The organism is Prochlorococcus sp. MIT 1307, assembly GCF_034092395.1.
Classification (GTDB): domain Bacteria; phylum Cyanobacteriota; class Cyanobacteriia; order PCC-6307; family Cyanobiaceae; genus AG-363-K07.
This window is the reverse complement of record NZ_CP139301.1, coordinates 1,092,023-1,149,525: the sequence shown is the minus strand read 5'-3', so window position 1 is coordinate 1,149,525 and position 57,503 is coordinate 1,092,023. Positions and strand designations below refer to the sequence as shown.

58 protein-coding genes, 1 tRNA gene and 1 pseudogene (2 of these 60 running past the window's edge) are annotated in these 57,503 nt (G+C 41.6%); 34 read left to right on the top strand and 26 right to left on the bottom strand.

The window, feature by feature from the left end; genetic code table 11:
• The 7 genes and pseudogenes from SOI82_RS05975 to SOI82_RS05945 form a co-directional block, all read left to right on the top strand.
• Positions 1–1,568: the 3' portion of a 4-amino-4-deoxy-L-arabinose transferase gene (locus tag SOI82_RS05975; RefSeq protein WP_320666549.1), read on the top strand. The gene continues 40 nt to the left of window position 1, outside the view; the window shows 1,568 of its 1,608 coding nt (coding positions 41–1,608); the start codon falls outside the window, past its left edge; its stop codon occupies positions 1,566–1,568.
• A 54-nt stretch (positions 1,569–1,622) separates the two neighbouring features.
• Positions 1,623–2,720: a glycosyltransferase family 2 protein gene (locus SOI82_RS05970; protein ID WP_320668357.1), complete on the top strand. Its 1,098-nt coding sequence runs from the start codon at positions 1,623–1,625 to the stop codon at positions 2,718–2,720.
• Positions 2,721–2,722: 2 nt separating this feature from the next.
• Entirely contained in the window at positions 2,723–4,264 is a 1,542-nt protein-coding gene (locus SOI82_RS05965; RefSeq protein WP_320666548.1) for an ArnT family glycosyltransferase, read from the top strand.
• A gap of 412 nt (positions 4,265–4,676) precedes the next feature.
• Positions 4,677–4,940: a hypothetical protein gene (locus tag SOI82_RS05960; RefSeq protein WP_320666547.1), complete on the top strand. Its 264-nt coding sequence runs from the start codon at positions 4,677–4,679 to the stop codon at positions 4,938–4,940.
• Positions 4,941–4,943: 3 nt separating this feature from the next.
• A pseudogene (locus SOI82_RS05955) lies at positions 4,944–5,447 on the top strand (ABC transporter ATP-binding protein); the annotation flags it as partial.
• A gap of 232 nt (positions 5,448–5,679) precedes the next feature.
• Positions 5,680–5,751 (top strand) — tRNA-Asn (locus SOI82_RS05950).
• 278 nt (positions 5,752–6,029) lie between these two features.
• Positions 6,030–6,818 (top strand): response regulator transcription factor, encoded by a 789-nt coding sequence (locus SOI82_RS05945; RefSeq protein WP_320666545.1) that lies wholly within the window; start codon positions 6,030–6,032, stop codon positions 6,816–6,818.
• On the opposite strand, the gene SOI82_RS05940 is transcribed toward SOI82_RS05945, so the two are convergent.
• Genes SOI82_RS05940 through SOI82_RS05930 form a run of 3 tightly spaced genes read right to left on the bottom strand, consistent with a single transcriptional unit; the run spans position 6,815 to position 10,753 of the window.
• A complete protein-coding gene (locus tag SOI82_RS05940) occupies positions 6,815–7,795 on the bottom strand; it encodes a DNA polymerase III subunit delta' (RefSeq protein WP_320666544.1) in 981 nt (326 codons plus the stop codon). The genes SOI82_RS05945 and SOI82_RS05940 overlap by 4 nt on opposite strands.
• The gene (tmk, locus tag SOI82_RS05935; protein WP_320666543.1) at positions 7,788–8,441 is read right to left on the bottom strand and encodes a dTMP kinase; all 654 of its coding nucleotides are present in this window, start codon (positions 8,439–8,441) and stop codon (positions 7,788–7,790) included. The genes SOI82_RS05940 and tmk overlap by 8 nt, the downstream gene beginning before the upstream one ends.
• The gene (locus SOI82_RS05930; RefSeq protein WP_320666542.1) at positions 8,438–10,753 is read right to left on the bottom strand and encodes a heavy metal translocating P-type ATPase; all 2,316 of its coding nucleotides are present in this window, start codon (positions 10,751–10,753) and stop codon (positions 8,438–8,440) included. Before SOI82_RS05930 ends, tmk begins: the two co-directional genes overlap by 4 nt.
• A 137-nt stretch (positions 10,754–10,890) precedes the next feature.
• Between SOI82_RS05930 and SOI82_RS05925 the strand changes: the two genes are divergently transcribed.
• Entirely contained in the window at positions 10,891–11,409 is a 519-nt protein-coding gene (locus SOI82_RS05925) for a photosystem I assembly protein Ycf3 (RefSeq protein ID WP_320666541.1), read from the top strand.
• Positions 11,410–11,419: 10 nt separating this feature from the next.
• Here the strand turns inward: SOI82_RS05925 and radA are convergent, their stop codons facing one another.
• Positions 11,420–12,817, bottom strand: a complete 1,398-nt coding sequence (gene radA / locus SOI82_RS05920; RefSeq protein ID WP_320666540.1) for a DNA repair protein RadA — start codon at positions 12,815–12,817, stop codon at positions 11,420–11,422.
• Between the two features lie 106 nt (positions 12,818–12,923).
• On the opposite strand from radA, the gene rpaB reads away from it, so the two are divergent.
• The 5 genes from rpaB to SOI82_RS05895 all read left to right on the top strand — a co-directional run bounded on the left by rpaB (position 12,924) and on the right by SOI82_RS05895 (position 17,647).
• The gene (rpaB, locus tag SOI82_RS05915) at positions 12,924–13,673 is read left to right on the top strand and encodes a response regulator transcription factor RpaB (protein WP_320666539.1); all 750 of its coding nucleotides are present in this window, start codon (positions 12,924–12,926) and stop codon (positions 13,671–13,673) included.
• Positions 13,654–14,979 carry a phosphate acyltransferase PlsX gene (gene plsX / locus SOI82_RS05910; protein ID WP_320666538.1) on the top strand — a complete coding sequence of 442 codons (1,326 nt, stop codon included), beginning with the start codon at positions 13,654–13,656 and terminating at the stop codon, positions 14,977–14,979. The genes rpaB and plsX overlap by 20 nt, the downstream gene beginning before the upstream one ends.
• 73 nt (positions 14,980–15,052) lie before the next feature.
• Positions 15,053–16,054, top strand: a complete 1,002-nt coding sequence (locus SOI82_RS05905) for a beta-ketoacyl-ACP synthase III (protein ID WP_320668356.1) — start codon at positions 15,053–15,055, stop codon at positions 16,052–16,054.
• A 27-nt stretch (positions 16,055–16,081) separates the two neighbouring features.
• Positions 16,082–16,975: an ACP S-malonyltransferase gene (fabD, locus tag SOI82_RS05900; RefSeq protein ID WP_320666537.1), complete on the top strand. Its 894-nt coding sequence runs from the start codon at positions 16,082–16,084 to the stop codon at positions 16,973–16,975.
• 3 nt (positions 16,976–16,978) lie between these two features.
• Positions 16,979–17,647 (top strand): lysophospholipid acyltransferase family protein, encoded by a 669-nt coding sequence (locus tag SOI82_RS05895; protein ID WP_320666536.1) that lies wholly within the window; start codon positions 16,979–16,981, stop codon positions 17,645–17,647.
• Between the two features lie 43 nt (positions 17,648–17,690).
• On the opposite strand, the gene tsaB is transcribed toward SOI82_RS05895, so the two are convergent.
• A complete protein-coding gene (gene tsaB, locus SOI82_RS05890; protein ID WP_320666535.1) occupies positions 17,691–18,365 on the bottom strand; it encodes a tRNA (adenosine(37)-N6)-threonylcarbamoyltransferase complex dimerization subunit type 1 TsaB in 675 nt (224 codons plus the stop codon).
• Positions 18,362–18,613 carry a Ycf34 family protein gene (locus tag SOI82_RS05885; RefSeq protein WP_320668355.1) on the bottom strand — a complete coding sequence of 84 codons (252 nt, stop codon included), beginning with the start codon at positions 18,611–18,613 and terminating at the stop codon, positions 18,362–18,364. The genes tsaB and SOI82_RS05885 overlap by 4 nt, the downstream gene beginning before the upstream one ends.
• Here SOI82_RS05885 and SOI82_RS05880 point away from each other — a divergent pair.
• Positions 18,606–19,838: a CCA tRNA nucleotidyltransferase gene (locus tag SOI82_RS05880; RefSeq protein ID WP_320666534.1), complete on the top strand. Its 1,233-nt coding sequence runs from the start codon at positions 18,606–18,608 to the stop codon at positions 19,836–19,838. The two genes, SOI82_RS05885 and SOI82_RS05880, sit on opposite strands and share 8 nt — an antisense overlap.
• A gap of 79 nt (positions 19,839–19,917) precedes the next feature.
• Entirely contained in the window at positions 19,918–20,349 is a 432-nt protein-coding gene (locus SOI82_RS05875; RefSeq protein WP_320666533.1) for an RNA-binding protein, read from the top strand.
• A gap of 53 nt (positions 20,350–20,402) precedes the next feature.
• Here the strand turns inward: SOI82_RS05875 and SOI82_RS05870 are convergent, their stop codons facing one another.
• Entirely contained in the window at positions 20,403–21,344 is a 942-nt protein-coding gene (locus SOI82_RS05870; protein ID WP_320666532.1) for a phytoene synthase, read from the bottom strand.
• A 3-nt stretch (positions 21,345–21,347) separates the two neighbouring features.
• Positions 21,348–22,766 carry a 15-cis-phytoene desaturase gene (gene pds, locus SOI82_RS05865; RefSeq protein ID WP_320666531.1) on the bottom strand — a complete coding sequence of 473 codons (1,419 nt, stop codon included), beginning with the start codon at positions 22,764–22,766 and terminating at the stop codon, positions 21,348–21,350.
• A gap of 106 nt (positions 22,767–22,872) precedes the next feature.
• Here pds and ndhM point away from each other — a divergent pair, with 106 nt between their 5' ends.
• Together ndhM and SOI82_RS05855 are read left to right on the top strand one after the other, a co-directional pair.
• On the top strand, positions 22,873–23,220 hold the full coding sequence (ndhM, locus tag SOI82_RS05860) for an NAD(P)H-quinone oxidoreductase subunit M (RefSeq protein ID WP_320666530.1): 348 nt from the start codon (positions 22,873–22,875) through the stop codon (positions 23,218–23,220).
• Positions 23,217–23,858, top strand: a complete 642-nt coding sequence (locus SOI82_RS05855; RefSeq protein WP_414153489.1) for a DUF3172 domain-containing protein — start codon at positions 23,217–23,219, stop codon at positions 23,856–23,858. The genes ndhM and SOI82_RS05855 overlap by 4 nt, the downstream gene beginning before the upstream one ends.
• A 30-nt stretch (positions 23,859–23,888) precedes the next feature.
• On the opposite strand, the gene SOI82_RS05850 is transcribed toward SOI82_RS05855, so the two are convergent.
• Positions 23,889–24,845 carry a LysR family transcriptional regulator gene (locus tag SOI82_RS05850; protein WP_320666529.1) on the bottom strand — a complete coding sequence of 319 codons (957 nt, stop codon included), beginning with the start codon at positions 24,843–24,845 and terminating at the stop codon, positions 23,889–23,891.
• Between the two features lie 99 nt (positions 24,846–24,944).
• On the opposite strand from SOI82_RS05850, the gene SOI82_RS05845 reads away from it, so the two are divergent.
• The 5 genes from SOI82_RS05845 (at position 24,945) to SOI82_RS05825 (ending at position 31,775) form a co-directional block, all read left to right on the top strand.
• Positions 24,945–25,679, top strand: coding sequence for an NnrU family protein (locus SOI82_RS05845; protein WP_320666528.1), 735 nt, complete (start codon positions 24,945–24,947; stop codon positions 25,677–25,679).
• A gap of 37 nt (positions 25,680–25,716) precedes the next feature.
• Positions 25,717–27,735: an NAD(P)H-quinone oxidoreductase subunit 5 gene (locus tag SOI82_RS05840; protein ID WP_320666527.1), complete on the top strand. Its 2,019-nt coding sequence runs from the start codon at positions 25,717–25,719 to the stop codon at positions 27,733–27,735.
• 89 nt (positions 27,736–27,824) lie between these two features.
• Positions 27,825–29,501, top strand: a complete 1,677-nt coding sequence (locus SOI82_RS05835) for an NAD(P)H-quinone oxidoreductase subunit 4 (RefSeq protein ID WP_414153488.1) — start codon at positions 27,825–27,827, stop codon at positions 29,499–29,501.
• A gap of 146 nt (positions 29,502–29,647) precedes the next feature.
• Positions 29,648–30,541 carry a segregation/condensation protein A gene (locus SOI82_RS05830; RefSeq protein ID WP_320666526.1) on the top strand — a complete coding sequence of 298 codons (894 nt, stop codon included), beginning with the start codon at positions 29,648–29,650 and terminating at the stop codon, positions 30,539–30,541.
• Positions 30,542–30,596: 55 nt separating this feature from the next.
• Complete coding sequence (locus SOI82_RS05825; protein ID WP_320666525.1) at positions 30,597–31,775, top strand: NDP-sugar synthase; 1,179 nt, start codon at positions 30,597–30,599, stop codon at positions 31,773–31,775.
• Here the strand turns inward: SOI82_RS05825 and SOI82_RS05820 are convergent.
• The gene (locus SOI82_RS05820) at positions 31,756–32,649 is read right to left on the bottom strand and encodes a methylenetetrahydrofolate reductase (protein WP_320666524.1); all 894 of its coding nucleotides are present in this window, start codon (positions 32,647–32,649) and stop codon (positions 31,756–31,758) included. The genes SOI82_RS05825 and SOI82_RS05820 overlap by 20 nt on opposite strands.
• A gap of 87 nt (positions 32,650–32,736) precedes the next feature.
• On the opposite strand from SOI82_RS05820, the gene SOI82_RS05815 reads away from it, so the two are divergent.
• Both SOI82_RS05815 and SOI82_RS05810 read left to right on the top strand, forming a co-directional pair.
• Entirely contained in the window at positions 32,737–33,015 is a 279-nt protein-coding gene (locus SOI82_RS05815; RefSeq protein ID WP_320666523.1) for a helix-turn-helix domain-containing protein, read from the top strand.
• A gap of 48 nt (positions 33,016–33,063) precedes the next feature.
• The gene (locus SOI82_RS05810; protein WP_320666522.1) at positions 33,064–33,228 is read left to right on the top strand and encodes a hypothetical protein; all 165 of its coding nucleotides are present in this window, start codon (positions 33,064–33,066) and stop codon (positions 33,226–33,228) included.
• 25 nt (positions 33,229–33,253) lie between these two features.
• On the opposite strand, the gene SOI82_RS05805 is transcribed toward SOI82_RS05810, so the two are convergent.
• The 8 genes from SOI82_RS05805 to SOI82_RS05770 all read right to left on the bottom strand — a co-directional run bounded on the left by SOI82_RS05805 (position 33,254) and on the right by SOI82_RS05770 (position 40,838).
• Positions 33,254–33,754, bottom strand: a complete 501-nt coding sequence (locus SOI82_RS05805) for a CYTH domain-containing protein (protein ID WP_320666521.1) — start codon at positions 33,752–33,754, stop codon at positions 33,254–33,256.
• Between the two features lie 11 nt (positions 33,755–33,765).
• Positions 33,766–34,698 (bottom strand): NAD(+) kinase, encoded by a 933-nt coding sequence (locus tag SOI82_RS05800; RefSeq protein ID WP_320666520.1) that lies wholly within the window; start codon positions 34,696–34,698, stop codon positions 33,766–33,768.
• Between the two features lie 7 nt (positions 34,699–34,705).
• Positions 34,706–35,035 carry an NADH-quinone oxidoreductase subunit NuoK gene (gene nuoK / locus SOI82_RS05795; RefSeq protein ID WP_320666519.1) on the bottom strand — a complete coding sequence of 110 codons (330 nt, stop codon included), beginning with the start codon at positions 35,033–35,035 and terminating at the stop codon, positions 34,706–34,708.
• Between the two features lie 36 nt (positions 35,036–35,071).
• A complete protein-coding gene (locus tag SOI82_RS05790) occupies positions 35,072–35,674 on the bottom strand; it encodes an NADH-quinone oxidoreductase subunit J (RefSeq protein WP_320666518.1) in 603 nt (200 codons plus the stop codon).
• Between the two features lie 2 nt (positions 35,675–35,676).
• On the bottom strand, positions 35,677–36,321 hold the full coding sequence (ndhI, locus tag SOI82_RS05785; RefSeq protein ID WP_320666517.1) for an NAD(P)H-quinone oxidoreductase subunit I: 645 nt from the start codon (positions 36,319–36,321) through the stop codon (positions 35,677–35,679).
• A gap of 118 nt (positions 36,322–36,439) precedes the next feature.
• The gene (gene nuoH / locus SOI82_RS05780) at positions 36,440–37,594 is read right to left on the bottom strand and encodes an NADH-quinone oxidoreductase subunit NuoH (protein WP_320666516.1); all 1,155 of its coding nucleotides are present in this window, start codon (positions 37,592–37,594) and stop codon (positions 36,440–36,442) included.
• Positions 37,595–37,618: 24 nt separating this feature from the next.
• Positions 37,619–38,812 carry a citrate synthase gene (locus tag SOI82_RS05775; protein WP_320666515.1) on the bottom strand — a complete coding sequence of 398 codons (1,194 nt, stop codon included), beginning with the start codon at positions 38,810–38,812 and terminating at the stop codon, positions 37,619–37,621.
• A 418-nt stretch (positions 38,813–39,230) separates the two neighbouring features.
• On the bottom strand, positions 39,231–40,838 hold the full coding sequence (locus SOI82_RS05770) for a DUF3352 domain-containing protein (protein ID WP_320666514.1): 1,608 nt from the start codon (positions 40,836–40,838) through the stop codon (positions 39,231–39,233).
• A 75-nt stretch (positions 40,839–40,913) separates the two neighbouring features.
• Between SOI82_RS05770 and SOI82_RS05765 the strand changes: the two genes are divergently transcribed.
• Positions 40,914–41,267: a rhodanese-like domain-containing protein gene (locus SOI82_RS05765; protein WP_320666513.1), complete on the top strand. Its 354-nt coding sequence runs from the start codon at positions 40,914–40,916 to the stop codon at positions 41,265–41,267.
• 78 nt (positions 41,268–41,345) lie between these two features.
• Positions 41,346–42,344, top strand: coding sequence for an HrcA family transcriptional regulator (locus SOI82_RS05760; RefSeq protein WP_320666512.1), 999 nt, complete (start codon positions 41,346–41,348; stop codon positions 42,342–42,344).
• A gap of 5 nt (positions 42,345–42,349) precedes the next feature.
• Here the strand turns inward: SOI82_RS05760 and trpB are convergent, their stop codons facing one another.
• Complete coding sequence (gene trpB / locus SOI82_RS05755; protein WP_320666511.1) at positions 42,350–43,600, bottom strand: tryptophan synthase subunit beta; 1,251 nt, start codon at positions 43,598–43,600, stop codon at positions 42,350–42,352.
• A gap of 42 nt (positions 43,601–43,642) precedes the next feature.
• On the opposite strand from trpB, the gene SOI82_RS05750 reads away from it, so the two are divergent.
• Positions 43,643–43,963, top strand: a complete 321-nt coding sequence (locus tag SOI82_RS05750) for a translation initiation factor (protein WP_320666510.1) — start codon at positions 43,643–43,645, stop codon at positions 43,961–43,963.
• A 64-nt stretch (positions 43,964–44,027) separates the two neighbouring features.
• Entirely contained in the window at positions 44,028–44,675 is a 648-nt protein-coding gene (gene cysC / locus SOI82_RS05745; RefSeq protein WP_320666509.1) for an adenylyl-sulfate kinase, read from the top strand.
• A gap of 17 nt (positions 44,676–44,692) precedes the next feature.
• Here the strand turns inward: cysC and purE are convergent, their stop codons facing one another.
• Positions 44,693–45,250, bottom strand: a complete 558-nt coding sequence (gene purE, locus SOI82_RS05740) for a 5-(carboxyamino)imidazole ribonucleotide mutase (RefSeq protein WP_320666508.1) — start codon at positions 45,248–45,250, stop codon at positions 44,693–44,695.
• A gap of 55 nt (positions 45,251–45,305) precedes the next feature.
• On the opposite strand from purE, the gene SOI82_RS05735 reads away from it, so the two are divergent.
• Positions 45,306–46,460, top strand: a complete 1,155-nt coding sequence (locus SOI82_RS05735) for an N-acetylglucosamine-6-phosphate deacetylase (RefSeq protein ID WP_320666507.1) — start codon at positions 45,306–45,308, stop codon at positions 46,458–46,460.
• 26 nt (positions 46,461–46,486) lie between these two features.
• A complete protein-coding gene (gene bchM / locus SOI82_RS05730; protein WP_320666506.1) occupies positions 46,487–47,200 on the top strand; it encodes a magnesium protoporphyrin IX methyltransferase in 714 nt (237 codons plus the stop codon).
• A 72-nt stretch (positions 47,201–47,272) separates the two neighbouring features.
• On the opposite strand, the gene SOI82_RS05725 is transcribed toward bchM, so the two are convergent.
• Complete coding sequence (locus tag SOI82_RS05725) at positions 47,273–48,310, bottom strand: pseudouridine synthase (protein WP_320666505.1); 1,038 nt, start codon at positions 48,308–48,310, stop codon at positions 47,273–47,275.
• A gap of 3 nt (positions 48,311–48,313) precedes the next feature.
• On the bottom strand, positions 48,314–49,039 hold the full coding sequence (locus SOI82_RS05720) for a response regulator transcription factor (protein ID WP_320668352.1): 726 nt from the start codon (positions 49,037–49,039) through the stop codon (positions 48,314–48,316).
• A gap of 147 nt (positions 49,040–49,186) precedes the next feature.
• On the opposite strand from SOI82_RS05720, the gene SOI82_RS05715 reads away from it, so the two are divergent.
• Positions 49,187–50,359 (top strand): cysteine desulfurase family protein, encoded by a 1,173-nt coding sequence (locus SOI82_RS05715; protein ID WP_320666504.1) that lies wholly within the window; start codon positions 49,187–49,189, stop codon positions 50,357–50,359.
• Positions 50,360–50,421: 62 nt separating this feature from the next.
• On the opposite strand, the gene rsmH is transcribed toward SOI82_RS05715, so the two are convergent.
• Positions 50,422–51,348: a 16S rRNA (cytosine(1402)-N(4))-methyltransferase RsmH gene (gene rsmH / locus SOI82_RS05710; RefSeq protein WP_320666503.1), complete on the bottom strand. Its 927-nt coding sequence runs from the start codon at positions 51,346–51,348 to the stop codon at positions 50,422–50,424.
• Between the two features lie 45 nt (positions 51,349–51,393).
• Between rsmH and SOI82_RS05705 the strand changes: the two genes are divergently transcribed.
• Together SOI82_RS05705 and SOI82_RS05700 are read left to right on the top strand one after the other, a co-directional pair.
• Positions 51,394–52,578, top strand: coding sequence for an NAD(P)H-quinone oxidoreductase subunit H (locus SOI82_RS05705; RefSeq protein ID WP_320666502.1), 1,185 nt, complete (start codon positions 51,394–51,396; stop codon positions 52,576–52,578).
• An 11-nt stretch (positions 52,579–52,589) separates the two neighbouring features.
• Positions 52,590–53,054 carry an acyl-CoA thioesterase gene (locus SOI82_RS05700; protein ID WP_320666501.1) on the top strand — a complete coding sequence of 155 codons (465 nt, stop codon included), beginning with the start codon at positions 52,590–52,592 and terminating at the stop codon, positions 53,052–53,054.
• A gap of 6 nt (positions 53,055–53,060) precedes the next feature.
• On the opposite strand, the gene SOI82_RS05695 is transcribed toward SOI82_RS05700, so the two are convergent.
• From SOI82_RS05695 to menA, 3 genes are read right to left on the bottom strand one after another with little or no spacing between them, the layout of a single operon-like run.
• Positions 53,061–54,302 carry an AMP-binding protein gene (locus tag SOI82_RS05695; protein WP_320666500.1) on the bottom strand — a complete coding sequence of 414 codons (1,242 nt, stop codon included), beginning with the start codon at positions 54,300–54,302 and terminating at the stop codon, positions 53,061–53,063.
• Entirely contained in the window at positions 54,299–55,267 is a 969-nt protein-coding gene (locus SOI82_RS05690) for an o-succinylbenzoate synthase (RefSeq protein ID WP_320666499.1), read from the bottom strand. The genes SOI82_RS05695 and SOI82_RS05690 overlap by 4 nt, the downstream gene beginning before the upstream one ends.
• A gap of 4 nt (positions 55,268–55,271) precedes the next feature.
• Positions 55,272–56,246 (bottom strand): 2-carboxy-1,4-naphthoquinone phytyltransferase, encoded by a 975-nt coding sequence (gene menA / locus SOI82_RS05685; protein WP_320668351.1) that lies wholly within the window; start codon positions 56,244–56,246, stop codon positions 55,272–55,274.
• 72 nt (positions 56,247–56,318) lie between these two features.
• Between menA and SOI82_RS05680 the strand changes: the two genes are divergently transcribed.
• Positions 56,319–57,503 carry the 5' portion of an isochorismate synthase gene (locus SOI82_RS05680; protein ID WP_320666498.1) on the top strand. Its footprint extends 225 nt past the window's final position, so 1,185 of the gene's 1,410 nt are visible here — the first part of the coding sequence; its start codon is at positions 56,319–56,321; the stop codon falls past the right edge of the window.

The following is a 57,503-nucleotide window of genomic DNA, read 5'->3' as shown; positions in this document are numbered from 1 at the left end:
TTTGGCTGTTTGCCTGTTGTTTGGCTTTAGTGGGTTTAGGTGATCTTCCTTTGAGGGACTTTGATGAAGCAACAGTGGCGAGGGTGGCTTTGGAGATCAGTAATAAAGAAGGGATGGAGCAGTTGCTTCCAACGTTGTGGGGTGCTGATTATATAAATAAACCTCCTGGTCTTCATTTGCTTATTGCAGCAGTAATCAAGCTCAGTCGAAATGTCTTTTTCCAATTTGAGCAATTCCCATCCGACTTTGTAGTTCGCTTTGCACCAGCCTTACTTTCCACATTGGTAGTGCCCTTAGGAGGTCTTATTCAGTGGTCTTTAAGACCAAGAGAAACGACTACTAGTCTTGCAACCGCAGCTATTCTCTTGACAATATTGCCTATAGCTAGGCATGGCAGATTGGCCATGCTTGATGGATCACAATTAAGTGCAATGGCTTTGTTGTGGTTGATTTTGGTGTCTTTTGATAAAAGCTATTTAGACAAAATACGTGCATTTTTTGCAGGCCTCGTAAGTAGTTTTTTGCTTTTGTTGAAAGCTCCCTTTTTGATACCGGCACTAGTAGCAGCACTCATACCAATTTTTTTAGGCAAAAAGATAAAGGGTTTTTCGTTTGCTTCTTTATCGATTTTTTTTGCTATAGGGCTTTCCCCTGGGATCGGTTGGCATATATGGCATGGACTTCAAAGAGGCTCTGATGCACTTTGGCTTTGGGGTGGGGATGGTGCTGCAAGAGTTCTTTTCTCTACTGGAGAAGGAAGTGATCTGGGCTTTCTAGTACCAGTGATAGAGATATTTGAGGGAGGGTGGCCATGGTTACTTTTGTGGCCTATTGGTTTCTTCTGGGCCTTGCAAGAACGTAATACTCGATGGGGGCAATGGGTGCTTGCCACACAATTAGCTTTGGCCTTTACAATTTTACCTTTAAAAACCCAACTTCCCTGGTATAGCCATCCACTCTGGCTACCTTTCTCTTTGATTTGTGGAGTTCCATTTGCATGGCTTATTAGCCGCGATAGGTATCAAAATGAACCTTCAAAAGCTCTTTTGTCTCGTGTACCTTATTTGTTGATGATCATTGGAAGTGGGCTTATTATTTTTGCTTTTGGAAGTACTTTAGGTTTTTTAGCTAATTTTCGTATTTATAGTGGCATTTCTCTTTCTGCAGGAATTGGTTGGTTTTTAGGGGGATGGCTGTTGACACGTTCATTAAAGGAGCAACGGTTATGTGGAGGTATTGCAGTTTTTCTAGGGAGCTTTATTTCTTTATTAATCCTCATGGAATCAGGCTTTTGGTTATGGGAACTGAATGAAAGTTGGCCAGTTAAACCAGTTGCAGAAATGATTACAACAGAAAAAGCCTTTCCAGTATTTATTGAAGGGAACCATGAACGCCCCAGTTTGAATTGGTATACAGACCAAGTAATTAGTGGTGTTAAAGCTTTCCCAAATTCAGGTTGGATTTTGTCAAGAAACCCTTCTAATTTCATGGCTGAGAATTCTGATAAAGATTGTCGTCTCATTCAAGAAAGAGATGAATGGGCTCTAATGTCTTGCAAGGTCAAGTGATCATTCCTAAGCCCTAAGGACCTTATCTGTGAGAGCCTTTCATCAATGAAACAGATGCAAGAACGCCTTTCAATAGTTTTACCAACATTTAATGAGCGCGAAAATATTCGCCCTCTGCTTCAATCATTACTTTCGCTGGACCAATCAGATGAGTTGGAAGTTTTGATAGTCGATGATGACTCCACAGACGGTACTCATTCGCTCGTCAAGAATTTTGCTCAGCGAGACTCTCGAATACGCTTAATTAGGCGAGTAGGTAGGGCGGGATTAGCTAGTGCAATTAAAGAAGGACTTTTAAATGCAACAGGCGACTTTGCTGTTGTTATGGATGCCGATGGACAACATAGGCCTGAGGATGTTCTTAAAGCTGTTCGCAAACTGAAGGATGAGAACCTTGACTTAGTTGCTGGAAGTCGATTCTTGGACCAGGCAAAAATTCGAGGACTAAGTCAAAGAAGAACAGGGGGATCTTCTTTTGCTAATCGCTTAGCAGGCTTAAGTTTGCCAGGTGCATATAGTCACTTAACGGATTATATGAGCGGTTGCCTTGCTATCGATTTAAAGGCATGCCTACCTTTTATTTATAATGTTGATGTTAATGGCTTTAAGTTTTTCTATGAGTTACTTTCAGTTAGCCAAGGACAATTAAATGTCGAAGAGGTAGCACTTACTTTCCAACCACGCTTGTATGGAAAATCTAAACTTGATTTGTCAATTCTATGGGATTTTTTAATTTCTTTCCTACATACTTCTACATTTCGATTATTACCTAGACGTGCAATAAGTTTTGCAATTGTGGGAACTACAGGTGTAGCTATTCAATTGGTTTCTACTCAGTTACTTTTGCAGGCATTTCAGTTTAATTTTGAGGAGGCTTTGCCTATTTCAGTATTGCTTGCCGCTACATCTAATTACCTTATTAATAATTCATTAACTTTTAGAGATAAGCGACTTGGTGGGTTATCTCTGCTAAGAGGCTTGTTGAAGTTTCTGTTGGTAGCCTCTTTACCAGTAATGGCAAACATTGGATTAGCAACAGCATTTTATAATGTGATAGCTAGAGACACTCTATTGGCACAAATGGCAGGGATTTTTGTAGTTTTTATTTGGAATTATGTCGCTTCTTCTCGTTTTGTTTGGCATACACATTGATTGTGAAGAAAACAGACTCTACAGTTAATTATTTATATTGGTTCCCAATACTAATAGGACTCTTATTTAGATTAATTAATGTTCAAGCACCCATAGTAGGTATTCATAGTTGGCGGCAAGCAGATACAGCCGCGATGGCCAGGCATTTTGCTTTAGAGGGAACACCTATATGGCTTCCTCAGATTGATTGGGCTGGTGCTAGTGCAGGTTATGTCGACTGTGAATTTCCACTTTATCCGTATTTAGTAGGTCAACTTTATAAACTTTTTGGTTTGCATGAATGGATTGGGAGAGGTCTTTCAATTTTCTTCAGCATTCTGACAATCTTTTTAGTAATTCGTATTGGTACACGTATATTTGATCCACAGAGTGGATGGTGGGGCGGCTTATTTTTTGCGATATTGCCATTGAATATTTACTATGGAAGAACCTTTCAAGCAGAGTCATTACTTATTCTTTTGGCTGCTATAAGTATTGATCGCTTATTAGATTGGAAAAGTGAATCGAAATTCTTATCTCTACTTCTTAGCTGGCTTGCATTTTGCCTGGCTTGCTTGATTAAACTACTACCTATTTTTTGGCTCGGATTACCATTACTTGCACTGCACTTGTATGGTTTGGACAAGAATCATAAAAGACCAAAAATAGAAGTCTATAGACGTTTTTATCTATTGTTGAGTTCACCTTATGTATGGTGTTTTGGGTTAAGTGCAATTGTGATTTGCTTGATTTGGTTTAGATATTCATATGGACTTGGCTCCACAAGCGGCTTTAGCTTTTTTCTATGGGGTAAAGATACTGATAGATTCAGCCTAACTATGTTATTTGATATTCAGGTTTGGTCTAATCTCTTGTTAAGAATAACTTTGAGAAATCTATCTATTTTTGGTTTGCCTTTGGTTGTTTTTGGCTTTATGAGCTGTAGACAAGAAGCAAAAGGGCAAACTTTGCAGGCAGGAATAGTTGGGATGTTTATTTGTACAGTTTTTGCAATGAGATCAAGCTCAGTGCATGAATATTATCAATTACCACTACAACTTTTTCTTTGCCCTTTGATGGGACGCGGTTGGATCTGTTTTGAGAGTTTGTTGAGTTACAGAAGACTCTCTAAGGTATTTTTGCAATTAGTTCTTGCATTGATAACTGCCATTAGCTTAGTAGTACTTTCTTTTGACTATTATTTAGTTGAAAGAAGTCAGGCTGCAATCTGGATGCCATTAGCTAACAATATTCGAGAGGAGGTACAGCCTCAATCTCGCATAGTATCGGTGACAGGACTTGACCCTACTTTGCTAAATTTAGCAAGGCGTCAAGGATGGTTAACCTCGGCAAAAAAAGTCAACAAAGATAATCTGAATTATTGGTATAATCAAGGGGCAGAATATATTGTTGGCAGTTTAAAATGGCAAGAAACATATATCAAATTAGAGGAGTCAGAAGGAAATCATCTTATTGAAAAGTTTAATTGTAATAAGGAATTGTCTGGTTGTCCAAATCCCCCTAACTATACATACTTCATACCATTGAAGAAGTTGATCAACTAGGACTTATTTAATAGCTAAAAATAAATCTTTGCATCTTAACTTTTAGAAATGGAGATTGTTTTATAAAACAATGCCCCTGACCTTGAAAAAGATCAGGGGCTCTTGCCGGGTTCGCTATGTCACGGAACCGTTTGATCAAGGAACAGGTGCCGAAATCAGTCGGCGTTCTCCGCGATCAGCAGACCCTGGTTCATACAGCTCTCAATCATTGACACCTCCTCCTTTGGGGAATAAAGACAACTCACGAAGCGTTCGACCACTGTTAAGCAATTAACAGAGTCACATCGCTATTGCCAAAGCAAAAAAATCCTAACGGAAAATTAGTGTTCTTGATAGTTATGGGCAAATAGATGTAAAGGGGCAAAGAGGGCTAGTAATTGGTAAGAATGATTAAGTGCTTTCAGAACTTTTTGTGTACGTAATCGAACTGGCATTGAAATTCAGTCCTTTGCCGTTGTCAGTACAGCGTAAAAAGCTAGGAGATGCACAAGCCCTATATAGGAAAGTTTGCCAGTGCATTGAACAAGGTCAGCCCAGAACTCTTGAATTAACTTGCGAAAAAGTCGAAGACAAGAAGGTGACCTTTTTAGTTCAGGAGGTGTTGGCAGTGCAAATTTATGAGAAGACCGCAGCTACCGGTGGTACGAAGAGACCTGGTTTCTCATTTGAGGCTTAATTAATGGAAGGATCAAAGCTTTATCAATTATTTAGCGATGGCCCTTCTTCTCTATGCCTTAACAAAGTTTGCTTTTCATGGCCTAACGGAACCGATATCTTAGATAAGTGCACCTTATCTATACCTGGTCCAGGGTTGTGGATGATCGTTGGTTCTAATGGCAGTGGAAAAAGCACTTTGTTTCGATTAATTAGCGGAATGCTGCAACCGAAATCTGGAGAAATTTATTGCAACTTAAAGCCATTATTGATGTTTCAGAACCCAGATCACCAGTTGCTTATGCCAAGTTGTGGTAGTGACCTTTCCCTTAGCCTTCCAAGAGAATTAACGCTTTTGCAAAGACATGAACTTATCCAGGATGTTTTGGAGCAGGTTGACTTGGCAGATATGGAATCGCGACCTATTCATACTCTTAGTGGGGGGCAGAAACAACGCTTAGCGTTAGCAGGTGCACTCGCGAGTGATGCAAATTTACTTTTATTGGATGAACCAACAGCATTATTGGATCCTGATAGTCAAAAATCTGTTTTAAGAACCGTCAGCAAGCTGTGCAAACGAAGGAAGAATCCACTTACAGCTCTTTGGATCACCCACCGCCTTGAGGAGCTCGCGTATTGTGATGGTGCAGCAAGGATGGAGAAAGGCCAAGTGGGACCTTGGCTTTCTGGTCATTTACTAATTCAACGTTTAAAGCCACTTGCAGGGCGGAGGGTATGAGGGCTAGGTTCAACCCGTTCCATCCTCGGTAGCTCAGCGGTAGAGCGGTCGACTGTTAATCGATTGGTCGCAGGTTCGAATCCCGCCCGGGGAGTTTTACAAAACCACAGTTTAAAAACTGTGGTTTTGTTTTTAAGTTCAGCAAATCCACAACAGACCATGGACAGATTTGGAAGACTTTCTAAAGAGAGAGCGTATGAGCTGTTGTTGTTGATAAGACAAAAACCTTGTCAGTGAAAGACTTGCACTCGATTTTCTAGACATCGTGAGCTCGAAGTCAATTCTGCATGGCAACACACACCTTGAGAGAATCTGTAAAAGTACAAGTAACAGCATTTTGCTTGTTACTCATTCAGCCCAGACTCCGATCTAATGAAGCCTTGCATCTTGCTGATCGAAGACGACCAAGACATGCGTGATCTTGTGACAGGTCATTTAGTACACAGTGGTTTTGATGTTCAGAGTGCAGCAGATGGAATTAAAGGTCAGGCTCTTGCGCTTCAGTATTCACCTGACTTGATCGTTCTTGATTTGATGCTCCCTAAAGTAGATGGCCTTACGCTTTGTCAGCGTTTGAGGAGAGACGAAAGAACTTCTGGTATTCCAATTCTTATGTTGACTGCCTTGGGCGGCACGAAAGATAAGGTCAGTGGATTTAATTCTGGAGCTGATGATTATTTAACAAAGCCTTTTGATTTAGAAGAATTACAAGTCAGAATCAAAGCACTTTTACGCAGAACAGATAGAGCACCTATAGGAAGTAGTACCCATCAGGAGATACTTAATTATGGTCCATTAACCCTTGTTCCAGAAAGGTTTGAAGCAATTTGGTTTGAGCGTCCCGTGAGGTTGACTCATCTTGAGTTTGAATTACTTCATTGCTTGCTTCAGCGACATGGACAGACAGTTGCACCGTCTTTAATACTGAAAGAAGTTTGGGGATATGAACCTGATGATGATATTGAAACCATAAGAGTACATGTAAGGCATTTGCGTACCAAATTAGAGCCTGACCCTCGTAAGCCACGCTTTATTAAAACCGTTTACGGTGCTGGATATTGCCTTGAATTACCTACAGGAGCAGAGATTAAAGACATACAAGATTTATTAGCGAAAACTCGTAAAGAACGTCAAGAGGAAGAAGAGCGAGCTAGCGCTTAAGTAATTGCTTGAATTATTCTTAGCAGCGTAACTTCCCATGCTAATCGTGGTTGAACAAAAGAATTAAGTTGTGAGCGAAGAATCTCTAGTTTCCTGATAGGTATCGCATCATTATTTTGACGCCAAAGATAATATTGCAGCCAATTAATTAACCAGAGTTGTTGCTGAATATCCAGTTGGTCGGTTATATCCCTGGCTAGTGATAATGCTTCTATTGGTTGTTGAGGGAGGGTTTTTAGGGAATCCCAAAGTTCTTGAGGGAATTCTTGCCAAATTTCTATGTTCTTTATTAATGCTCCTGGTGAACCATTGGAAAGATTAATTAATTCTTTCTGTTGAAGTGCATACTCAATATCAGGCATTTTCATCGATTTAATTTTGGACAAAACTTTCTCAATAGCTTCTTTATTTAATCTGTTAAATGGTATTATCTGACACCGTGATCTAATTGTATCAAGTATACTTTCGGGTTTTTCTGTGATTAAGATTAATGTTCCGTTTCTAGGCTCTTCAAGAGTTTTTAGCAGTGCATTTGATGCAGATTCGTTCATCATTTCGAATGCATCAATTACAACCATGCCTAAATCTGCTTCTAAGGGTTTCTTGCTAAGAAAGGCCTTTATTGCTTTTATTTGCTCTAACCTTATTTGAGGTGGGTTGCGTCGGCTAATTGTCTCATTGCTGGCATTAGATTGTGGTATTAATTTGCCTTGATGGAGATAAGTAGGCTCAATCCAAATGAGATCAGGATGATTTAATGCTTCCACACGCCTTCTCTCGCGTATTTCAGGAATACCTCCTGTAATTAGCCCCTCTAGAAAACGACGTGCTGTAAGACTTCGTCCTACGCCGCTAGGCCCGCTAAATAAATATGCTGGAGCAATCTGATTTTTTTTTAGAGCAACACTTAATAATGAAACAGCTGTATTTTGATTTATGACATCATCAAAAAGTTGTTGGGATAGTTCTTTAACCATTTGAACTAATCCTTTTCCCAGTGATCTTTATAGATAATGATTCTTTGATTTTTTTAGCAACTACCTCTTTGGGAAGGTTGGCTGGGACCCTTGTCCAATTGCGCTCTTTGGCTAGGACATCAAAACCATTAGCCACTCTGCCTAAGAAAGTTGCACCTTCTGATTCAATTCGATCATGATTGGTATTTTTTCGTCTATCCAGACTTTCTTCAACTGATAAATCGAGCCAAAAAGTTATGTCAGGAACTAAACCTTGTGTGGCGATTTTTTCGAGCTGAAGTATTAAATCAAGATTTAGCTCTCTTCCATAACCTTGGTAGGCGATGGTAGAGCCACTAAAACGGTCACTAATGATCCAATCTCCATTTTCTAGAGCTGGGGTAATTACTTCTAAAACATGTTGTGCACGATCTGCTGAATATAATAATAATTCTGATAACGAACCAGGTAAAATTTCTTTTGGTGGGTGAAGTAGTAATTCCCTTAGTGCATTTCCAAGAGCAGTTCCTCCTGGCTCACGTGTGACGTGTAGGACAGAATTTTGAGGCATTAAGCCACTAGTTGGAAGCCAGTTGATAAGTTGATTTATTTGTGTGCTTTTTCCACAACCATCTATTCCCTCAAAAACGAGAAAACGGCCCTTCATGATGTACGTAATGATAAAGCATTTAGAACTACTGTGATTGAACTAATAGCCATTAAAAGTGCTGCAATTGGAGGAGATAGTAATAATCCATACTTAGGGAGCAATACTCCAGCAGCAATTGGCAAAGCGATTAAGTTATAACCAAAAGCCCAGCTAAGATTTTGCTTGATTTTATTCATTGTTTTTCTGGCTAATAAGAGAGCATCGGGTAAATCTTCAAGACGATCTCCTAATAAAAGTAGGTCAGCAGACTCTTGGGCTATTTGTGTCCCAGTTCCTATGGCAATCCCTAGATCAGAGGCTGCCAGTGCAGGGGCATCATTGATTCCATCACCAACCATTGCAATGGAACCATTTGTTTTAAGCTCCTCCAGTTTATTTAGTTTTTGATCTGGTAGAAGTTTCCAAGAAAGTTGATTTGAATGAAAAGAGAGTTGTTCACCAAGTTTTTGCACTGCCTCTTTTCTATCACCACTCATCATGTGCAAGATCAATCCATTGTTTCTAAGGCGATTAAGTGCAACATCTACATTTTTTCTAACTTGATCATTAATAAGTATTAGACCCAATAGTTTTGTCCCTTGAGAAACAGCTACAACTGTTTCTTCTTTAATATTTTTTCCCTTAATATCAAAATCCCATTTAACTCCTTCACTTTCTAGCCATTCGAGTGTTCCAAGACGAATAGTGCCATCAATGCCATGTAACTCTCCTGATAATCCTTTACCTGGAAAAGTACGAATATTGCGTGAACTCAGCAGCTTTATATTTTGTCTTTGTGCTTCTTGAAGGATTGCATGCGCAAGAGGATGTCGACTACTTTCTTCCAGACTGGCAGCAAGTTGCAACATTTGACTTTGATTCTTTGAGTTAACAAAGCCCTTCACTAATGGCCTTCCAATGGTGAGAGTGCCTGTTTTGTCGAATACAATCTGATTAAGAGATGCGGCCATTTCAATTACATCTCCTCCTCGAAAGAGCCATCCACGACGGGCTGCTTGTCCCGAGGCCACTGTTATTACTGTTGGAGTGGCTAGGCCTAGTGCGCAAGGGCAAGCGATAACGAGAACAGCTATTGCTAATTGCAGCGCCAAACCTAATGGGCTTTCTGCATTACTTCCTAGGGTTGAATGGAGTCCATGCTCATGCCCAGGTAAAAAACCTTGCCCTGACGCATAAAGAACTTTTGGCCATATACGTGCGCCAACTTGCCACCAGAAAAGAAATGTTGTGGCTGCTAGGCCTACAACTCCATAGCAAAACTTGCCTGCCACACGATCAGCTAAACCTTGAATAGGTGCTTTTCTGGCTTGTGCTTCTTCTACTAAACCAATAATGCGAGCCAAGGCTGTTTCAGCCCCTATTCGCTGTACTTCCACTATTAGGTTGCCCTCTAGATTCAAGCTTCCAGAGAGAAGTTCTGTTCCTTTAGATGCTTCTAATGGCAATGGCTCACCAGTGAGGCTTGAAATATCTACGGCGGAATTACCTTCAATAACAATTCCATCCACTGGTATTCGATCCCCTGCCAGTAATTGCAGTTTCTCTCCAGGTCTTAATGCACCAACTCTGACTTCACGGGTTTCGTCTTTTCCAACAATAAGTCTTGCTGTTTCTGGTTGAAGTTTGGCTAATTGTTTGATTGCAAGGTTTGTTCTAAAACGGGCTCTCTCTTCTAAAAACCTTCCTAACAGAACAAAACCAAGAAGCATTACTGGTTCGTTGAAAAAGCATGGCCAACCAACATTTGGCCAGATCAATGCAACAAGGCTCGCGAAGTATGCGCTGCTTACTCCTAGGCCAACCAACGTATCCATACTTGGAGCTAAAGCCATTGCTGCCTTCGCCCCTCCTTTAATAATTTGTCGTCCTGGACCTATTAGTGCAAATGTTGCAAGACTTGCATGAAAGGGTAGTGAGCCCAATATTGGTAGATGGAGTTGGCCTCCATCTGCAAGGTGCCCAAGAACTGAAAGCAGTAGCAAAAACATCGCTACGATCAGTTGGCGCCATTGACTCCACCATTTATCAATTGCACTAAGTTCTGATGGATCAGGTATTGCTAAAGGTGACACTGATCTTGGCTTAGAGGGAAAACCAAGATCAGAAAGAGATTTCAGGATGGGATCAAGTTCTTGTCCAGCATCTTTGAGATCAATCCAAGCGGTTCGATTAACCAAATTCACACTCGCTTTTGCAATGCTCGGATGTGAAAGAAGACATCGTTCTACGGAGCTGACGCAGCCACCGCATTTCATGCCTTCTACATCTAGTAGCAGGGAATTTTGATTAGAGCGATTTTTAATGCTCAAGGCTTGGTGAGATGCTTTTACAAATTAGTGAATCGAGAGATATATATACATCTCCTCATCAAAAAACTAAGCCTGCTTAACCAACCAGCTTTGAATAGCGGCAGGATGGTTAAACAAATTGTTGATTTACCGCGGTCATGCCTCGTAGTCGAGAACAAGACAATCCAATCGATAAGGCCTTCACAGTGATGGCAGAGATGATTGTCAAAATGATGCCGATCGATTCTCAACAAAAGAAAGCCTATGTCTATTACCGAGATGGCTTATCAGCCCAGAATGATGGGGATTATTCAGAAGCTCTGGAGAATTATGAAGAAAGTCTGAGGCTTGAGGAGAATCCAGCTGATAGAAGCGAGACGCTCAAAAACATGGCAATTATTTATATGAGTAATGGAGATGAGGATCTAGCTTTGGAGACGTATAAGAAAGCTCTAGATGAAAACCCTAAGCAACCTTCTTGTTTGAAGAATATGGGTCTTATTTATGAAAAACGAGGCCGTCAGGAGCAAGAAGCTGGTAATCAGGATGAATCAGATAGATGGTTCGACCAGGCTGCAGAAGTTTGGACTAAGGCAGTGAGGCTTTATCCGGGTGGTTATTTAGAAATTGAAAACTGGCTTAAAACAACTGGTCGAAGCAAAATTGACATTATTTAATTCCATGTTCTCAATTTTGATCATTCTCTAGATCTACACCTAACGCCATTACTAGTGCCTCACTGATATTTGATGCTTCAAAACACTGCAATTTGACTTCAGTTTGCATTTGCTCCAACCCACTCCCTTTTGGGAAAACAGCTCTTTGGAAACCAAGACGTTCTGCTTCTTGAAGTCTTTGTTGAATTTGTCCAACTGGACGTAATTGACCTCCTAATCCGAGTTCACCAATCAGAACAGTGCCCTCCGGCAGGATCAGATCTCTGTAGCTAGATATAACTGCTGTTGCGATTCCAAGATCTGCGGCAGGTTCTTCGACTTCTAACCCTCCTGCCACTGCGAGATAGCAGTCATGTCGAGATAAAGCTAAACCCATATGTTTTTCAAGTACTGCCAAGATCTGATGAAGTCTGTTTGTTTCCACTCCTGTTGCAGTTCTTCTTGGGCTGGCATAAGTAGTTGCACTTATTAGGGCTTGCAGATCGACAGCTAGTGATCTATTCCCTTCACAAGCCACAATGGTGGCAACTCCAGCTGCGGATTTTCTGTTGAGAAATATTTCACTGGGATTTGTTACTTCGATTAGTCCATTGCCCTGCATTTCGAAAATTCCAAGCTCATGAGTTGCTCCGTAACGATTCTTTACAGCTCGTAACAATCTGTGGCTTGCGTATCTATCTCCTTCAAAAGTCAGCACCACGTCAACCAAATGTTCCAGAACTTTTGGGCCAGCAAGCATTCCTTCTTTCGTTACATGTCCAACGAGCAATAAGGAAGTGTTTTGTTGTTTTGCTAATCGCTGTAATGCAGATGAACACTCCCTAACTTGCCCAACGGAGCCTGGTGCTCCAGAGAGATGTTCATCATGTAAGGCTTGAATACTGTCGATGATGGCTACTGCTGGCTGAAGGGCCTCAAGTTCCTGAAGAACTAGTTCCAAGCTTGTTTCTGCAAGTAATTGAAGATTGGATTCAGGCCCTTGCAGTCGCTTCCAGCGCAATCGCACTTGTTGTGCTGACTCTTCGGCACTCACATACAGAACTGATTGCTGAAGCGCCATGGTTGTTGCGCTCTGTAAAAGAAGTGTGCTCTTACCGATACCAGGATCACCTCCCACAAGGACAAGTGAGCCAGGGACTAAGCCTCCACCAAGGACACGATCGAATTCGCCATATCCACTCGTGAGGCGATCTAATGCTTTTTCTTTAAGGGCACCAATTGGTTCAGATAGTTGTGGCCGTGGGTCTTTGAAAGAATGAGGCTTTCTTTGATTGCTCTTACTGTTAACCGAAGAGACAGCTTGTTCAACTATTGAATTCCAATCTCCGCAATTGGAACATCGACCAAAGAACTGTCGAGTTTGGGCTCCACAGCTTTGACAGATATAGATGGATGCAAGGCGAGACACTTAAAGTAAGTAGGGTTGGCTTTGCTTGAATAAGGATGACCTTTTTGGGGCCTTCTAGAGGGTTATCTAAGATTGAGCCGCTTTTGCCGCCACAGCCATAGAAGACATGACGGGCAACAGTTCAGCATCTAAGGAAACCATCCTCGTGGCTGACGATGAGGCCAGCATTCGACGGATACTTGAAACCCGCTTATCAATGATCGGGTACCAAGTGGTCACTGCTTGTGATGGGAATGAAGCACTTGCGCTTTTCAGGAATTCTGAACCTGATTTAGTAGTTCTTGATGTGATGATGCCGAAGCTTGATGGGTATGGTGTTTGCCAGGAATTGCGCAAGGAGTCTGATGTACCCATTGTGATGCTTACTGCGCTGGGAGATGTTGCAGACCGAATTACTGGGCTCGAATTAGGTGCTGATGATTATGTAGTAAAGCCATTTAGCCCTAAGGAATTAGAAGCTCGTATTCGGTGTGTTCTTCGTCGTGTGGAGAAAGATCACATTGCTGGAATACCTAATTCTGGAGTTATTCAAGTGACAAATTTGCGTATTGATACCAATAAGCGCAAGGTTTTTCGTGGAGATGAGCGTATTCGCTTGACTGGGATGGAGTTCAGTTTGTTGGAGTTACTAGTTAGCAGATCAGGAGAGCCCTTCAGTCGAGGAGAAATACTTAAGGAAGTTTGGGGCTATACCCCAGAGCGTCATGTAGATACAAGGGTGGTGGATGTGCATATTTCAAGGTTGCGTTCCAAACTGGAAGACGACCCTGCAAACCCTGAGCTCATTCTTACCGCAAGGGGCACGGGCTATTTGTTCCAGCGCATAGTTGATTCCATTGGTTCAGAAGGACTCTGAAATATCCTCCGCCTTTGGGCTGAGGATCAAGACCAATCGTCCAAGGGCCATTAGGCGTTTGGTGATTTGGTATCGCAGGAATGCTGCAGTAACAACAATTGTTGATACTGCAGCAAATTCTGCTTCGGCAGCTGGAAATGTTGCAGGTTCAGTAGTTACTAGTGCAGGCTCTATGGCCGGCAATGTGTTGCAACCACTTGTTTTTGATCCGCTGCGACGATTACAGGGTGGAGATAGTGCTTTAGGTAAATCGACCATCGACAACTCTGAACGGCTTTGGATAGCCGTTGATGGCATGGGGGGTGATAACGCCCCTGGTCAAATACTTGATGGTTGTCTTCAGGCATTGCAGCGACTCCCGATTCGAATCAAGTTTGTGGGTGAATCTGAAAGGATTATTACGGCTGCTAAGGAAATGGAGCTTAATGATGTTTTTGAGGCTGCAATACAAGCAGGTCATTTGGAAGTCATAGGAAGCGGCCCGTCAGTTCAAATGCACGAAGAAGCCACTGCTGTGAGACGAAAGCGTGATGCAAGTATCAACGTTGCAATGGATCTTGTGAAAAAGGGAGAGGCTTTGGCTGTTTATTCCGCTGGAAATTCTGGAGCCTTAATGGCTTCGGCGATTTTTCGCTTAGGTCGTTTACAAGGCATAGATCGCCCTGCGATAGGGGCACTTTTCCCTACAAAAGATCCTGGTCAACCAGTATTAGTGCTTGATGTTGGAGCAAATATGGACTGCAAACCAACTTATTTGCATCAATTTGCATTGCTTGGGAATATTTATTCGAGGGATGTTCTGCAAGTAAGTAAACCCCGCATCGGCTTGTTAAATATTGGGGAGGAATCTTGTAAAGGTAATGACCTTGCTCTTCAGACGTATGAATTGTTAAACCAAGAAGAACGTTTTTACTTTGCGGGCAATTGTGAAGGTAGAGATGTCCTTTCAGGGGAGTTTGATGTTGTTGTTTGTGATGGATTTACAGGGAATGTATTACTTAAATTCCTCGAGTCTGTAGGTAGTGTTTTGTTGGGTGTTCTTCGTGCTGAATTACCAAGAGGAAGACGTGGCAAGGTTGGATCAGCATTCCTACGCACAAATCTAAAAAGGATTAAGAAACGTTTGGATCACGCTGAACATGGTGGAGCACTTTTGCTTGGAGTGAATGGTATTTGTGTCATTGGTCATGGGAGCAGTAAGGCTCTCTCAGTTGTGAGCGCACTTCGTCTTGCTCATTCTGCCGCCAATCATGGAGTGATGGATGATTTGGCTCAGCTTCAAAAACCTTCTTTTTCTAATGTTTGAACTATGGATAGTTATGGGCTGTGATTGACTGACTCAACTTGACATTTAATAGCTTTTGGCAGATTCGCCCCCAATGGAAGTAGGAATAGCTTTGGTAGGAAGTGGGAGTGCCACTCCTAGCCAGCGGATTACCAACGATCAGCTTGGCCTAAGGGTCGAGACAAATGATTCATGGATTCGCAGTCGGACAGGGATTTTTGAAAGACGTGTTTGTGGGTCTGAAGAAACGCTAGCTCTGTTGAGTCAAAGGGCTGCCTCTGCAGCATTGGAAATGGCTGGCTGGGAACCAAGCAGTATTGATTTGGTTTTATTAGCCACTTCAACTCCTGATGATTTGTTTGGAACGGCTCCAAAAGTGCAGGCCAAACTAGGAGCGTCAAAAGCAGTTGCTTTTGATCTGACAGCGGCTTGTAGTGGCTTTTTATTTTCTTTCATAACCGCTGCTCAATATTTGCGCAGTGGTGCAATGCGAAGAGTATTAGTGATAGGTGCTGATCAACTAAGCAGATGGGTCGATTGGGATGATCGAAGAAGTTGTGTTCTTTTTGGAGATGGTGCGGGAGCTGTCGCTCTTGAAGCTACTAGTCTCGAGAATGATGGATTGATTGGCTTTAAGCTTAAATCTGATGGTAGTCGTGGAGATTGCTTGAATTTAAATCAGGTCGATGAGTCTTTGCTTTTAGTCGATGGTGTTACACATCAGAAAGGGGGGTTTTCTCCTATACAAATGAATGGGCAAGAGGTTTATAAGTTCGCAGTTCGAGAAGTGCCTCTGATTTTGAACGAAGTATTAACTGCAAATGAAATTTCTCCGACCTCTTTGGACTGGTTACTTCTTCATCAGGCAAATCAGCGCATTCTTGATTCCGTTGCTGACCGATTCTCTATTCCACAGGAGAAGGTGTTAAGCAACCTATCTAAATATGGGAATACATCTGCAGCAACTATTCCCTTAATGTTGGATGAAGCTGTTCGAGATGGGCGGGTAAAGCCAGGGAATTTGATAGCAAGTAGTGGTTTTGGAGCTGGGTTGAGTTGGGGAGCAGCATTATTTCGTTGGCAAGGTCCCTCCTAGGCTTGATTTAATAGTTGAAAATTATTTATGACGATTGCGTGGGTTTTTCCAGGTCAAGGCTCTCAGAAATTTGGCATGGCAGAGGATGTGATTGCTTTGCCAGGTGCGGAGGAGCGTTTCAATTTTGCCTCTCAGTTATTAGGTCGTGATCTTTTCAAGATTTGCCGTGATAGTGAAAATAATGAGGATTTTCCTGACCTGAATGATACAAGGAATACACAGCCAGCTTTATTTGTGGTCGAGTCATTGTTAGTAGATGAACTGCTGAGACAAGGGAGAACAGCTTCATTACTTGCGGGCCATAGCCTAGGTGAGTTTGTTGCTCTTTATGCCGCCCAGGTATTTGATGCAAAAACTGCTTTGCGTTTGTTAAAGCGGCGGTCAGAGCTTATGGCAGGTGCAGGTGGCGGAGCAATGACAGCATTGATTGGATTTGACAGGAAACAGTTGGAGGAGCTTGTTAGTACTACGGAAGGAGTTGTTATTGCTAATGACAATAGTTCTGCTCAAGTTGTGCTATCTGGAACACCTAAGGCGGTTCAAGAAGTGAGCAATACTTTGACCTGTAAGAGAGCTATTCCACTTCAGGTGTCTGGAGCTTTTCATTCCCCTTATATGGGAGAAGCATCACAATCATTTGCTGCTGAGCTTGATGAGGTGAATTTTAAAACGGCTCTTATTCCTGTATTAAGCAATGCAGATCCCATTCCTAGTTGTGATCCCAAACTTTTGAAAGAGAGGTTAAAGAAGCAAATGATTTCAGGCGTCCGTTGGAGAGAGACTATGAATGAACTAACTCAAAAAGGCATAAATACTTTGGTTGAAATAGGTCCAGGAAATGTATTAAGCGGTCTTGCAAAACGTTCGCTAAAAGATATAACTATTAGTCAAGTATCAAATGCAACAGATTTGGGGCATTGAATTTTGAATGATTTAAAGCTTGCTTCTGAGAGTGACCTTTTAGCTCAGCCCACTCCAAGGCCAACCTTTATTTATCTTCTAGTTAGTTATCTCATAGCATTCCCTGCTTTTAGACTGTTATTTAGAGGGCGCGTTTATGGTAAGAAAAATGTTCCTCAAAGGGGCTCTTTAGTTGTAGTGGCAAACCATGGGTCTCACTTAGACCCGCCTTTATTAGGTCATGCTTTGGGACGGCCTGTAGCTTTTATGGCCAAGGAAGAGCTTTTTAACATTCCTTTGTTGGGTCAAATCATTCGAATGTGTGCTGCCTATCCAGTAAAAAGAGGCGCAAGTGATCGTGAAGCTATTAGAACTGCTACCTCTCGACTAGATGAAGGCTGGGCAATAGGAGTTTTCCTTGATGGGACACGTCAGCGAAATGGGCGTGTTAATAGTCCCTTAGCTGGGGCTGCTTTATTAGCAGCACGTAGCGGGTCGCCTTTGCTTCCCGTGGCAATAGTCAATAGTCATAGAGCTTTCGGGTCAGGAACTTTTTGGCCACGTTTAGTGCCTATACATTTGCGCATTGGCCGGCCTATCCCTCCGCCGTCTAGTCGTCGTAAATTTGATTTAGAGTTGACTACTGAAGAACTTCAAAAAAGTATTAATTTGATGCTTGATAAGGGGATTTAGAAGTTAAATAATAAATTCTAATAATATTTACTTTCCTCATTAGCTAGCACTCTTTAACTGGTGAAGTTGGGTAGATAGGCAAGACCTCATCCCAGTAGTTTTTTTTACCCATTTGCTTTGCTAATAAAGAAATATTTAGAAGTTGGACTACATCTTGAGCAACATCATCTGATGCATTTATTGATGGTTTTGCTGTGATTTTAGATCCTAATAATTGAGGCTTTTCTAATTCTAATGCTTCTGCAAAACTATTTGATTGTGAACTTTCTTTTATTTGATACCTCCCTCCAACAATACCTTTTCTTGATAAGTTGTCGACAATCCAAAATGGCTCATATCTATCCTTAGGCTTCAAATTTTTCGATAACCTTGGAGCCATTAGTGCAAAGCTACTGATTCCGTCTAGATCACAATTTAATTGCTGTGCAAGCGTGCGTGCCATTGCAACAGTTAATCGCGTCCCTGTAAATCCTCCTGGGCCAACAGCAACTGAAATACGACCCAGTTGATACCAATAAGAAGATGGCAAAACTTCTTCAATACAACTAATGATTTGGTTAGAGAGGCTTCGCCCAAGTGGAAATATCTTGCTACTTAAACTTGTTTCTGGTGATCGAGAGTCCAGGATTGCTATACCAAGACTTGTTGAGCAGCTATGTAAAGCGAGCAGCAAGTTGCCAGTGTCATTAACTTCTCCCTTTAAATTTTCCTTCTTCATATTGGAATTTCCTTGCCAGGGCACAACCTCATCCAACGCCCTTTGTCTTCAAGAAAACTTTTGCAAGCTCTTACATCCCATTCGACACCAGCCTCATCATTAAGAACATTCATCACGTTGATATGAATCACTGGATCTTCAGGCTCTATATCGGGAGTGGATGTTAGATGGCTTACACCATGTTGTCGCTCTACTGCGTGATAGGCCTTACAGCGATCAACCCACCGGCAGTCCACACATATGCACATTTCTTTTACCTCTGCTGATTCCACCATTCTGGATGGTGATGATAGTTTTTTGGCTCAATTGCTTTGGAGCAGGCTTAAACCTGATACATGGCCATTTTCATTGGCTCAACTGCCAGCTGGCACAGCTTTGGTTGGCGGTTCAGTTAGAGATGGGTTGTTGAATCGGCTTCAAGAGAAGCCAGATTTGGATTTAGTGGTTCCAAATAATGCAATAAAAATCTCCCAAGATTTTGCGAAAGAATTAGATGCAACTTTTGTTGTTTTGGATGCTGATAGGGATATGGCTAGAGTGGTACTTAAAGGTTGGACAATTGATATTGCTAAGCAGATTGGTTTCGATTTAGAGGAGGATCTATGGCGGCGAGACTTCAGGATTAATGCAATAGCGTTGACATTGGGACCTTCTCCGGAAATTTTTGACCCAACGGGAGGTATTCAAGACTTACATCAGAAAAAGCTTGTAGCTGTTAGAGAGAAGAATTTTTTTGAAGACCCTCTGAGGACTTTAAGGGGTATGAGATTTATTGGTGAATTAAATCTTTCCCTTGATCCTCAAACAAGAACTTTTATAAACACTTATGCAGGTCTTCTTCTAAAGGTTGCTCCTGAAAGAATTCAATCAGAAGTGCAGCGTATCGTTTGTGCGGAGCATGCTGATGATGCAATAGAACTGACAAAAGAAATAGGTTTACTAGATTTTTGGGGCAATCAAGATGAGTCTTATCTCAGCACATTGTTACCTTGGAATAATCATAATTTTCTCAAAAATAAGGAATTGTCTGTGGCTTTGCCTTTGGTTCGGCTTACGCATTTATTGAGTGATGCTGGGTTGGAATCTTTACGATTTAGCAAAAGACAACAACAACGCTGTAAGCTATTAAGAAAATGGCAAAAGTGCAATGATGGCAATGATTTTGAGACACTAAATGAAGGGGATCGCTTGCAGTTGCATAAAGATTTAGAGGAAGATCTGCCTGCTTTAATTCTTCAGCTTTCAGCTAAGAATCAAGAAGTTTGGATTAATCGTTGGAGAGATTTTAAAGATCCACTTTTTCATCCTTCATCTCCCGTAGACGGTCATACTCTTCAAGATATTTTTGACCTTCCTCAAGGCCCTAAACTAGGAGCTCTTATGAACCATCTATCTCATGAAAAAGCATTTGACAGGTTGCAAACTTTAGAGGAAACTCTTAAAGAGGCACGTCACTGGTTACAACATAATTAGGCCTTGCTGTGATTAACTGCATGCAAGTGGAGATTTTCATCATCCTGACCGGATCATTCCTTTCCCCCCCCTCTTTTTCATGAGCGTTCGCCTTTACATCGGAAACTTGCCCCAAACTTTTGATAGCAAAGAGTTGGAAGGACTCTTTGCTGCTATTGGTAAAGGGATCCGCTTCAAACCTGTTTTCGATAGAGAGTCTGGCGGATGTAGGGGATTTGGTTTTGCCAATGTTGAAGATGAAAAACTTGCAAATGCTGTTATTGAGCAATTGAATGGTCGTGAATTTAATGGGAATAATTTGCGGGTTGAACGTTCTGAAAGACGTGAATCTAATAATGGTGGAGGACGTAGGAACTCAAATTCATCAAACGGAAATTCCCATAGCAAACGCAAGCAAACAAAAAAAGTAGTTCATAGCGATGCCCCTAATGAAGAAGCACCTGATCCACGTTGGGCAGGGGAGTTGGCTAAACTAAAAGAACTTCTTGCTAATCAAAAAACGCCTGTATAAAAGAGCCATAATCATTAATTGAATTGCTGTATTTTTTGTTTGGCATGTAATCCTTAACGTGTTTGGGCAATTAAATATGAAAGTGGAAGTTCAGCAAATTTGGCTAAACGGGTTACATAAGCTCGATTATTGAAAACGTCATAGTCAAGTCTTTCAATAGCATTGAGGATGCCTCTATAGAGCCTTAATGACGTCCATACTGGCCAACGTGCATCTCCAGATAGCCAGCGGACCCCAGCTTCTGATTTCTCAAACCAATCTCTAGCTCGTTGTAATTGAAAGGCCATCAATGCTTTCCATTGATCATTCATAACCCCAGCCATTAGATCAGATTCTGTGTAGTGAAATCTTTTCAAATCTTCTTGGGGAAGATAAATGCGACCACGCCCTCTATCTTCACCTACATCTCGAAGGATGTTGGTTAATTGATTGGCAATACCAAGAGCAATAGCAGCTTCTGAAGGGTCTGGAGCTACGCTCCAAGGGGCTGTGGTATATGCAGGATCCAGCCCCATTACACCTTGAGTCATCAGACCCACTGTTCCTGCGACTCTGTAGCAGTACAGCTCTAGCTCCTCAAATGTTGCATATCGAGTTTTATTCAGATCCATTCTCTGCCCTTCAATCATGTCTAGGTATGGCTTGATGGATTGAGGGAAGCGTTTCAATGTATCTACCATCACTACATCAAGTTCATCTTTTACTTGCCCAGCAAATAGGGCTTTGGTTCTCTCTTCCCATTGATCTAGACGCTCTGACAGCTCGTTTGTTGGACGTTGCATTGCTTCTGGACTGTCCATCAGCTCATCTGTTCTTCTGCACCAAACGTAAATTGCCCAAATTGCTTTGCGTTTAACTGGTGGAAGTAGAAGAGTTCCTAAGTAAAAAGTTTTAGCCCATTGGGCTGTTTCTTTGCGACAGATTTCATAAGCAACCTCAAGACTTTCAGAAGCCTTAGTACCCATTATTGGCGAGTTAGATGATCCCAGCGTCATGGGTCAGTCTTGATTGACCTTACTTTTGATTTGAGACTGAGAAATCTGCTCTTCTTTTTCATTTACAGCTTTAGCGCAGAGTTTTCCGCTTAGCACAGCACCTTCCATAGAGGCTAAATAACGCTGCATTGTGTAGTCACCAGTCAAGAAAAAATTGCTTATAGGTGTTGTTTGGCTAGGGCGAATTTTCTGACACCCTGGAATAGCTTTATAAACAGAAAGAGGAGTTTTGACCACTTTGAATTTCCTAAGCTTCGCTTGATTCTCTCCATTGAAATGCATTGGGAAAAGTTTTTTGAGTTCTTCCAATGTGGCTTTTATGATGTCCTCATCACTTCTTCCAATCCAATCTTTAGCTGGCGCAAATACTAATTCAAGCATTGATCGATTTGGATCTTCATACTCTTTGCATGTAATACTCATATCTGCATAAACACTTAGTAATGATGATCGACTAAATAGTAAGTGATCAATATTTGTTAATTTTCTATCAAACCAGAGGTGGATATTTATTACTGGGACTCCACGAAGCCCATCTAAATTTTTAAATATTTGAAGGCTTTGCCATGGTTGAGGTATAAGAAGTTTGAAAATATCTACAGGTAAAGCGCTGATATAGGCATCTGCAGTAACCCTTTTGAGCTCTTTAGTTTCTGAGTCTATAATTTCAAAATTTTTCACACTATCATCATCATTTAAATTAATATTTTTTAAAGGACTATTTAAGTGCACTTCTCCTCCATGGCATTCAATATAATCGACCATGGGTTGGCATAGCCTTTCTGGGGGTGCGCCATCAAGAAAAGCCATTTTCGAACCATTTTTTTCTTGTAAAAATCTATTTAAAGCAGTGAGCAAAACAGTAGAAGATATTTCGTCTGGATTAATAAAATTAAGCGCTTTGCTCATTGCAATAAAAACTTCATCATTTACGCGCTCAGGAATGTTTTGAGACTTGAGCCATTCAGTCCATGATTTTGTATCGCATTCTTCTACATAATCTTGTCCTCTAAGCATTGCTGGTATTAAGCCAATTCCGAAAGAGATTTTTTCAGGCCAACTAAGCATGTCATTATTACTAAGGATTGCTGCTACACCATTTAGAGGCGCAGGAAGGTCAGGGAAATCAAAACGGCTATAAGTTCCTGGTTCTTCTGGCTGGTTGAAGATCATTGAATGGCTTTTCCATTGCAGCCGCTCTTCAATATCTAATTCACGGAATAATTGGAGCATGTTTGGATATGCTCCGAAAAAAATGTGCAGTCCTGTTTCATACCAGTCACCGTCTTCGTCTTGCCAAGCAGCGATCTTTCCACCTAGTACATTTCGTGCTTCGTAAACGATTGGGGTGTGGCCTGCCTCAGCGAGGTATTTCGCACATGAGAGGCCCGCTAGACCTGCTCCTGCGATAGCAACGCGCATCCTTTTTTGGAGTAAGGAAGTCAACTTTAATGATCAGCCCCTACCCATCTGTCCTAAAAGTTCTTTAATCTATTGAAAATTCCCTTGGCTGCAACGGCTAATGGTCATGAATGACACTTTGCTGAAATGTACAACACGTCACGTACGTTTATTTACAGCAAAGGTTGAGAAAAATGCTCTGGTTCCTGACCTAGACCATCTCACTCTTGACCTTGACCCGGACAATGAATTTCTTTGGAATGAGGCTGTTATAGATAAAGTTCAAAGTCGATTTCGTGAATTGATTGCTTTGCAGGCAGGAATGGAGCTGACTGATTACAACCTTCGAAAGATTGGTTCTGAGCTCGAAGGTACTATTCGACAATTACTTCAAGCTGGTGAACTTAGCTATAACCCAGAATGCCGAGCTTTGAATTATTCCATGGGACTTCCACGCACTACTGAGGCTTTGTGACTCGTTCTCCTTACAATCGACAACCTGGACGTAGAAGCTTGGGCGGTCCATCAGATCGACAATCTAGATACCCAGGAAGGGGCCCTTCTCAACGGGGAGACTATTCAAGAGGTTCTCGCTCTAATTCTCCACCCCCTGGAGGGGGTGGAGGAATCAAAATGAATACAGGAACCATTGCTGTCCTTGCTGGGGTGTTGGTTGTGGGCGTTGGTATAGGGAGTGCAATTACAAGCACAACTCAAGGGGGGCAGGGAAATATTGCTAGTCAACAGCAACTGGATATGGCGGTTCCTGACCCTGAATTTTGTAGACAGTGGGGAGCTAGTGCTTTTGTTATTGATGTCGAAATGTACACCACTCTCAATCCCTCTACTAGTTTCGTTACCCAACCAGCTCTACAGCCTGGATGTGTTATTAGAAGAGAGAACTGGACAGTATTGCAAAAGCAGGGCGCAATTACTAATGATGATGTCAGAGAATGTAAGCAACGTATGAATACATTTGCTTATATAGGTTCAATTCGGGATAATCCAGTTGTGAGATGCGTTTATCAGGCTGATATAAGTGAAAATAAATTCATCATTAAAGGTAATGCGGACGATGCAGTTGGAGTAAACCAAGAAGCTATTCAATTCTAAATATTTAAATCTAAGCCTAGAAGTTAATGGTTATTTGATATTTTTTTTGTCACTTGTTTGATTGCTTTTAGTCGAAAAAAGAGGTAAAATCTCGTTGAGAAATGCATCAGCTGCTCTAGAGCAATATCTGGCTGGATGCCTTATTAACTTTAGTTCTCTGCGCACCTCAAGATCAACAACTAAAGGTTTATGAAGTGTTCCAGCAGCTATTTCTCTTTCTATTGAAACGACAGGTAGTAATGCTGCTCCTAAACCTGATTGAACTGCATTTTTTATTGCTTCAAGAGAGTTGAGCTCCATTTCAATACGCAAACGTTGTACATCTAATCCAGCACTTGCCAATAGCTGGTCTAGTACTTTTCTCGTTGTTGACTGGGCATCCAGAGTTACAAAATCAAGGCGGTAAAGATCTTCCTTATTGAGCTCATTTGATTTTGCTAATGGATGTTTCATTGGAAGTACAAGGGCAAGTTCATCTGTTGCGTAAGGTTTTACGTCAAGGAGTTCATTTAATTCAGTGGGCAGCTCACCTCCAATAACAGCTAGGTCTATTTGACCATTGGCTACGCTCCAGCCTGTTCGCCTAGTGCTATGAACTTGTAATTGCACAGCTACTTCAGGGTATTTCTGTCGAAATAGGCCCAACATTCGAGGCATTAAATAAGTACCAGTGGTTTGACTTGCTCCTATAACCAACGAGCCGCCTTTTAGCTGTTGAAGATCTTCGATTGCGCGACACGCTTCTTGGCATTGGTTAAGAATGCTTTCGCAGTAATTGACTAGAACTTTTCCTGCTTCAGTTAATTGTGCTTTGCGACCGCCACGATCAAAAAGGCATACTTCTAATTGCTTTTCCAGATTTTGAATTTGTAGGCTTACGGCCGGTTGGGTTACATAAAGGCTATCTGCAGCTTTTTTAAAGCTTCCTTCTTTGACTATTGCGCGGAGAATTCTTAATTGGTCGAGTGTGAACGGCAGATCGGCCATTTGGACGTGCCGACCGGCATCAAAGACATTGAAAAACTCTAAGACCTAACTACCAGGTGGGTGAGGCCTAATAATTAATAAAGAGATCAGGTGGCACAAATGTTTCCATTAGGCCTACATCAGAGTTCTTTGGTGATGATGGGTTTATTAATCATTTTTGCTTTTATTCATAGTGGAGGCGCGGCTATTCGTGCTCGTGCCGAATCTCTTATCGGCGCTAGAGCTTGGAGATTGATTTTTGCTGGAACCAGTATTCCTTCTGCAGTTGTCCTGATCGGATATTTTCTTGCTCATCGTTATGACGGAGTACGTCTGTGGAATATTCAGGGTGTATCTGGGGTAGTACCAATAATTTTTGTTCTTACTGCTATTAGCTTTCTTTTCCTTTATCCGGCTACTTATAACCTGCTAGAAATTCCTGCTGTAAGGAAACCAGAAGTAAGGCTTTATACAACAGGAATTATTCGGATAAGCCGACATCCCCAAGCAGTTGGTCAAGTTCTTTGGTGCTTTACCCATGGACTTTGGATTGGGAGCAGTTTCATGATGGTTACTTGCGTAGGACTGATATGTCATCATTTATTTGCTGTATGGCATGGTGACCGTCGCCTTAAAGCAAAATTCGGTGATTCGTTTGATGAATTGCGAAGAACTACATCCGTTTTTCCATTTTTAGCAGTAATTGACGGGCGACAAAAATTGCAATGGAATGAATTTCTTAGACCATCGCAACTAGGAATTTGTATTGCAATTGGTGTTTTTTGGTGGGCACATCAATTTATTTCAAATGCGAGTGAAGCATTTCTCTCATTTCATTTCCCTCAACTCCTTTGATGAAATGCCTACACTCACATGAACCTGAAAATACAGGATGCCTTCGGCTGCTGAACTCGCCTGGTTAATCCCAGTGCTTCCGCTCTTAGGAGCTTTGGTTACGGGGTTGGGATTAATAAGCTTTAATCCAGCCATAAATCGCTTAAGGAAGCCAGTAGCCATATTGCTTTTAACTTGTTTAGGCATATCGGCTGTACTGAGTTATGCAGTATTGGTTGAGCAATTAAGAGGGGCTGCTCCTGTAGAGCATCTTTTTGTTTGGGCAAGTGCAGGAAGCTTCACTCTTCCAATGGGTTATTTGATAGACCCATTGGGAGCTGTGATGTTGTCTTTGGTCACCACTATTGCATTACTGGTGATGATCTATTCCCATGGCTACATGGCCCATGACAAGGGATACGTACGTTTTTTTACTTACCTAGCGTTGTTTAGTAGTTCAATGCTTGGTCTAATTGTTAGTCCGAATTTGCTTGAGATATATGTTTTTTGGGAATTAGTTGGGATGTGTTCATACTTGTTAGTTGGTTTTTGGTATGACAGAGATGGTGCTGCTCATGCAGCGCAGAAAGCATTTGTAGTTAATAGAGTTGGCGACTTTGGACTTTTATTGGGCATTCTGGGATTGTTTTGGGCTACTGAAAGTTTTGATTTTCAGGGTATTTCTGAAGGACTATCTGATGCGATTAGTTCAGGAACAGTTCCTATGTGGGCGGCTCTCACATTGTGTTTGTTGGTTTTCATGGGCCCAATGGCAAAGTCTGCTCAGTTTCCTCTCCATGTTTGGCTTCCAGATGCAATGGAAGGTCCTACCCCAATCTCAGCCTTAATTCACGCAGCAACTATGGTTGCAGCCGGTGTGTTTCTTGTGGCCAGACTAGAACCTTTGTATAGCCAATTCCCAATGGTGGGTTTGGTTATTGCTGTAGTTGGAACAATTACCTGTTTCCTTGGGGCCTCAATAGCTTTAACCCAAATGGATCTTAAAAAAGGTTTGGCATATAGCACGGTTTCACAACTCGGCTACATGATGCTGGCAATGGGTTGTGGGGCTCCTGTAGCAGGCATGTTCCATTTAGTGACTCATGCTTTCTTTAAAGCGATGCTTTTTCTGGGTTCAGGGTCTGTTATTCACGCAATGGAAGAGGTGGTCGGTCATGAACCTATCCTTGCTCAGGATATGAGACTTATGGGGGGCCTGCGAAAGCAAATGCCCATCACGGCAATTACTTTTTTTGTTGGTTGTATTGCAATTAGCGGGATTCCTCCACTTGCAGGTTTTTGGAGTAAAGACGAAATCCTTGGTCAAGCATTTAATACCTTTCCTTATCTTTGGCTTATTGGATTTATCACTGCTGGGATGACTGCATTTTATATGTTCCGTCTTTATTTCCTTACATTTGAAGGAACTTTTAGGGGCGAAGATCACAAGCTTCGTCTCCAATTGCTTCAGGAAGCAGGAAAAGTTATCGACGAAGAGGAGGAACATCATCAAGAAGGCAAATTACATGAATCTCCTTGGTCAATGACTCTCCCTTTAGCGGTATTGGCTGTGCCATCGATATTAATTGGTTTACTTGGAACTCCATGGAATAGCCGCTTTGCAAATCTTTTGAACCCTTTGGAAGCTCTTGAAATGAAAGACGCTTTTTCTTGGTTGGATTTTCTTCCACTTGCTGGAGCTTCTGTAGCTATTTCAAGTGCTGGGATATCTCTTGCGGTATTTGCGTATTACCTTCATCGTATTGATCTTGGGAAATTGATAGCAGCAAGGTTCCCCAAAATTAATGAGTTTCTAATAAATAAGTGGTATTTAGATGATATAAATGAAAAAATCTTTGTTCAAGGTAGTCGTAAACTTGCACGTGAAGTGCTTGAGGTAGATGCAAAGGTTGTTGATGGCGTGGTTAATCTCACTGGCCTTCTAACGTTAGGAAGTGGAGAAGGACTTAAATATTTCGAGACGGGTCGCGCTCAGTTTTATGCCCTTATAGTTTTTGGTGGTGTAATTGCTCTAGTGGCTCTTTTTGGGGTACTAGGTACACCACCTCCAGCTTGATTTAATTTTTCTCCTTGTGTGTCAACGCCTATAGAGAGGGTGTCAGAAAGCTCAGTATTTCTACACTTCACATGTGCCCCACCTTTTAATTGTTCGAGTTTGCTTTTGATGCAACCTTTTTCCCTGTTACAGAGATGGTCATAGATCAGGTGAGCGCAGATTTCCCTTGGTTAAGCACCTCGATTCTGTTCCCAATTGCGGGGTCCTTATTTGTGCCATTTCTCCCTGATAAGGGGGAAGGTAAACAAGTGCGATGGTTTGCGCTTGGGATCGCATTGGTAACTTTTCTGATCACAGTTGCTGCTTATTTAGAAGGTTATGACCCGAGTCAAGAAGGTCTGCAATTATCCGAAAGATTGAATTGGCTGCCAGACCTAGGCCTTTCTTGGGCAGTTGGGGCAGATGGCTTGTCAATGCCCCTGATTCTTTTAACCAGCTTTATTACTGCTTTAGCAGTTTTAGCCGCCTGGCCAGTTTCCTATAAGCCAAAGCTCTTTTTCTTTCTATTACTGGCCATGGATGGAGGTCAGATTGCGGTTTTTGCGGTTCAAGACATGTTGCTTTTCTTTCTTGCTTGGGAGCTGGAGCTTTTACCTGTATATCTTTTATTAGCCATTTGGGGAGGTAAAAAACGTCAATATGCTGCTACGAAATTCATCATTTATACAGCTGGAAGTTCCTTATTTATACTTTTAGCAGCACTTGCAATGGGTTTCTTTGGGGAAGGTCCTCCAAATTTTGAATTTACACATCTTGCTCAGCAAAGTTTTGGGACAGGCTTTCAAGTCCTCTGTTATACGGGCCTTTTAATTGCTTTTGGTGTCAAGCTCCCGATAGTTCCCTTGCATACATGGTTGCCTGATGCTCATGGAGAGGCTACTGCTCCAGTTCATATGTTGTTGGCAGGAATACTTTTGAAGATGGGTGGTTATGCACTATTACGCTTTAATGCTCAACTTTTACCTGAAGCCCATGCTGAATTTGCTCCACTCTTAATAGTTTTGGGAGTAGTAAATATTATTTATGCTGCTCTAACTTCTTTTGCTCAGCGGAATCTTAAACGCAAGATTGCGTATAGCTCTATTAGTCATATGGGCTTTGTTTTAATTGGGATAGGAAGCTTTAGTGCTCTTGGTACAAGTGGTGCGATGTTGCAAATGATTAGCCATGGTTTGATTGGAGCAAGCCTTTTCTTTCTTGTTGGAGCTACTTATGACAGAACGCACACCCTTCAACTCGATGAGATGGGTGGAGTTGGACAAAAAATGCGAATTATGTTTGCTTTGTGGACTGTTTGTTCTCTTGCCTCCCTTGCTTTGCCAGGTATGAGTGGCTTTGTTTCGGAATTAATGGTATTTGCTGGTTTTGTAACTGATGAGGCTTATACGTTGCCTTTTAGGATTGTTATGGCTGGTTTAGCGGCAGTAGGCGTAATCCTTACACCAATTTATTTGCTTTCGATGTTGAGAGAAATCTTTTTTGGAAAAGAGAATACAAACCTAACTTCCAATACAAATCTTGTAGATGCTGAACCACGTGAAGTTTATATTATTAGCTCATTGCTAGTACCAATAATTGGGATTGGTTTATATCCAAGACTTATGACTGATAGCTACAGGGCATCAATAGAAGCTTTAGTTGAAAGAGATCTTGATGCTATGGAAAGATTGAATAGGCTGTCATCATCTTCTGTTGAAAAGGTTAATCTTACTCCTGCAATCTTGTCTTCTGATAGGTTTCATTTCCCCATAACTTTGAAGAGTTAAATTCATTCAGGCAGCTAAGTTTAAATCAGAACTATTTATAAATAGCAAGAATTTGAATGAGCGCAATTAGTAAATCAAAAATATTTCCCTCCCCCCTGGCGTCTGGTCTTCAAGATTGATACCTTGCCAGGAGGTTCACATTCCCATTGCATGATCACCCTTTGAAACTGGGTGTTGATTCAGGCGGCGCCCGCCTAGCTATCCGTCTGTTGCAAGATGCAGCAGAGAAGGGAGAACTGGATCCTTGGGATGTTGATGTAATTCCTGTTGTGGACGGTTTTCTTGATCAACTGCGTCAGAGAATTGAGGTCCCTAGACAAATTTCAGAGCAATTAGAACGTAATGGTGGAACATTTGAACGGGACCTAGCTGAAAGTAGTGAAGCTTTCTTAGCTGCTTCTGTTTTAGTTGGTTTGAAGGCTGAAGTACTCGAAGCTGAGACATTCCCGAGTGAATGTGAGCCTGAAGAGAGTTTTGAATTTGATTCTTCAGAACAAGGTTGGCTGGATTCGAGCTTTGTGATCCCTTTGCGCCCAGAACAGCATCTTTTAAGAAGGCCTGTGGCTCCACCACCACTAAGGAGGCCTGTGACCTTAGGAGAGCTTATAGAGCAGCTTGAAGCTATTGCCGAACAAATTGATTCAGATGAATTGCAGAACCGTAAGCGTCGCCCTCATAAGCGATTTACCGAAAGGGAGGTGATCTCACAAGTCAATGCTTTAGCCCATAGAGAAAAGTTGCCAGAGACAACAGCTGCATTAGGAGTTTTTTTAAATACTTTGGAACCAGCTTTGCATTGGATGGACTTTGAATTGCTTGTTAGACATTGGGAGGGTGCTGCTAATCCTGATTTGGATACTGATCGAGTAGGGGTTTTTTGGGCGTTACTTTTCTTGTGCTCGCAGGGGAAAATTGAACTTCAACAAGTCGGTTCTTTATACGCTCCATTGAGTGTTAAACGAATTCTTTCTCCAGGTACGATTACACAACTTCCATTAAAGACTTTGAACGTGCCAGATGCTTCGCCGGCTGCGGCATAGATTCTGAAGTAAAAGGGCGTCTATGTTGTTTTATTAGCTGAGGCTTACAACGCCAATGAAGGCGATGATCCTAGCGGCAGGCAAAGGAACGCGTGTACAACCTATTACGCACGTTATCCCAAAGCCAATGATCCCAATTCTTCAGAAACCCGTTATGGAGTTTCTGCTGGAATTGTTGAAGGAACATCAGTTCAAGGAAGTCATGGTGAATGTTTCACACCTGGCTGAAGAAATTGAAAATTATTTTCGAGATGGTCAGCGTTTTGGTGTGGAAATTGCTTATAGCTTTGAAGGTCGAATTGAAGATGGGGAGTTAATTGGGGACGCTCTTGGTTCTGCAGGCGGATTGAAAAAAATTCAAGACTTTCAAGAATTTTTTGATGACACTTTTGTTGTGCTTTGTGGGGATGCCCTCATAGACCTTGATTTAACTGAGGCTGTTAGGCGACATAGAGAAAAGGGAGCTTTGGCTAGCTTAATAACTAAAAGAGTTCCTAAAGATCAGGTAAGTAGTTATGGAGTAGTAGTGACTGATGAGGATGATAGGGTCAAGGCCTTTCAAGAAAAACCTTCAGTTGATGTTGCCTTGAGTGACACGATTAATACCGGAATATATCTTTTTGAGCCTGAAGTATTTGAACATATTCCTTCTGATACTCCATTTGATATTGGGTCAGATTTGTTTCCTAAATTGGTAGAAATGGGGGCCCCATTTTATGCCCTCCCTATGGATTTTGAATGGGTAGATATAGGCAAGGTTCCTGATTATTGGAGGGCTATTCGTAATGTACTTTTAGGGGAGGTTCGTCAGGTGGGCATCCCTGGAAAGCAAGTAAGACCAGGGATTTATGCAGGTTTAAATGTTGCAGCTAATTGGGATAAAATTAATGTTAAAGGGCCTGTGTATGTTGGTGGAATGACCCGAATTGAGGATGGTGCAACTATTATAGGACCTTCAATGATTGGCCCTAGTTGTTGTATCTGTGAAGGGGCAACAATAGATAATTCAATTATCTTTGATTATTCCCGAATTGGTCCAGGAGTACAACTGGTAGAGAAATTGGTTTTTGGTACTTATTGTGTCGGTAAAAATGGCAATCATTTTGATCTTCAAGAAGCTGCTCTTGATTGGTTGATTACTGATTCCAGAAGACAAGACTTAGGTGAACCATCTCCCCAGCAAAAAGCTATGGCTGAATTACTTGGTACTGATCTCACTGCTGCAGCGAACTAACTCCAGCTCGTTCGAGTATCTCAGCAACCCTTTCTTCTGCCTTGATAGCCATTACATGAACACCTTTTGCTAAACCAAGAAATCTTTGGACTTGTTCTGCTGCGATAGCAATCCCTTCGTTAGCTGGGTCGGTGGACTGTTCAAGACGATTAACAATTGAATTGGGGATGCATGCACCAGGAACCACCCGATTAATAAATAAGGCATTCTTTGCTGACTTTAATAAGAAAACTCCTGCAAGTACTGGTAATTCCAACGGATTAGCGACTTCATTGCAAAAGTTTTCTAAGACCTTAGGGTCCATCACCATTTGTGTTTGAAGAAAACGTGCTCCAGCATCCCTTTTTTGTTCTAGCCGTCTACGCAAACTATTAAAACTCGGACAATTTGGGTCTGCTGCGGCTCCTGGAAACAAGCTTGTTGGCCCATCAGCTAGTTCTCCAGATACTGGGTCTTCTCCTTTGTTAAGCGAAGTTACTTGTTTGAGTAAACCAATAGAATTGAATTCACTAACTTGTTTTGTATCTGGCTGATCGCCCACGCGCACAGGATCACCTGTAAGGCATAGAACGTTTTTAATCCCTAGCGCATTCGCCCCGAGTAGGTCAGCTTGAAGAGCTATACGATTTCGATCTCGACAAGCAATTTGTAACACAGGATCAAGTCCGATGTCTAAGAGCAATTTGCACAAGGCCAGACTGCTCATTCGCATCACAGCTCTACTGCCGTCTGTCACATTTAGTGCATGAACATGCTTTGCAAGCTTTTGGGCCTTTTGAATGGCCCGTGATGGGTCTGCGCCTCGTGGGGGCATTATCTCAGCTGTAATTGTCACTCCTTCTGATGAGAGAGAGCGTTCTAAAACTGACCGCAAATTTTTTTGCTCGAAGAGTACTAACTATGGAATATCGATGTACCTTTAGTCTGCCTACTATGAAACCTAGGAGTTGAGAGGGAGATTATGGCCACAGGCGAAGTCTCCAATGCGGCTCACATGAACCTCTCGGCGAGGGAAATGGAGATTATCGAATTAGTGGCAGATGGGCTTACTAATCAGGAAATTGCTGAGCGGTTAACGATCAGTAAAAGAACAGTGGATAACCATGTCAGCAATATGTTTACTAAAACGGGATCCAAGAACCGAGTAGCTTTGCTCAACTGGGCGATGGATCATGGAAAGATTTGTCGTGATGGATTTAATTGCTGCTCATTGCCCGATGAAATTTCTTCCGATCACTGATCCCTAAGGCACTTGGCTCTGGAAGAGAAATTAAGGAGCAATCAATTGATGGCATCTCAAATAGTTCTGCATATGCCAAGCAAGCTTCACGATCTCCGCCTATATAGCGGAGAATCCCGTCGGTATCGTATAAACCATACAAAGGCTGGAACTCCTATAGAAATGATTTCCTGCCAGCCCGAAAGAGAAGCAGAAAATATAAAGAGAATCTAAAGGAGCGAGGCGCTTGCTTGGCCTGCTAGTTGAGATTTATTGCTAACCGATTTTCGATTGACCAATTAGATACTGGGTCTTGAGCTAACGCAGCATTGCTTAATTTTTGGAGAGCTGTGACTTCTTGGTAGCACCAATTTGGTTTTTCTATTGCTTGATTATGTGAAGTTAACTCCACCTCGGCTATTACTAATGGAGCATTTTGATCTTCAAAGCAATCAATAACCCAGTCGAATCCATTCAGTCTGAGTTCGTATCGAGTTTTCGTGAGCTTATATAAAGCCTGGTCCCAAAGTGATTCAGCATCATCCAGGGGTATCAAGTATTCGAATTCATGTCTTGCTATTCCTCCAGCCGGAGACTTCAGGGTGAGCCATGCTTTTTCTTGCTCGATAATTCTCACTCTTACTGTCCAGCTCTTAACGCTAGTAACTAGATATCCTTGCCGAAAATGTTGTGCATTTCTTGCAATTGTTTTCCATTCTTGGCCTTTAACAAGAAACCTTCTTTCAATTTCAAGTGCCATTGGAATATGAATTAAAAATCTTTATTTTTATTGAGGCTGCCTGCCCAATGTAATTTTTGAGCCAGTGTTCTGTAATAGGAAGGGCTTTGATTTAGTACCACCATTTGTGCATGTAGCTGTGCCTGTGTAATTACGCAGCTATCTTCTGGCTCAAGTAATGCTGCACTAGCTCCGTCTTGCCAAAGCTTGACTCTGCGAGTTCTCGTCCCTAAGGGCTTAATAACTAGTCTTGATGTGGCAGGAACAATCACAGGCCTGCTAGATAAGCTCATTGGACATATTGGACTGACAATAATCGCTGCGATACCTGGATGGAGAATTGGCCCTCCACTGGCCATTGAATATGCCGTCGAACCTGTTGGTGTTGATAAGATCAGCCCATCTCCTTTGTATTGATCAACAGCTTCTCCATCAATCTCTAATTCCAAAGTGCATGTGGGAGAAATCTCGTCGTTGTAGGCCCGAAGGTAGAAATCATTTAAAGCCCAATATTTATGTTCATTTGCAAAAGATTTTTCTTTTGAGTAGATGACTGATTCTGATGTAAATTTCTTTTCTACTTTTGCCTCAATCATCATTCTTTTCTCTATAGAAAAATTTTCCTCGATAATATTTTGTAAGAGGTTTTTACCATTGAGTAAGTGTCGGTTATGAGTCAGAAAGCCTAGATGTCCTCCAATATTGAAACTTAAAATAGGAACATTATGTTTAGCAAGATGACGCGCAGCATCAAGTACAGTTCCATCACCCCCTAAGACAACAGCTAAATCTGGTAAAGATGTTGTCGAATTAAGAAGATTATTTAAAGGACTATTAGAAATATTGCATGTTTCAATAACAGTTACTGAACAGATTGAACTTAGTTCACCTGAAAGAGCTAAGCCTTCTTTTGCTGCAGCTTTGTTACCTGCCCGATAGATCAACCAGACCAGATCGAGGAACATATTTTTTCTACCAGCGAAGTAAATTGAAATTTTCCATGTCAACAGTTACTCTATTTCGATATAGGGATAGAAGTATGGCTAATCCAACCGCAGCTTCTGCTGCGGCAACTGTAATGACAAATATTGTAAAGACTTGTCCACGAATTAATTCACCATCAAGATACGAAGAGAATGCCATTAGATTTATATTTACAGCATTTAGCATTAATTCAATACTCATCAATACACGTACAGCATTTCTACTATTGATCAGTCCCCATACCCCTATACAGAATAAAAAAGAAGCAAGAAGGAGATAAGCTTGAAGTGTGACGTGGAGGGAGGAAGTTACTAGCATCGGAATAAATGATTAAATTTAATAATTGTAGTTAATTTATGGTGAGGATTTATCAATCAGAAGAGGACTTCCAGCTTTTTCTATGAGATTCTGGTCTACCGAATTTCCTGTGCCTACGTCACTAACGAGAACATCTCTTCGTGCTAAAACTATTGCTCCAATCATGGCCATTAGTAGTAAGACTGAGGCAAGCTCGAATGGTAAAAGATAATCTGTAAAAAGATGCTCGCCAATTCGCACAGTTGCTTGTTCTCCTATTGCGGGTGGACCAGGCAGAGCCCAAGGAGTAGTTAAATCAACTCGGACAAGTAGTGCTAATAGTCCTATGCATACTGCTCCAGAAAGTATTCGTCTAACTTGTAAATTCTTTATTGGTTTAAGGTCTTCTTTTTTGTTGACCAGCATGATTGCGAAAAGAATTAGTACATTGACGGCACCGACGTAAACGAGTACTTGAGCTGCTGCTACAAAACTGGCATTTAATAGAAGGTATAGCCCAGCAACAGCCATAAATACTCCTCCTAGCAAGAATGCTGAGTAAACAATGTTTGTTAGTAGAATTACACCTAGACTGCCAATTACTACCACTGCAGCAAGGATTAAAAAACAAATTAACTCAGTGGAAGTAGCAATATTCATTGTTAATTCTTTTCTAGTTGATTTGCAATTTTGTTGGACTCTTTTAAATTTTTTTGAGGGGGATTTTTGTTCATAGATTCAAAAATTTCTTCAGGTAATTGTCCTGCTCTTGGTTGATCTTCGGGAAGCTCATGTGGATCCATTACTCCTGAAGGCAGATAGGGTAGTTCACGTAAAGCTTTGACTGAAGGGTCTGTGGTAACACTGGTTGGTAGTCGACCCAGAGCAACATTGTCATAGTTAAGGCTATGTCTATCAAATGCTGAAAGTTCATATTCCTCTGTCATAGAAAGACAATTAGTAGGGCAATATTCAACGCAATTCCCACAAAATATGCACACACCAAAATCTATTGAATAGTTACGAAGTTCTTTCTTCTTAGTTTCTTTATTCATTACCCAATCAACTACTGGAAGATTGATTGGGCATACCCTGACACAGACTTCACAAGCTATGCACTTGTCGAATTCATAATGAATCCTGCCTCGGTAGCGTTCAGAAGGAATTAATTTTTCATATGGATACTGAACCGTTATCGGGCGCCGGCGCATGTGGTCGAAAGTAACGGCTAGTCCTTGGATAAGGTAGTTAGCCGCACCAAACGCATCCTTGGTGTAATCAGAAACTTTTTTGAGGAAACTCATCATTCGCTCAGAACTTCCATGAGTGAAAAGCCTGTACGTGATAAATCTTACAAGCCTTTTCAACGTTATAAGTAGAATTACTCATGTTTTTAGAATTCTAGTCTTGGGGATTGTCGTCTAGTCAGCCGCCAAAAGCCAAAGGAAATGCGAGTTTGAGGGATGCTGTGATCAGGAGGTTAGCTAAGGAAATTGGCAGTAGAAACTTCCACCCAAGATCAAGAAGTTGATCAATTCGCACTCTGGGGGTAGTCCAACGGAGCAATATTGCCAGGAAAACTAACAGGTAGGTTTTCATTACAGTCATTACAATGCCTACTGATCCAGTAATGATTTGGATGAAAGGTGCATCTGCAGACTGACCTAACCAGTTAGCTAGCCATTCAATAGGGATAGGGAAGCCCCAGCCGCCTAAATACAGAACACATACAAGTAATGATGAAAGAACAAGATTGATATAACTGCCTAGATAAAACAAGGCGAACTTCATTCCTGCGTATTCGGTTTGATATCCAGCAACTAATTCTTCTTCTGCTTCAGGAAGATCGAAAGGTAGGCGCTCACATTCGGCAAGGGCACAGATCCAGAAGATTAAAAAACCTACAGGTTGTCTCCATATGTTCCAACTCAAAAAGCCTGCACTATTTTGTTGCCCAACAATGTCAACTGTGCTTAGAGAATTGCTCATCATCACAATCGCTAGTACTGCTAGAGCAAGAGGAATTTCATAACTTATAGATTGAGCAGCAGCTCTAAGTCCGCCTAAAAGTGAGTATTTGTTGTTTGACGCATAACCACTCATTAGTAAGCCAATCGGTTGAATACTGCTTAGGGCTATCCATAGGAAGATGCCTATCCCTACATTGCTAATTACAAGATTTTGGCCAAATGGAACTATGAGCCAGGACAGGATTACTGGCACCAAAACCAGCACGGGACCAAGGGTGAATAGCAGTCCATCAGCTCGTTTAGGGATTACATCTTCTTTAACCAGTAGTTTGAGTCCATCTGCCATTGGTTGAAGTATTCCTAGGGCCCCTGCATATTCAGGTCCCACTCGCTGTTGCGCAGCAGCAGAGATCTTCCGTTCAAGCCACACAGTTACTAGCACTCCAACAACAGCTGCCACGAGAACGAGCAGCATTGGTAGCGGTAACCAAAGTAAATGAGCGACTTGATGGGAGAGGCCTAGACCCTCCATAGCTTGATTGAAGCTCAATTCAAGATCGATCCCTGGTGTTGTTAGGGCCTGGGATGCTGCGCCAGTAGATGTCACCATTGGCATGGATGAGATGTATTCAAATTAGGAGTTTTCGGGAGTAGAACGTTCTTCAGCCGGCTTCCATTTTCTTGTTTTTACACCTGTATAAATTTGTGATGGCCTGAAAATTCGATTGGCACCTAGTTGTTCACGCCAATGAGCCAACCAGCCAGCAACTCGAGATATAGCAAATACTGGTGTGAAAAGATCTCTAGGAATACCAAGTTTTCGATAAACCAGTCCAGAATAAAAGTCAACATTTGGATATATACCTTTTGCACCTAGACGGTTCGAAGCTTCTTTTTCGAGAGCTCTTGCAACGTCATACATTTCATCCTTGCCAAATCGTGCGAAGAGTTCTTCTGCAAGTCCTTGAAGAATTGAGGCGCGCGGATCTTTTACTTTGTATTCACGATGGCCAAAACCCATGATTTTTTGTTTATGTGCAATTGCTTTGTCTAGATATGAGGAAGAATTTTCTGGGAGCCTAATATCTTCCAGCATTTTAATTACATCTTCATTTGCACCACCATGAAGAGGGCCAGCGAGAGTGCCTACTGCAGAGGCGACTACGGCATAAGGGTCAGTCAGCGTGCTTGCAGTAACTCGTGCACTAAAGGTACTGGCGTTGAGACTATGTTCTGCATGCAGAATTAGACACCTATCAAAGATCCTTGCTGAAAGAGGGTCTGGCTCGCGCTCTGTGAGCATGTACAAGAAATTTGCCGAATAAGCAAGATCATCACGAGGTTGAATTGGATCTTGCCCTTTTCGAATTAATTGAAAGGCTGCAACCATAGTTGGGATTTTGGCAATCAGCCTCACCACAGCGTCATAGACATATTGAGGGTTGTCTATTGCTCTTCGGGAATAAAACAGGCCAAGTGATGCCGCGCAGGATTGCAGGGCATCCATAGGATGTCCTGAAGCCGGGAAGCATTTCATCATGTCTCTGACCCTAAAGCTCACCCGCCTGTGCATTTGAACTTCTCGTTCAAAATCCCTTAATTGTTGTGGACTTGGTAAATTTCCCCAAATCAGTAAATAAGTAGTTTCTAGAAAACTGCTTTGAGCTGCAAGATCAGCAATAGGGTAGCCGCGATATTTAAGTTCTCCTTTGATGCCATCAATATCACAAATTGCAGACTGGGTGACTGGTACGCCTTCCAGTCCTGGACGCAATCCGATCGTTATGGGGTCGAGATGCTGATCTATTGTTTTTTGCTCCGCAAGCATATCTTTAGAGATAATGGGCCAATGAAGAAAATTATGTGAGCTAAATGAAGACTGGTTCTATAAGTGCTGTTATAGGCATGGCTCAAGAAGGTCTGAGAATTATTTTTTCATTTTAGATGGATGCAACCATCACTAGGTATAGAAGCCACCTCTCTTGACTTGAAGTGGAGAAGTGCCGAAATAAACCATATGAGTTGAAAGGAACTGAAATAAGAGAAATTATTTAAATCTCTTTAATAAGGAAAGCTTTCACATTTTTTTAAAAGGGCGAAATTTAGGAATTTTCATTGGCTCAGTAAATATTAATTATGAAAGTGATTTTTGTTCTTCTCTCAAGGAGCTAGTCCAACTGATGTTTATATATAAAGCTAAAGATAAAAACTGCTCAATGGATTTCACCTTAGTGCAAGCATAAATATTAACTAATATCCAACTTTGTGTTAAGATTGATGCTGTTAGGATTTCTTTCCGAATCTGTATTGATAGAAATTTCCATTCCCTGGATGTTTGGAGTTATCGAAGCACTTCCTATTACTTTTAGAAGCTGCCAAGGATACCACTGATTTAGTTGTTCTTGCGCTTGTATTGCATTTAAGGATATTTGCATTGCAGACATATTCATGCCTTCTGGATGAAATTCTCCCGATTCTTCTTGCTTTAGTCTTGATTCAGTTTGTTCTTTTTGCTGAAGTGCAAAAAGGTTCTCCCCCCACCAATTAATATCAGAATCTTGCAATAAAATTGCGCCAATTTTAGTTTTTAATTTGTCACCATCTTGGACATGCTCGGTGACCAGTTTTGACCATACTTGAAAGATTTTATTATTGATTAATAGCTCTGACCTCTTATAATTCTCTTTCGTGAGTAGCTTATCAATAAGAGATATAGGTGGACTTCCTTTTTTGGTCCCTATGACCCAACCCTTGGCTTCTTTTAGCCAAATTAATGGGCCCTCATTAAAAGTAATAATAGCTTTAGCTGTAACCCCTTCTAAAGATTGAAGCTTGGCTACTAATATTGGACCTATCAATTGACTTAGAGGATCATTGCTTGACTTGCTAAGTAAATCTAAAGGTGAATTAAAAAATGCGACTACTTCTTCTGATGTCCCCGCGATTTTATGAGTTGAGATGTTCTCATTGTTTTGAGGTGTTTGTTTTTTAATAGGGTTTTTAAATTCTAAAAATCCATTAATATCAATATAGGATTCATTAGCCTGAAAGGACGCTACAAAACCATTAAAGTCATCACGCTCACTTATTTTTAATGGTAGTGAGAATAAGGAATATAATGATTTTGGGGAAATTGTTAGTATGCCTAATCCATTATTAAGATGATTAATTGATTGTTTTAGAGTTTGATTGCCTAATTGATTTAGACCGGGTAATTGGGAAATACTTAGAGAGTCTTCTAGCCTTGATTTCTTTGAAGCGATGACAATTAGGTTATCACTTACTAAAGCTGTAGATACAGGTTGGTAGCTATTGACAGTTGAAGTCTGATTACCGCTAATTAAAGTAACTCCCCTATACTCACTTAGATTTAAATCTATTCCGTCTAAGCGTTGTTTTTGCCAAAAACTCTGTAGAAAGTTCTTACTCTCACTAACATTTCTACTTGATATGGCCATTACCCAGTCAAAATCTTGATGATCTTCATTTGCTTCAAAAAAAGCAAAGCTGATTTCAGGCCCTATCCATTCTGAAAGATCAGAATAAAAATTTAGACCTGCAAGTGCAAATAAGTTTTCTATTAACTCTCTGGATATTTTTTGAGCTTCGCTTATCTTTTTCTCTAAAGGCTCAGTTGATTGCAGGTATTGAGGAAGCTTTTCTTCTTTTATTGTCCAATGAAGAGATACTGATGAATTTTGGGGTAAAAATTTAGCTGTTTTCGGCAGTTCAAGTTGATTATTCTCAGTTGGATTTGTCCCTGAGAGGGCTAGAACCCTCTCAGGGACAAATACTATGAACTGCAGAAACACCAATGCAGTCGTCAAACTAAGTAGGAAGGGACGAACCTTCATGGATTAGCGATACGACACTTGTGGCTATTTTTATCCATTACCGAGCAGAATTCCTATTGGACTGACAATGGACAAATGGTTCAGCACGTTCCCAAGAATCTTGCTCCTCAAAAGCTACATAGTTGGCTAAATACAAACGCTTCTAATTTGGTGTTGGTAGATGTTCGGGAGGATGAAGAATTAGTTTTGGCTCCTTTCCCTTCTCAAGTGATTCATTTGCCTTTAAGTAAAGCGTCTGTATGGGTTCAAGAATTACCTGAGAGACTAGGAAAAACTCAACCAGTGGTGGTGATATGTCATTCAGGTGTGCGTAGTTGGAATTTTGCAACTTGGCTGTTAGAGCAAGGATGGGGAAACGAAGTTTGGAATCTTGAAGGGGGGATAGATGCCTGGAGCGTAAATGTTGATCCCAATGTTCCTCGTTATTGAGTAGTTATCGAAGACTTCTTAATAGTGTTGGGAGTGAGGTGATAAGTCTTCGTTCCATCTAATTATTGTTTCGATCCATTGGAGTCTCTCCCCGTAAGACAACAAGACGTTCTTCGAGCCACGGTGCATCATTACGTGGACACAATGGAACCTGTTGGTAGTAAAGCCCTGGTACGTCGCTTCAGTTTAAAAGCTAGTTCTTCGACAGTTCGATCGGATATGGGGGCTCTTGAAAACAAAGGATTACTCACACAGCCTCACCCTTCAGCAGGAAGGATTCCTAGTCCACAAGGCTATCGGCATTATGTGAATTGGCTCTTACCTCCTCCAGGAGTGACTGTGCAACATTTGGAAAGTGAATTGACGCATATGAGTCTTCGACTAGCTGCATTGGATGATCTCTTATGGCAATTGGCTAAACGTCTTACTGATTTTACAGGTTTGATGAGTTTGATTACTAGACCTGTTCGAAAGCAAAAAATGTTGGAGGAGGTTCGTTTGGTGCAAAGCGGAGAAAGACTTTTAGTCATGCTTGTAGAAAGTTCTAATCATGCAACTCACTTGAATGTTCGTCTCCCTTTTGAGGCCATAGGTGAGCTTGAAGCAATGGAAATTTGGATTCGTAAGCAACTGGCTCAATCAGACAAGGGAAGCTTGGATTGGTCAGCTTTGCCTCCTCAGCTTCATATGAGTGGAACAATTGTAAGAGAGGCAATTCAGAGTCATAGGTACTCTCTCTCAAATGTAGAGACTGGTGCGTTATTTCATGGAATGTCTCGATTAGTGGCTCAACCTGAATTTAGCCAAAGCAATAGTTTGCGACCTCTTTTAGAACTAATGGATAGTCACCCAGCCGCAGTTGTACCTATGGATGACTCACGTTTGGATGGTGTTTGGATTGGGGCCGAACACCCTCATAAGGCTTTGGTTGATTGTGCCGTGGTTCAAGCGACATATAAAAGTTCTAATGAGGGTGTTGGTCATGTTGCTTTAGTTGGCCCAATGCGTATGGCTTATGCAACAGCAATGGCCGCTGTGCGAAGTGTCGCAGATCACCTCGCTCGAGTTTTGAGTTAGTTGTGTCAAAGCTCAGTACCAAGTTTTTGTGCAACTGTATTGACATCCTTATCTCCTCGGCCAGAGCAATTGATGACTATTTCTGTACCAGGCTTTAGTGTCGGGCATAGTGTTTCTAGCCAAGCAAAAGCATGGGCAGTTTCAAGAGCAGGAATAATTCCTTCAAGTTGACTGACTAGTTTCAGTGCATTTAAAGCTTCTTGATCAGTGACCGCTGCATATTCAGCTCGGCCAATTTCGCGTAAATAACTGTGTTCTGGGCCAACTCCTGGGTAGTCAAGACCAGCACTTATGGAATGTGCTTCTTTAACTTGTCCATCATCATCTTGGAGTAGAAGGCTCATTGCTCCATGTAGGACTCCTATTCGCCCTTCAGTGATAGTGGCTGCATGGCGACCAGTGTCTACACCATCACCTGCGGCTTCTACTCCAATCATTCTCACAGATGTTTCTTCTACGAATGGGTGAAAAAGACCCATTGCATTAGAGCCTCCTCCTACACATGCGAGAAGTACATCGGGCAATCCACCAAAAGCATCAGAACATTGTTGTCGTGTTTCTTGGCCTATGACTGCATGAAAATCTCTTACCAGCATTGGATAAGGGTGCGGGCCTGCGACTGAGCCAAGAATGTAGTGAGTTGTTTCAACGTTAGTAACCCAATCACGAATGGCTTCACTTGTCGCATCTTTTAGGGTTGCTGTTCCTGCACTTACAGGTTCTACTTGTGCTCCAAGAAGTTTCATTCGGAATACATTGAGTGATTGTCTTCTCATGTCTTCTTCACCCATGTAGATAACACATTGAAGGCCAAATCTTGCACATACAGTTGCTGTGGCTACTCCATGTTGTCCAGCGCCTGTTTCAGCAATAATTCGCTTTTTCCCCATCCTTAAAGCAAGCAGGGCTTGGCCCAATGCGTTATTGATTTTGTGAGCACCTGTGTGATTGAGGTCTTCGCGCTTAAGCCAAATTCTTGGTCCACCATCAGAGCGGCAGTAATGCTTGGTTAGCCTTGTTGCTTCATATAGAGGTGTTGCGCGCCCTACATAAGAGCGCAACAGATGATTTAGTTCTCTGGTGAATGCTTTATCTTTCCATGCCTTTGTAGCAGCCTGCTCTAATTCACTCAAAGCAGGCATAAGAGTTTCTGGTACATATTGACCTCCATACCGACCAAAACGGCCTAGAGAGGTTGGACGTGCATTGACTGTTAAATCCACATCTTTTGGTTGAGATGAAAGCGTGCTTGTCACCGTGATGAGGGGAAGATATATACCAGCCTAAGAATTAGATCAATGCCTAAAGGAAGTTGGCTTGAATTTAATGATCCTTCAACATCAAAAATGCAAAGATCTCAATCGATTGCAGACAAAGCGGAACGTCACGTGCGAGTTCAGAGATTAAGAGGTGGTAAAGGTGGGAAGACCGTAACTGTAATTAGTGGGCTTGAGCTCGATTCAATAGCAGCCAAGTCTCTTTTAAAGAGGTTGAAAACCCGTTGTGGAACTGGAGGGACCTTAAAAGCAGATGCTCTTGAGCTACAAGGTGACCAGGTTTCAGATGCTTTAGAGCTTTTGAGGCAAGAGGGGTATAGGCCCAAAAAATCTGGTGGATAACCTAAGAAAGTTTTGTTCTCATTGCGATGGAGAATGGGATTAACAAACAAGCAATCATTTACAAATGGTCGAACCATTAGCAGGAGCAATAACCCCAAAAGCCACCAACATTGTTTGGCACCAAGCATCTGTAGATAGAGATGCAATTGCTCAAAAAAGAGGACATAGCAGTGCAATTCTTTGGTTTACCGGTTTGTCTGGTTCTGGAAAAAGTACGTTGGCAAATGCTGTGAATATGGCTCTGTTTGAGATGGGGGTGTCTACTTATGTCCTTGATGGTGACAACATTCGTCATGGTCTCTGTAAAGACTTGGGATTTTCGAATCTTGATCGAGAGGAGAATATTCGTCGTATAGGAGAGGTGTCCAAACTTTTTCTTGATGCAGGCATTATTGTTTTAACTGCATTTGTATCTCCATTTCGCTTAGATAGAGACAAAGCTAGATCCTTAGTGAATGATGGAGACTTCTTAGAAATTTTTTGTGCGGCAGATCTCAAAACTTGTGAACAAAGAGATACCAAAGGTCTTTATGCAAAGGCAAGAGCAGGCGAGATTAAGGATTTCACAGGAATATCAAGTCCATATGAAGAACCAGAATCCCCAGAATTGAGAATTGATACTGGTATTCAGGATTTGGAGAGATGTGTTGAAACTGTTATTAGTAAATTGGTGGGGTTAAAGATAATTGATAGAGTAAGAGTCAAGAATTAGGACTTTTCATTTTATTTTTACTTTTGAGATAAATATTCTATTGCACCTAAAGCTTGGATTTTTTTGTCTTTTGAGACTACTTGATTATGCATTGATTGTCTGTATTGAGCCACTTGTTTATTGATTTTGGAGTTAAAAGTTCCCAAAATTTGTGCAGCTAAAAGACCTGCATTTAGACCACCCCCTATGGCTACTGTTGCTACTGGAATTCCACCTGGCATCTGTAAGATTGAATACATCGAGTCCACTCCAGAAAGAGATTGGCTTTTAACTGGAACACCTATGACTGGAATTGTTGTAAGGGATGCAATCATTCCAGGTAAGTGTGCTGCACCTCCAGCTCCTGCAATGATTACTTTTAGACCATTTTTTTCTGCTTCTTGAGCAAATTTCATCATTTCTAGAGGCGTTCTATGTGCCGACAGAATGCGTACTTCAGCGTTTAGGCCAAAGTGGGTTAAGACTTCAATGGCTGGTTTTAGTGTCTCGAGATCAGAGTCACTCCCCATGACAACTGCAACTTGTGTTGGAAGTTCAGCTTTAGCTGAAGACAATTGTCCACTCGCAGAGTTCATTATTAATAATGATTAGAAATGCATTGTTTCGCATTATTCATCGCTGATTCTTCCAATGCGTCGGATTACTCATGTCCGCTTGCCAGAGCCACTTGGCAATTGTGAAGGAAACTTGTGGTGGGTTCTCTTGGATGAGCAGGACATTGTGCTCTCAATTCACCCAATGGAACGAGGTTCTTCTATGGCTGGCGCTCACTGGGGAGGAGATTGGCTTAGTCCTATGGGGATAGACCTTCAAATGAATGGAGGTTTGGGATTGGCTTTCCCTGAGCTTACTGATCAAGACCTCCCAATTCTTTTGGACCTATTGGATAAGCTTTGGCTTGATGGTGTGGAGGCGATTTGTCCCACATTTATTAGCGGTGAACTCGCTGCATTTCATTTAGGTTTAGATGTACTTCGCAAAGCAAGGAAACTAAATTCTTCTAATAGATGCAAACTGCTTGGGGCCCATCTTGAAGGCCCATTTTTGGCACAAGAACGATGTGGTGCCCACTCTCGTGAGTTCTTATCTTCTCCCAGTCTGTCAGCTTTACACCAACTTATTGGCGGCAGAGAAGACGAGATTGATCTCGTCACATTGGCTCCAGAATTAGATGGTTCTTTAGAGGTGATAACCAGACTGAAGAATTTAGGAGTGATTGTTTGTCTAGGCCATTCTTCTGCTAATGAAAAAATTTGCCGCTTTGCATTTGATCAGGGTGTCAGCATGCTGACTCACGGTTTTAATGCCATGCCTGGATTAGGGCATAGGGCTCCTGGCCCCATAGGAGAAGCAATTAATCATGGGGGGATTGCTATTGGTTTAATAGCTGATGGAGCTCATATTCATCCAAGTATTGCTGTTCTTCTCCAAAGGGTGGCTTCCAAACAAGTGGTTTTAGTAAGCGATGCTATTGCTCCGTATGGACTGCAAGATGGGAATTACACATGGGACAAACGCTCAATTATTTCAGAAAAAGGTTGTTGCAGACTTGAGAATGGCACTCTGGCAGGTTCGACTGTTCCCTTGTTAAAGGCATGTCAAAATCTCGCTAGATGGAGTGGAGAGGCTTCTTCTGCAATTTGGTCTGCAACTATTGCGCCACGTTTGGTTTTAGCTAAAACTGATAAATCAAATGACTATTTGATTGGCCAGCCTTTGAAGCACTTGCTGCGATGGACAATGAACGTTGAACAAGATGAGCTGTCTTGGCAGCGAGCTGCTTAATATCTCGTCGGATTGACAATTAATCAATGTCTACTGAAAAATTTGAGCAACTAAAGCAAGCCGAGAAATCTGCAGTTGAAACCTACTTCAATGGAATGGGCTTTGACCGCTGGAACCGTATTTATAGCGAAAGTGCTGATGTCAATAAAGTTCAACGAAATATACGCATAGGTCATCAGAAGACAGTTGACGATGTGCTTGGTTGGTTGAAGGATTCTGGAGGTATTAGCCAGATCAGTTTTTGTGATGCTGGCTGCGGTGTCGGTAGTCTTTGTCTTCCTTTGGCTGCTATGGGTGCAGGATCAATTTCTGCTAGCGATATATCTCAGGCAATGGTGGAAGAAACTAAGCGACGTTCAAAATTATTAGACCTTGATCTCAGTAAATTAACGTTCACAACTTCAGACTTAGAGAGTGTTCAGGGCTCATTTCATACTGTTATTTGTCTTGATGTGTTTATTCATTATCCGCAACAGCAAGCGGAAGAAATGGTGCGACATCTTTGTAGCTTATCGCAAGAAAGATTGATTGTTAGTTTTGCCCCTTTTACGCCTCTGCTTGCATTATTAAAACGAATTGGTCAGTTTTTTCCAGGACCAAGTAAGACTACTCGTGCATACACTCTTCGTGAAGATGGCATAGTAAGAGCTGCAAAAGAATGTGGCTTTAAACTAACTAAGAGTAAATTAAATAAAGCTCCTTTTTATTTTTCAAAATTAATTGAGTTTAAAAGAATTTGATTTAATATGAATGTCTAGCAACTATTAAAAATAGCTTGTAGGTTAGGTAATTTATGTGAGAAGAATATCTGATCACCTTAAGCTGCTTGTTAGATTGCAATTTCCTATCCAAAGTTCTTTTGGTAATGGTGCCTTAAAAGAATATATTTTATTTTCTATGGGTATATTTAGGATCTTGTGTGCGTGTAATAAGTACCCTCCCTGCCCCGGAGTTGAGTCGCTTGAAAAGAGTCCAGATGGTCCAAACAAAGGATCTCCGATTAGTGGTGTTCCAATAGAGGCTAGATGAATGCGTATTTGATGAGGACGTCCTGTAAATATAGTTACTTCTAAGAGATCCATGTCGCTTCGCCTTTCAAGTAATTTCACCTTAGAGAAAGCTTCTAGAGGGGCAGAGCTTTGCTCAATTTGGTGAATCTCGTTTTTTTCTTTTTTGTAGATATTCCAAACTTGGTTGAGTTTAGGGTGGGCGCATCTTTGTATTGGAGTGTTTATCTGAATAGACTCACCTATTCCCAGCTTAGAGTTTGTTTTGGCCAGTGTTCGATAGATTCTGCGGAAAGAACTTTCCTCGAAACAATTATTTCGGAAAACTGCACAGAGGTTTGCACGAGTTTTTTTTTGCCTTGCGCATACTAATAACCCTGAAGTATATCGACCTAGTCTATGAATAGGTTTTGGTGCTAAATCCTTATGTGCAATTTTAGATTCTAAGTGAAGAAACTCTGTTAATGTATGTTTTAAGAAACCTCCACCTGGCGTGGTAGGTAGCCCTGCAGGCTTGTTAATTACCATCACATCATTGTTATCAAAAATAATTTCCCAAGAAGCAGGCACTCCAGCTTCTTCCCATGGTGGACGGTCCCAAGTTAATAAATCACCTTCAGAAAGAATTTGATGATTTTCTGCCTTTTTATTGTTGACCTTAACCTCGCCTTTCTTGATTCGTTCAGACCAATCTATTAAAGATGAATGTTTATACTTGTATAGTAATAGCTCCAATAGAGTTGTATGGTTATCTTTTTGTTTTATTTTCTCGACATATTTCCAGCCATTATTGAAGCTTTTTGGAATCCATATGGACCTATAATGATATTTATCTGAAGTCAATTATTAAGTTACTAAATGATTTTCTAGCGCATACCTCACTAATTCAGTTCGACTTGATGTTTCTGTTTTAATAAAAAGCCGACTTACATATTTTTCTACATTTCTAATAGACGTTTCTAGCTTTCTGGCAATTTCTTTGTTCATTAGCCCTTCTGCAACTAGTTGCAACACGCTTGCTTCTCTGGGTGTGAAGTTTGGCAGTGTGATATCTCTTGAAGGTGCAGGTTCGCCGTGTGTAAGCATTGAACGTATTTCGGTGATTTGTCTAGCCATTTGTCCAACATCCGCATTGGCAAATCTTGCTGCTTCTGCGAGTAACCTTTCTTGGCGATTGACTACATTACGCACACGTGCAATTAATTCGTCAGGGTCAAATGGCTTAGAAATATAGTCATCAACACCTGCTAAATAGCCTTGGGTTCTATCAACTGTCATCCCCTTGGCAGTTAGAAATATTACTGGTGTTCCCCCTAGGCGTTCGTCTTCTCGTAGTCGCTTTAGTAGTTCATAGCCATCACACCGTGGCATCATCACATCACTAATGACCAAATCAGGAAATAATTGTTGAGATTTTTGCCAGCCTTCTTCACCATCTACAGCGGTTGTGACGTCAAACCCTTCATCCTGAAGATATGCTTGCACTGCTGTTCGAAGTCCTGGTTCATCGTCAACTAGTAGCAGTCGAGGCTGCTTTACCGCTTCATTATTAGAAGGTTGAGTTTCAATCATCATTCGATGAAGGAGATTTGTAGAAATCTAGAGGCTATATCCATGTAAGTTGCTGATCTCGTAAAAACAGCCTAAGCAGATTTAGATCTCTACGCTGGCTTTTCTAGAGTGATTTCTGGAACAAGGAATAAAACAAGCTCTGGAAGGATGCAGTTAGTTAATTCTCGCGTGATAAATCAACAAATTCCTCTTGATTTTGATTTTCAGGCCACTACTCCCTGTGAGCTTGAGGTAATAGATGCAATGGCGCCTTATTGGTCAGAGCTTTGCGGCAATGCTTCGAACCGTCAGAACAGAGCTGGCTTATATGCCTCTGCATCGTTGAGTTTAGCGAGAGAACAACTGGCTTCATTCCTGAAGATTGAACCTGAGAGATTGATCTTTACAAGCGGTGCAACTGAAGCAAATAATTTAGCTCTCCTTGGTCATGCGCGTGCAAAGGCTTTAGAGCTTGGTAAGCCAGGGCATGTGATCACTGTTTCTACTGAACACAATTCAGTGATAGATCCTATTAGGCAACTACAAAGAGAGGGCTTTCGTCTGACAGTAATAAACCCTTTACCTGATGGGCTAGTTCCCATTGAACAGTTTGTTGAGTCGTTTCAACATGACACTATTTTGGTAAGTGTAATGATGGCAAATAATGAAATAGGTGTCTTGCAACCTCTTGCAGAGTTATCAAAATTGTGTAGTGAAAGAGATGTGAGTTTTCATAGTGATGCTGCTCAAGCATTTGGCCAATTTACTTTCGACTTAAATGAGCTAAATATAGATTTTTTGACTTTGAGTGGGCATAAGATCTATGGGCCTAAAGGAATTGGAGCTTTGGTGATTCGCAAAGGTGTTCTCATCACTCCTTTACAATGGGGGGGTGGACAAGAGCAAGGAATTAGGGCAGGAACTGTTCCAATTCCCCTGGTAATTGGCCTTGCAAAAGCAGCAGAATTAGCCTTTAAAGATTTAAATAGTCGTAAGAATAGACTGGAAAAGCTACGTAATAAACTTTGGGATGGTTTAAGAGAAAGAGTTCCAGATTTAATCATTAATGGTTCTCTTAAGTATAGGTTATCTCATAATCTGAATTTTACTGTTCCAGGTGTTCAAGGGCATCATTTACATCGCGCTTTACAACCACTCTTGATTTGTAGTAGTGGATCTGCTTGTAATAATGGAGCAACATCGCATGTCTTAAAAGCAATTGGAAGGTCAAAGGAAGAGTCGGATGCTTCTCTTAGGCTGAGCATTGGTAGACATACCACACTTAGTCAAGTAGAAAAAGCTATTGATTTAATTTCAAAAGTGATTATTGATCTTAGGTAGTTAAGAGGATATTGAACTTCGATGCTAAAAATTAGCCAGTCTAGTTAATTAAAAGGAACGGTTTATGTTAATAGACCGCATGAAAGCTTGCGTCGTGCAACCCTGTATTTTGCACTTCTGCTTCGAGGATTATGCTTTATTTCCTCAGGAAGTGCTCGAAGTGGTTTTTTTGTAATTCGTTCTAAACGCTCATCATTCAGAAATGCTTTTTTTACACGCCTATCTTCAAGTGAGTGAAAACTAATTATGCTTAATAAACCACCTGCTTTAATCCAATCTGGAGCTTTAATGAGTAACTTATCAAGAACTTCTAGTTCATTATTTACAGCTATTCGTAATGCTTGAAAAGTTCTAGTTGCTGGGTGGATTTTCCCATGACGTAATTTTGGTGGGTAGCAGCCGGCTATTGCATAGGCGAGAGAGAGAGTCCCTTGGTAGGGTCCTTCCTTTAGTAAGTCTGTTTTTATTTTTCTAGCAATTTTCCTAGAGAACCTTTCTTCGCCATTCTTATAGATGAGGTTTGCAAGTTCCGCCTCCTCGATTTCTTGGATTAGTTCAGCAGCTGTTATCCCTTGTTTTGGGTTCATACGCATATCCAATGGTCCATTGAAGCGGAAACTAAACCCTCTTTCTGCATTATCGAGTTGAGGGCTGCTTACTCCTAGATCAGCTAAAACAGCAATTGCTTGTTCAGGAGGTGTGAAATCTGCGAAATTTGTTTCTATGATTTTTACCCTTGATCCAAAAAGAGCTAATCGTTGTGCGGCAGCAGCTCTTGCCGTCGGATCCTGATCTAAGCCAATGATGTTTAAATTTGAGTAGGCTTCTAAGAGAAGTTCACAGTGCCCCCCTCCTCCTAGAGTTGCATCAATTATTAATCCGTTATTAAGCATTTTTTCAGGCAAATTATTTATTGATGCCAGGAACTCATGAGCAAGTACAGGAAGATGCTGGAACCTAGAAGTTGTATTTGTCGATTGGTGAGGCATAGTTTCTTCCTAAGATCTAGTTAATTCACTTTTCTTTAGGCCCCTATGACGCAGCTAGAAACGCGCACGGAGCCAATGGTGGTCAACTTTGGCCCCCATCATCCTTCTATGCATGGTGTCTTGCGCTTGGTAGTGACATTAGATGGAGAAGATGTTGTCGACTGTGAGCCGGTGATTGGTTATCTCCATCGTGGGATGGAGAAAATTGCTGAAAACAGAACGAACGTGATGTTTGTTCCTTATGTAAGCCGTATGGATTACGCGGCTGGAATGTTTTATGAAGCGATAGTAGTAAATGCTCCAGAACGCTTAGCAAATATTTCTGTACCCAAACGAGCAAGTTATATAAGGGTTCTAATGCTTGAGTTGAACAGGATTGCGAACCACTTGCTTTGGCTCGGGCCATTTTTGGCAGATGTAGGAGCTCAAACACCTTTCTTTTATATTTTTCGAGAACGTGAAATGATTTATGACCTTTGGGAAGCTGCGACTGGACAGCGTTTGATAAACAATAATTATTTCCGAATTGGTGGAGTGGCTTGTGACCTTCCTTGGGGCTGGCTTGTGAAATGTAGAGACTTCTGTGATTGGTTTGGCCCAAAGATTGATGAATATGAAAAGTTAATTACCAATAATCCAATTTTTCGTCGGCGAATAGAAGGATTAGGAACAATTGGACGTGAGGAAGCTATTAATTGGAGCCTTTCAGGACCAATGCTTCGTGCTTCAGGCGTCCCTTGGGATTTGCGCAAGGTAGATCATTATGAGTGTTATGACGACTTTGATTGGGATGTGGCTTGGGAGAAAGAAGGTGATTGCTATGCCCGTTACCGAGTAAGGATTGAGGAAATGCGTCAATCTCTCAAAATTCTGAAGCAGGCAATTGAAATGATCCCAGGGGGGGCAACAGAAAATCTAGAGGCTCACCGTATGGCAGAGGGTAAAGGTAGTCCGTTTGCAGGATTTGATTATCAATATGTTGCTAAGAAAGTAGCTCCTACATTCAAAATCCCAAAGGGTGAGTTGTATACCCGGTTGGAGTCTGGCAAAGGAGAAATAGGTGTGTTTTTGCAAGGAAATAATGATGTCACCCCTTGGAGATTCAAAATACGTGCTGCTGATTTAAATAATCTGCAAATCCTTCCTCATATTCTCAAAGGTGCCAAAGTTGCTGACATCATGGCCATTCTTGGTTCAATTGACGTCATCATGGGCTCAGTAGATCGCTGATTCTCGCTTTGTTGACTGAAAACGCCGAGCATTGGCTTCTTTTGAGCCGAGTTGTACGCTTTGGAGATTCAGATGCAGCAGGTGTAATTCATTTTCACAACTTGCTACGTTGGTGCCATGAAGCATGGGAAGAAAGTCTTGAAAAATATGGATTACATTCATCAGACTTTTTCCCGGGAGCTGTTCAGGACGACAAGAGACTGAATGTTGCTCTGCCTATTGTGCATTGCAAGGCTGATTTCCGTTCACCTATAAAGACAGGCGACCATTTGGAAATCATTCTTTCCCCAGAAAAAATTGATATCAGTAGCTTTCAGATTCAAAGTCGATTTCAACGAGATGGTGAAAATGTTGCATTAGGTCTAATAAGACATCTTGCTATTAATGTTCAAACTAGACAACGTTGTGCTTTGCCAGAAAAAATTGATCTTTGGTTAGAGTCCTCGTCTTTACATCTAGGCCCAAGGCCATTATGAGACAAATTATTGCTTTATATATTTATTCTTCCACCATTTTTTCCATTTAGAACGTTGCCATTTACCAACTAAATTAGTTGAGAGTTGAGGACACTCATACCAATCAGAAGGCCTTTCAGCAGGTCGCCAAGTTTTTGCTTCCTGTCTGAGTAAATTGAATCGCGTTCTCTTTTCGCTAGGTGTTAGCTTTGCTTGCCATCGAACTAATCCAATTAGCCTTTGCCCCCATTCATCATCGCTAATTGGTAACAAAATAATATTTTGAATAGGGAGGTTATTTGTTTTTGCATATTTTAGTATTCTTGCTTCTAAAGTCTCAGGAAAAATAGTTTCACCGCCTGAGTTAATTGCTGTATCTAAACGTCCATGGATTTCAACTTGGCACAAAGAATTCTCTATATTTAGTGTCGCTGAGTCGCCTGACTGCCACCATCCATTTTGATCACAAAGACTTTCAAGGTGACCATCTTTCCAACGCGCAACGGCAAGCCTTTTAGTTTTTACTTCTAATGCACCACTTGTATTAAGACGGAGTTCAACATCACCTAAAGGATTGCCACAGCCCTTTTTACCAGAGAGGAATAAATTAGGGTGAAGAACTGTTACCATGGCAGCAGTTTCAGTTGATCCATAACAAGGCGCTAATCGAATATTATTTCTTCTGGCCTCTTCAGATAACTGCTCAGAAAGTTTTGAACCACCTACCCATATTATATCAAAACATTGTAACCAAAGAAGGCCTATTTTGCTTGCAAGTAGGCGATTTATTTGAGTAGGCACTAAAGAAATAACTATAGGGTTAATCTTCTGTCTTAAGATTGATTTGTATGAATGCTCTAATGCAATTTGATCACGCATTAATGATGCTGCTAACCAAATATGTTTACAGCCCCAAACACGACTCCGCCACCAAGGCATTAGTCCACTGACATGATGAAAGGGCAATGGATTGATAATGGTGCAATTCTTCGGTTCATAACCCTGTTCCATTAGCCATTCCCCTGTGGCAAAAGCTGACTGGTCAAGGTTTGAGCAAGGCTGTAGGCAGTGATGTGGCATTCCAAGGCTTCCTCCACTTGCAATGACAACCCCTGGCCCTTTAGGTAGTAGATGATTGGGGATGCATACTTCCTCCCCCATTTTGGGTAATAATTGCACCCAAAATTCTTTCTCAATTGCATCTTCTAATTGGCTGGCATTTGCAGATGAATTTGTTGGATTACATTTCAATGCCATCAGGTGCTTCATGCAGCCTCCCAGACATCATGAGGATTATTACTAAAAAGTAGGCTGTTAGGGCACCAGCCTGGTGCAAAACCTGGAGCCGTTGGAGTTGGTCCTTGTTGTTGCAAGGCAGCAAGATGGTGAATCCAGCGGAGCCCAATTCCTGTTTCAAAAGTCGTACTTATCATTTTGTAGCTGGCCTTCTTTTTTAGTTCTTGTAGCAGGGCTCTTGGATCACCTTCCAGAGTCGGACGTCGGACTTGCCAACTCTGCCAACTTTTTCGCAGAGATGGCTGCATTAACAGCGATTCGTCAAGGGCAATGGGTATATTTTTTGCTAGTTCTGCAAGCCCTTCCAGGTCATCTGCTGGAAGCGGTTGTTCTAACCATTCTAATTGTGGCTCTGTAAGAAAATGTTGTGCCCATTGTTTAGATTGAATGCGGTCAAGGCCACCATTGGCATCCAGCCTTAAACGTGCGTTGTTAGGTAAACGCTCCAGGATTTGAAATAGTAGTGCTTCTTCCTTCTGTGTTGCCTCAAGACCTATTTTCCATTTTAAGGTTAATGGATGTTGATTTGTCTCGAGGTTATTCAATAAAATATCAATTTCTTTGAGAACTGATTGATTGTTTGATAACAAGATTGCTGATCTAGGTGCTGGGAGCCAATCTGCATCGCTTCCTATTCCAATTAGACCATTAAGTTCTCCTAAAGCTGCACCTACCCCAAAAGCTAAAGATTCTGGCCAAAAAGGTAAATTAGTTTCTAACTCATCATGGGAAATTTTATTGCCAAGGCTTTTTAATAGATTTCCAGATATAGCTATTTCTGAGTGACTCAAGGAAGACACTTCCCCCCAACCGCTTTTGCCTAATGCATTTTCAAGATGGATTAACCATCCTTTTTTTTCTTCAATAATGCCTTGAGATGTTTTGAGTCTCTTAATTAGCCGAAATGAGAATGGTTTTATATGAATGCTCAGACGCATTTGTCTAAATTTGATTAACTAAACTAATTCCGAAAACTGGGCCAAGTGCAAGGCCGACACTCAAACCCAATCCATTTAAGGCTTGGAAGTGTAACGCTAAGAATTTGCTACCACTGACTCTCTCAGGATGATTGTGATGCCTACTTAGTAAACGTACAAGTGCAATCCCTGAAGGTAACCCAATCAAACCTAGGAGTGCTGTTATGGGCCAATGCCTTTGCATTATTGGAATTAATTCCAAAGTCATTATGAGTGCTAACAACCAGGGAATTAGTTTGGCTGAACGTTTAGTCCCTAATCGGACTAAAGGAGATCGTTTCCCGTGTGCAGAATCTTCAGCAACTTGATGAAAATGTGAGCAAAAAAGAACTAATGTTGTTGCGAGTGCAGGGCCGGCCCCCAGTGTTGTAGCTACTCTCCAAGGGATGTTGGAGGGATTAATCCCGCTTGGTGATAGTACTAATAGTGCTGCTGCGGTAGCGAACGGTCCAAAGGCGATCCAGCAAAGAGGTTCTCCTAACCCATGGTAACCAAGTCGAAAAGGTGGCCCTTGATAGAGGTAACCGAGTGCACAGCTACCTAGGACTAAAAAGAGTACCGAGGGGTTGCTTCGAAAGGCCAGTAGCATTATTAGAGCTAAACCTAAGAAGAGTGCGGCGTAGGCCAAACGACGAACAGGCTGCTTGTTCCCTAGTAATGCAACAACCGAATGGGGCTTGTTGAATTCATCTATGCCAGTATCCGCATCGAAAAGGTCATTGGTTAAGTTTTCCCATAGCAAAAGTAGTATTGAAGCAATCAAAAAACCAACTAATTGGTCTAATCGCACAATTTGGCCTGCATTAAATCTCCATCCAGCGGCTAAAAGCACTGGCATCACAGCAACTGAATATAAAGGCCACTTGATTGCGGCTTTCCAAAGGAGACGTTTTTCAGCATTTGAGGCGTAAAGGGATGCAACATCCTGTTGGTTTTGCATGGAATTAACCCCTTTTTTGCCTGGTGACGGTTTATACATTTGAGCAGTATGTGTGATCAGCTCGAATCCCATATGACAGCTGGACCCACTTTTAGTGACATTTTGACCGCAACAGCCAAAGGCTGGTGCGCAAGGAAGGCTGATGAGCCAGTTTTGAGCTTAGCTGTGCGAATCAAAGGAGTTGACCCACTATGTCAGTTGCCTTTAATTGCTGAGAAAGAGCAATTTCGATTTCTCTGGGATGGCTCTCCAGGACGTTGTTTTGCGGCTTCTGGAAGATGTCAGTCTTTAGATATTTCTGGACCTAGGAGGTTTGAACTAGCCCAACGCTTCAGCGATGTCACGCTTGGACGGCTTATAGAGATCACTCCAGAAGCGCCTCCATATTCCAACCCTCGAATATTGTTGGCATTTTCCTTTTTTGAACAAACTTCAGAGTGCCAGAGGACGCATGGACTTCCTCCAGCGGTACAGGCTGTACTGCCAAGGTGGCAACTTTGCCAACAAGGTAGTCAGAGCTGGTTGCGCTTGACGGCTGTGGCTACTCATGAGGCGGAAGCACGTGTACTTGCTGAAAAGTTGTGGCTAATGAGTCAAAGCGTCACACAAATCTCAGAGCAAAAAGAAAGAATTTTGACGAATATCGGTTCTGTCCTTTCATTTCCTCAGCAATGGCAAGATTGTTATCGGCCTGCATTAATTCGTGGGATTGATCTGGTCAATCATGGAATTCTTGACAAATTAGTTCTTGCTGTTCGTCAATCGATCTGGCTTGAAACTCCTTTAGATCCATTGGGAATGCTTTCTCGTCTTCGTAGGCAGCAAACAGGAAGTTGCCGTTTCCTCTGGCAGAGAACCCCAGATGAAGTGTTTTTTGGCGCTTCACCTGAACGACTCCTTAGTCTTCGAAAAGGGAATCTCCAAATTGATGCACTTGCAGGCACTGCAACTCGACAAGATGATGAAAGGTCTTTACTTCGGTCTGATAAGGATTTGAGAGAGCATGAGCTCGTGGTTGCGTCAATTGCCAATCAATTGATTAGTGAAGGTCTTGTTCCAAGACGGCCAAGGCGTCCTCAGCTTGCTCGACATGGTCATCTAGTCCATTTACATACTCCGATTAATGCTGTTGCTGGAGATAAATCACCTTTATCTTTAGTAGGTGCATTGCACCCTACACCTGCTGTTGCTGGCTTCCCGCGAAGAGAGGCAATGACTTGGCTGCGAACTTTGGAGCCATTTGAGCGAGGTAGTTAT

Coding starts and splice junctions, on each gene's coding strand:
- SOI82_RS05970 (WP_320668357.1), top strand. CDS start 1,623: ATGCAAGAACGCCTTTCAATAGTTTTACCAACATTTAATGAGCGCGAA.
- SOI82_RS05945 (WP_320666545.1), top strand. CDS start 6,030: ATGAAGCCTTGCATCTTGCTGATCGAAGACGACCAAGACATGCGTGAT.
- SOI82_RS05940 (WP_320666544.1), bottom strand. CDS start 7,795: ATGGTTAAAGAACTATCCCAACAACTTTTTGATGATGTCATAAATCAA.
- tmk (WP_320666543.1), bottom strand. CDS start 8,441: ATGAAGGGCCGTTTTCTCGTTTTTGAGGGAATAGATGGTTGTGGAAAA.
- SOI82_RS05925 (WP_320666541.1), top strand. CDS start 10,891: ATGCCTCGTAGTCGAGAACAAGACAATCCAATCGATAAGGCCTTCACA.
- rpaB (WP_320666539.1), top strand. CDS start 12,924: ATGACGGGCAACAGTTCAGCATCTAAGGAAACCATCCTCGTGGCTGAC.
- SOI82_RS05905 (WP_320668356.1), top strand. CDS start 15,053: ATGGAAGTAGGAATAGCTTTGGTAGGAAGTGGGAGTGCCACTCCTAGC.
- fabD (WP_320666537.1), top strand. CDS start 16,082: ATGACGATTGCGTGGGTTTTTCCAGGTCAAGGCTCTCAGAAATTTGGC.
- tsaB (WP_320666535.1), bottom strand. CDS start 18,365: ATGAAGAAGGAAAATTTAAAGGGAGAAGTTAATGACACTGGCAACTTG.
- SOI82_RS05880 (WP_320666534.1), top strand. CDS start 18,606: ATGCACATTTCTTTTACCTCTGCTGATTCCACCATTCTGGATGGTGAT.
- SOI82_RS05885 (WP_320668355.1), bottom strand. CDS start 18,613: ATGTGCATATGTGTGGACTGCCGGTGGGTTGATCGCTGTAAGGCCTAT.
- SOI82_RS05875 (WP_320666533.1), top strand. CDS start 19,918: ATGAGCGTTCGCCTTTACATCGGAAACTTGCCCCAAACTTTTGATAGC.
- SOI82_RS05870 (WP_320666532.1), bottom strand. CDS start 21,344: ATGACGCTGGGATCATCTAACTCGCCAATAATGGGTACTAAGGCTTCT.
- pds (WP_320666531.1), bottom strand. CDS start 22,766: ATGCGCGTTGCTATCGCAGGAGCAGGTCTAGCGGGCCTCTCATGTGCG.
- ndhM (WP_320666530.1), top strand. CDS start 22,873: ATGAATGACACTTTGCTGAAATGTACAACACGTCACGTACGTTTATTT.
- SOI82_RS05850 (WP_320666529.1), bottom strand. CDS start 24,845: ATGGCCGATCTGCCGTTCACACTCGACCAATTAAGAATTCTCCGCGCA.
- SOI82_RS05845 (WP_320666528.1), top strand. CDS start 24,945: ATGTTTCCATTAGGCCTACATCAGAGTTCTTTGGTGATGATGGGTTTA.
- SOI82_RS05840 (WP_320666527.1), top strand. CDS start 25,717: ATGCCTTCGGCTGCTGAACTCGCCTGGTTAATCCCAGTGCTTCCGCTC.
- SOI82_RS05825 (WP_320666525.1), top strand. CDS start 30,597: ATGAAGGCGATGATCCTAGCGGCAGGCAAAGGAACGCGTGTACAACCT.
- SOI82_RS05815 (WP_320666523.1), top strand. CDS start 32,737: ATGGCCACAGGCGAAGTCTCCAATGCGGCTCACATGAACCTCTCGGCG.
- SOI82_RS05810 (WP_320666522.1), top strand. CDS start 33,064: ATGGCATCTCAAATAGTTCTGCATATGCCAAGCAAGCTTCACGATCTC.
- SOI82_RS05805 (WP_320666521.1), bottom strand. CDS start 33,754: ATGGCACTTGAAATTGAAAGAAGGTTTCTTGTTAAAGGCCAAGAATGG.
- SOI82_RS05800 (WP_320666520.1), bottom strand. CDS start 34,698: ATGTTCCTCGATCTGGTCTGGTTGATCTATCGGGCAGGTAACAAAGCT.
- nuoK (WP_320666519.1), bottom strand. CDS start 35,035: ATGCTAGTAACTTCCTCCCTCCACGTCACACTTCAAGCTTATCTCCTT.
- SOI82_RS05790 (WP_320666518.1), bottom strand. CDS start 35,674: ATGAATATTGCTACTTCCACTGAGTTAATTTGTTTTTTAATCCTTGCT.
- ndhI (WP_320666517.1), bottom strand. CDS start 36,321: ATGATGAGTTTCCTCAAAAAAGTTTCTGATTACACCAAGGATGCGTTT.
- nuoH (WP_320666516.1), bottom strand. CDS start 37,594: ATGGTGACATCTACTGGCGCAGCATCCCAGGCCCTAACAACACCAGGG.
- SOI82_RS05775 (WP_320666515.1), bottom strand. CDS start 38,812: ATGCTTGCGGAGCAAAAAACAATAGATCAGCATCTCGACCCCATAACG.
- SOI82_RS05770 (WP_320666514.1), bottom strand. CDS start 40,838: ATGAAGGTTCGTCCCTTCCTACTTAGTTTGACGACTGCATTGGTGTTT.
- SOI82_RS05765 (WP_320666513.1), top strand. CDS start 40,914: ATGGTTCAGCACGTTCCCAAGAATCTTGCTCCTCAAAAGCTACATAGT.
- SOI82_RS05750 (WP_320666510.1), top strand. CDS start 43,643: ATGCCTAAAGGAAGTTGGCTTGAATTTAATGATCCTTCAACATCAAAA.
- cysC (WP_320666509.1), top strand. CDS start 44,028: ATGGTCGAACCATTAGCAGGAGCAATAACCCCAAAAGCCACCAACATT.
- purE (WP_320666508.1), bottom strand. CDS start 45,250: ATGAACTCTGCGAGTGGACAATTGTCTTCAGCTAAAGCTGAACTTCCA.
- SOI82_RS05735 (WP_320666507.1), top strand. CDS start 45,306: ATGCGTCGGATTACTCATGTCCGCTTGCCAGAGCCACTTGGCAATTGT.
- bchM (WP_320666506.1), top strand. CDS start 46,487: ATGTCTACTGAAAAATTTGAGCAACTAAAGCAAGCCGAGAAATCTGCA.
- SOI82_RS05720 (WP_320668352.1), bottom strand. CDS start 49,039: ATGATTGAAACTCAACCTTCTAATAATGAAGCGGTAAAGCAGCCTCGA.
- SOI82_RS05715 (WP_320666504.1), top strand. CDS start 49,187: ATGCAGTTAGTTAATTCTCGCGTGATAAATCAACAAATTCCTCTTGAT.
- rsmH (WP_320666503.1), bottom strand. CDS start 51,348: ATGCCTCACCAATCGACAAATACAACTTCTAGGTTCCAGCATCTTCCT.
- SOI82_RS05705 (WP_320666502.1), top strand. CDS start 51,394: ATGACGCAGCTAGAAACGCGCACGGAGCCAATGGTGGTCAACTTTGGC.
- SOI82_RS05695 (WP_320666500.1), bottom strand. CDS start 54,302: ATGAAGCACCTGATGGCATTGAAATGTAATCCAACAAATTCATCTGCA.
- SOI82_RS05690 (WP_320666499.1), bottom strand. CDS start 55,267: ATGCGTCTGAGCATTCATATAAAACCATTCTCATTTCGGCTAATTAAG.
- menA (WP_320668351.1), bottom strand. CDS start 56,246: ATGCAAAACCAACAGGATGTTGCATCCCTTTACGCCTCAAATGCTGAA.